49 protein-coding genes and 3 tRNA genes (1 of these 52 cut by a window edge) are annotated in these 57,118 nt (G+C 63.9%); 33 read left to right on the forward strand and 19 right to left on the reverse strand.

Features of this window, described 5'->3' with window-relative positions; genetic code table 11:
* The first annotated feature begins 34 nt into the window (after nt 1–34).
* Nucleotides 35–499 carry a hypothetical protein gene (locus tag BMX85_RS18275; RefSeq protein ID WP_090322190.1) on the forward strand — a complete coding sequence of 155 codons (465 nt, stop codon included), beginning with the start codon at nt 35–37 and terminating at the stop codon, nt 497–499.
* Nucleotides 500–552: 53 nt separating this feature from the next.
* Nucleotides 553–1,854, forward strand: a complete 1,302-nt coding sequence (locus tag BMX85_RS18280) for an NAD(P)/FAD-dependent oxidoreductase (protein WP_090321317.1) — start codon at nt 553–555, stop codon at nt 1,852–1,854.
* A gap of 147 nt (nt 1,855–2,001) precedes the next feature.
* Here the strand turns inward: BMX85_RS18280 and BMX85_RS18285 are convergent, their stop codons facing one another.
* Both BMX85_RS18285 and BMX85_RS18290 read right to left on the reverse strand, forming a co-directional pair.
* Nucleotides 2,002–2,715, reverse strand: coding sequence for a sensor histidine kinase (locus BMX85_RS18285; RefSeq protein WP_090321320.1), 714 nt, complete (start codon nt 2,713–2,715; stop codon nt 2,002–2,004).
* Between the two features lie 144 nt (nt 2,716–2,859).
* Nucleotides 2,860–4,497 carry a response regulator gene (locus BMX85_RS18290; protein ID WP_090321325.1) on the reverse strand — a complete coding sequence of 546 codons (1,638 nt, stop codon included), beginning with the start codon at nt 4,495–4,497 and terminating at the stop codon, nt 2,860–2,862.
* A gap of 217 nt (nt 4,498–4,714) precedes the next feature.
* Here BMX85_RS18290 and BMX85_RS18295 point away from each other — a divergent pair, with 217 nt between their 5' ends.
* Nucleotides 4,715–5,134 (forward strand): hypothetical protein, encoded by a 420-nt coding sequence (locus tag BMX85_RS18295; RefSeq protein WP_090321328.1) that lies wholly within the window; start codon nt 4,715–4,717, stop codon nt 5,132–5,134.
* Nucleotides 5,135–5,216: 82 nt separating this feature from the next.
* On the opposite strand, the gene BMX85_RS18300 is transcribed toward BMX85_RS18295, so the two are convergent.
* From BMX85_RS18300 to BMX85_RS18310, 3 genes are all read right to left on the reverse strand, one after another.
* Nucleotides 5,217–6,194, reverse strand: coding sequence for a diguanylate cyclase domain-containing protein (locus BMX85_RS18300; RefSeq protein ID WP_090321331.1), 978 nt, complete (start codon nt 6,192–6,194; stop codon nt 5,217–5,219).
* Between the two features lie 290 nt (nt 6,195–6,484).
* Nucleotides 6,485–8,671 (reverse strand): PAS domain-containing hybrid sensor histidine kinase/response regulator, encoded by a 2,187-nt coding sequence (locus BMX85_RS18305; protein ID WP_090321334.1) that lies wholly within the window; start codon nt 8,669–8,671, stop codon nt 6,485–6,487.
* A gap of 162 nt (nt 8,672–8,833) precedes the next feature.
* On the reverse strand, nt 8,834–9,670 hold the full coding sequence (locus BMX85_RS18310; protein ID WP_090321337.1) for a response regulator: 837 nt from the start codon (nt 9,668–9,670) through the stop codon (nt 8,834–8,836).
* Between the two features lie 321 nt (nt 9,671–9,991).
* On the opposite strand from BMX85_RS18310, the gene BMX85_RS18315 reads away from it, so the two are divergent.
* Together BMX85_RS18315 and BMX85_RS18320 are read left to right on the forward strand one after the other, a co-directional pair.
* Complete coding sequence (locus tag BMX85_RS18315) at nt 9,992–10,222, forward strand: hypothetical protein (RefSeq protein WP_090321340.1); 231 nt, start codon at nt 9,992–9,994, stop codon at nt 10,220–10,222.
* Between the two features lie 187 nt (nt 10,223–10,409).
* Nucleotides 10,410–10,486, forward strand: a tRNA-Arg gene (locus BMX85_RS18320).
* Nucleotides 10,487–10,557: 71 nt separating this feature from the next.
* Here BMX85_RS18320 and BMX85_RS18325 read toward each other — a convergent pair.
* A complete protein-coding gene (locus BMX85_RS18325; protein ID WP_229210553.1) occupies nt 10,558–11,019 on the reverse strand; it encodes a cache domain-containing protein in 462 nt (153 codons plus the stop codon).
* A 145-nt stretch (nt 11,020–11,164) separates the two neighbouring features.
* On the opposite strand from BMX85_RS18325, the gene BMX85_RS18330 reads away from it, so the two are divergent.
* Nucleotides 11,165–11,241, forward strand: a tRNA-Arg gene (locus BMX85_RS18330).
* Nucleotides 11,242–11,412: 171 nt separating this feature from the next.
* A tRNA-Arg gene (locus BMX85_RS18335) sits at nt 11,413–11,489 on the forward strand.
* Between the two features lie 60 nt (nt 11,490–11,549).
* On the opposite strand, the gene BMX85_RS30185 is transcribed toward BMX85_RS18335, so the two are convergent.
* A complete protein-coding gene (locus BMX85_RS30185) occupies nt 11,550–11,897 on the reverse strand; it encodes a hypothetical protein (protein ID WP_143068026.1) in 348 nt (115 codons plus the stop codon).
* On the opposite strand from BMX85_RS30185, the gene BMX85_RS18345 reads away from it, so the two are divergent.
* Both BMX85_RS18345 and BMX85_RS18350 read left to right on the forward strand, forming a co-directional pair.
* The gene (locus tag BMX85_RS18345) at nt 11,887–13,032 is read left to right on the forward strand and encodes an alpha-hydroxy acid oxidase (protein ID WP_090321346.1); all 1,146 of its coding nucleotides are present in this window, start codon (nt 11,887–11,889) and stop codon (nt 13,030–13,032) included. The two genes, BMX85_RS30185 and BMX85_RS18345, sit on opposite strands and share 11 nt — an antisense overlap.
* 10 nt (nt 13,033–13,042) lie before the next feature.
* Nucleotides 13,043–13,636 carry a YdeI/OmpD-associated family protein gene (locus BMX85_RS18350; protein WP_177196808.1) on the forward strand — a complete coding sequence of 198 codons (594 nt, stop codon included), beginning with the start codon at nt 13,043–13,045 and terminating at the stop codon, nt 13,634–13,636.
* Nucleotides 13,637–13,888: 252 nt separating this feature from the next.
* Here the strand turns inward: BMX85_RS18350 and BMX85_RS18355 are convergent, their stop codons facing one another.
* Nucleotides 13,889–14,320 carry a DoxX family protein gene (locus tag BMX85_RS18355; protein WP_090321349.1) on the reverse strand — a complete coding sequence of 144 codons (432 nt, stop codon included), beginning with the start codon at nt 14,318–14,320 and terminating at the stop codon, nt 13,889–13,891.
* A 107-nt stretch (nt 14,321–14,427) separates the two neighbouring features.
* Between BMX85_RS18355 and BMX85_RS18360 the strand changes: the two genes are divergently transcribed.
* Nucleotides 14,428–15,309, forward strand: a complete 882-nt coding sequence (locus BMX85_RS18360; protein WP_090321352.1) for a LysR family transcriptional regulator — start codon at nt 14,428–14,430, stop codon at nt 15,307–15,309.
* A gap of 821 nt (nt 15,310–16,130) precedes the next feature.
* On the opposite strand, the gene BMX85_RS30190 is transcribed toward BMX85_RS18360, so the two are convergent.
* The 4 genes from BMX85_RS30190 to BMX85_RS18375 all read right to left on the reverse strand — a co-directional run bounded on the left by BMX85_RS30190 (nt 16,131) and on the right by BMX85_RS18375 (nt 19,009).
* Nucleotides 16,131–16,442, reverse strand: coding sequence for a hypothetical protein (locus BMX85_RS30190; protein WP_143068027.1), 312 nt, complete (start codon nt 16,440–16,442; stop codon nt 16,131–16,133).
* A 78-nt stretch (nt 16,443–16,520) separates the two neighbouring features.
* Nucleotides 16,521–17,039, reverse strand: a complete 519-nt coding sequence (locus BMX85_RS18365) for a GNAT family N-acetyltransferase (protein ID WP_177196809.1) — start codon at nt 17,037–17,039, stop codon at nt 16,521–16,523.
* Between the two features lie 39 nt (nt 17,040–17,078).
* Nucleotides 17,079–18,053, reverse strand: coding sequence for a D-2-hydroxyacid dehydrogenase (locus BMX85_RS18370; protein ID WP_090321360.1), 975 nt, complete (start codon nt 18,051–18,053; stop codon nt 17,079–17,081).
* Nucleotides 18,050–19,009, reverse strand: a complete 960-nt coding sequence (locus BMX85_RS18375; RefSeq protein ID WP_218147374.1) for a LysR family transcriptional regulator — start codon at nt 19,007–19,009, stop codon at nt 18,050–18,052. The genes BMX85_RS18370 and BMX85_RS18375 overlap by 4 nt, the downstream gene beginning before the upstream one ends.
* A gap of 158 nt (nt 19,010–19,167) precedes the next feature.
* Here BMX85_RS18375 and BMX85_RS18380 point away from each other — a divergent pair, with 158 nt between their 5' ends.
* From BMX85_RS18380 to BMX85_RS18400, 5 genes are all read left to right on the forward strand, one after another.
* Nucleotides 19,168–19,380 (forward strand): hypothetical protein, encoded by a 213-nt coding sequence (locus tag BMX85_RS18380; protein ID WP_090321363.1) that lies wholly within the window; start codon nt 19,168–19,170, stop codon nt 19,378–19,380.
* Nucleotides 19,377–20,249 (forward strand): alpha/beta hydrolase, encoded by an 873-nt coding sequence (locus tag BMX85_RS18385; RefSeq protein WP_229210554.1) that lies wholly within the window; start codon nt 19,377–19,379, stop codon nt 20,247–20,249. Before BMX85_RS18380 ends, BMX85_RS18385 begins: the two co-directional genes overlap by 4 nt.
* 155 nt (nt 20,250–20,404) lie before the next feature.
* Nucleotides 20,405–21,661: an efflux RND transporter periplasmic adaptor subunit gene (locus BMX85_RS18390; RefSeq protein WP_090321365.1), complete on the forward strand. Its 1,257-nt coding sequence runs from the start codon at nt 20,405–20,407 to the stop codon at nt 21,659–21,661.
* 4 nt (nt 21,662–21,665) lie between these two features.
* The gene (locus BMX85_RS18395; RefSeq protein ID WP_090321368.1) at nt 21,666–24,851 is read left to right on the forward strand and encodes an efflux RND transporter permease subunit; all 3,186 of its coding nucleotides are present in this window, start codon (nt 21,666–21,668) and stop codon (nt 24,849–24,851) included.
* Nucleotide 24,852: 1 nt separating this feature from the next.
* Nucleotides 24,853–26,382, forward strand: coding sequence for an efflux transporter outer membrane subunit (locus BMX85_RS18400; protein ID WP_090321371.1), 1,530 nt, complete (start codon nt 24,853–24,855; stop codon nt 26,380–26,382).
* A 72-nt stretch (nt 26,383–26,454) separates the two neighbouring features.
* On the opposite strand, the gene BMX85_RS18405 is transcribed toward BMX85_RS18400, so the two are convergent.
* The gene (locus BMX85_RS18405) at nt 26,455–26,805 is read right to left on the reverse strand and encodes a hypothetical protein (protein WP_090321374.1); all 351 of its coding nucleotides are present in this window, start codon (nt 26,803–26,805) and stop codon (nt 26,455–26,457) included.
* A 158-nt stretch (nt 26,806–26,963) separates the two neighbouring features.
* Between BMX85_RS18405 and ligD the strand changes: the two genes are divergently transcribed.
* Nucleotides 26,964–29,510, forward strand: coding sequence for a DNA ligase D (gene ligD, locus BMX85_RS18410; protein WP_090321377.1), 2,547 nt, complete (start codon nt 26,964–26,966; stop codon nt 29,508–29,510).
* Between the two features lie 47 nt (nt 29,511–29,557).
* Here the strand turns inward: ligD and BMX85_RS18415 are convergent, their stop codons facing one another.
* Together BMX85_RS18415 and BMX85_RS18420 are read right to left on the reverse strand one after the other, a co-directional pair.
* Nucleotides 29,558–30,535: a non-homologous end joining protein Ku gene (locus tag BMX85_RS18415; protein WP_090321380.1), complete on the reverse strand. Its 978-nt coding sequence runs from the start codon at nt 30,533–30,535 to the stop codon at nt 29,558–29,560.
* Between the two features lie 3 nt (nt 30,536–30,538).
* Entirely contained in the window at nt 30,539–31,531 is a 993-nt protein-coding gene (locus BMX85_RS18420; RefSeq protein ID WP_090322207.1) for an SDR family oxidoreductase, read from the reverse strand.
* Nucleotides 31,532–31,698: 167 nt separating this feature from the next.
* Here BMX85_RS18420 and BMX85_RS18425 point away from each other — a divergent pair, with 167 nt between their 5' ends.
* The 9 genes from BMX85_RS18425 (at nt 31,699) to BMX85_RS18465 (ending at nt 46,002) form a co-directional block, all read left to right on the forward strand.
* Nucleotides 31,699–33,186 (forward strand): GGDEF domain-containing response regulator, encoded by a 1,488-nt coding sequence (locus BMX85_RS18425; protein ID WP_090321384.1) that lies wholly within the window; start codon nt 31,699–31,701, stop codon nt 33,184–33,186.
* Nucleotides 33,187–33,298: 112 nt separating this feature from the next.
* Complete coding sequence (locus BMX85_RS18430; protein ID WP_143068028.1) at nt 33,299–34,000, forward strand: hypothetical protein; 702 nt, start codon at nt 33,299–33,301, stop codon at nt 33,998–34,000.
* Between the two features lie 93 nt (nt 34,001–34,093).
* Entirely contained in the window at nt 34,094–36,250 is a 2,157-nt protein-coding gene (locus tag BMX85_RS18435; RefSeq protein WP_090321393.1) for an ATP-binding protein, read from the forward strand.
* A 124-nt stretch (nt 36,251–36,374) separates the two neighbouring features.
* The gene (locus tag BMX85_RS18440) at nt 36,375–36,953 is read left to right on the forward strand and encodes a TetR/AcrR family transcriptional regulator (protein WP_090322212.1); all 579 of its coding nucleotides are present in this window, start codon (nt 36,375–36,377) and stop codon (nt 36,951–36,953) included.
* A 16-nt stretch (nt 36,954–36,969) separates the two neighbouring features.
* Nucleotides 36,970–37,656: a phytanoyl-CoA dioxygenase family protein gene (locus tag BMX85_RS18445; RefSeq protein ID WP_177196810.1), complete on the forward strand. Its 687-nt coding sequence runs from the start codon at nt 36,970–36,972 to the stop codon at nt 37,654–37,656.
* 138 nt (nt 37,657–37,794) lie between these two features.
* Nucleotides 37,795–39,441, forward strand: coding sequence for a SulP family inorganic anion transporter (locus BMX85_RS18450; protein WP_090321400.1), 1,647 nt, complete (start codon nt 37,795–37,797; stop codon nt 39,439–39,441).
* A 205-nt stretch (nt 39,442–39,646) separates the two neighbouring features.
* Entirely contained in the window at nt 39,647–41,806 is a 2,160-nt protein-coding gene (locus tag BMX85_RS18455; protein ID WP_229210555.1) for a sensor histidine kinase, read from the forward strand.
* Nucleotides 41,807–42,011: 205 nt separating this feature from the next.
* The gene (locus tag BMX85_RS18460; RefSeq protein WP_090321410.1) at nt 42,012–44,195 is read left to right on the forward strand and encodes an EAL domain-containing response regulator; all 2,184 of its coding nucleotides are present in this window, start codon (nt 42,012–42,014) and stop codon (nt 44,193–44,195) included.
* A 64-nt stretch (nt 44,196–44,259) separates the two neighbouring features.
* Nucleotides 44,260–46,002 carry a DUF885 domain-containing protein gene (locus tag BMX85_RS18465; protein WP_229210556.1) on the forward strand — a complete coding sequence of 581 codons (1,743 nt, stop codon included), beginning with the start codon at nt 44,260–44,262 and terminating at the stop codon, nt 46,000–46,002.
* A 98-nt stretch (nt 46,003–46,100) separates the two neighbouring features.
* Here the strand turns inward: BMX85_RS18465 and BMX85_RS18470 are convergent, their stop codons facing one another.
* The gene (locus tag BMX85_RS18470; protein WP_090321417.1) at nt 46,101–47,024 is read right to left on the reverse strand and encodes an NAD-dependent epimerase/dehydratase family protein; all 924 of its coding nucleotides are present in this window, start codon (nt 47,022–47,024) and stop codon (nt 46,101–46,103) included.
* 305 nt (nt 47,025–47,329) lie between these two features.
* On the opposite strand from BMX85_RS18470, the gene BMX85_RS18475 reads away from it, so the two are divergent.
* The 8 genes from BMX85_RS18475 to BMX85_RS18510 all read left to right on the forward strand — a co-directional run bounded on the left by BMX85_RS18475 (nt 47,330) and on the right by BMX85_RS18510 (nt 53,107).
* Nucleotides 47,330–48,205: an urease accessory protein UreD gene (locus tag BMX85_RS18475; RefSeq protein ID WP_090321420.1), complete on the forward strand. Its 876-nt coding sequence runs from the start codon at nt 47,330–47,332 to the stop codon at nt 48,203–48,205.
* 16 nt (nt 48,206–48,221) lie between these two features.
* Nucleotides 48,222–48,524, forward strand: coding sequence for an urease subunit gamma (locus tag BMX85_RS18480; RefSeq protein WP_090321423.1), 303 nt, complete (start codon nt 48,222–48,224; stop codon nt 48,522–48,524).
* Nucleotides 48,525–48,594: 70 nt separating this feature from the next.
* Nucleotides 48,595–48,921 carry an urease subunit beta gene (locus BMX85_RS18485; RefSeq protein WP_090321427.1) on the forward strand — a complete coding sequence of 109 codons (327 nt, stop codon included), beginning with the start codon at nt 48,595–48,597 and terminating at the stop codon, nt 48,919–48,921.
* A gap of 15 nt (nt 48,922–48,936) precedes the next feature.
* Nucleotides 48,937–50,643, forward strand: coding sequence for an urease subunit alpha (ureC, locus tag BMX85_RS18490; protein WP_090321430.1), 1,707 nt, complete (start codon nt 48,937–48,939; stop codon nt 50,641–50,643).
* A gap of 6 nt (nt 50,644–50,649) precedes the next feature.
* Nucleotides 50,650–51,171 (forward strand): urease accessory protein UreE, encoded by a 522-nt coding sequence (gene ureE, locus BMX85_RS18495; protein WP_090321433.1) that lies wholly within the window; start codon nt 50,650–50,652, stop codon nt 51,169–51,171.
* A gap of 21 nt (nt 51,172–51,192) precedes the next feature.
* The gene (locus BMX85_RS18500; protein WP_090321436.1) at nt 51,193–51,873 is read left to right on the forward strand and encodes an urease accessory protein UreF; all 681 of its coding nucleotides are present in this window, start codon (nt 51,193–51,195) and stop codon (nt 51,871–51,873) included.
* A 20-nt stretch (nt 51,874–51,893) separates the two neighbouring features.
* Nucleotides 51,894–52,523, forward strand: coding sequence for an urease accessory protein UreG (gene ureG, locus BMX85_RS18505; protein WP_090321439.1), 630 nt, complete (start codon nt 51,894–51,896; stop codon nt 52,521–52,523).
* A gap of 32 nt (nt 52,524–52,555) precedes the next feature.
* Nucleotides 52,556–53,107: a HupE/UreJ family protein gene (locus BMX85_RS18510; RefSeq protein ID WP_373923844.1), complete on the forward strand. Its 552-nt coding sequence runs from the start codon at nt 52,556–52,558 to the stop codon at nt 53,105–53,107.
* 13 nt (nt 53,108–53,120) lie between these two features.
* Here the strand turns inward: BMX85_RS18510 and BMX85_RS18515 are convergent, their stop codons facing one another.
* The 3 genes from BMX85_RS18515 to BMX85_RS18525 form a co-directional block, all read right to left on the reverse strand.
* Nucleotides 53,121–53,741, reverse strand: coding sequence for a 1-acyl-sn-glycerol-3-phosphate acyltransferase (locus BMX85_RS18515; protein WP_090321446.1), 621 nt, complete (start codon nt 53,739–53,741; stop codon nt 53,121–53,123).
* A gap of 119 nt (nt 53,742–53,860) precedes the next feature.
* On the reverse strand, nt 53,861–56,275 hold the full coding sequence (locus BMX85_RS18520) for a TonB-dependent siderophore receptor (RefSeq protein ID WP_090321449.1): 2,415 nt from the start codon (nt 56,273–56,275) through the stop codon (nt 53,861–53,863).
* A gap of 77 nt (nt 56,276–56,352) precedes the next feature.
* Nucleotides 56,353–57,118 carry the 3' portion of a sigma-70 family RNA polymerase sigma factor gene (locus BMX85_RS18525; RefSeq protein ID WP_090321452.1) on the reverse strand. 527 nt of this gene lie beyond the right edge of the window, so the window shows 766 of its 1,293 coding nt (coding positions 528–1,293); the start codon falls outside the window, past its right edge — the gene reads right to left on this strand; the stop codon is at nt 56,353–56,355.

A 57,118-nucleotide genomic window follows, 5' to 3' on the forward strand; every position in this document is an offset into this window, starting at 1 on the left:
GCTCAACGATATATATAACAATATGGGGCACATCATGAAAGCCAAACTCATTGCGGCCAGCTTGCTGGCTTTGTCCGCGAGCGCCTTCGCCGGCACCACCAACGTTTCGGTCAGCGTCGGCCAGCCGGGGTTTTACGGCCGCATCGACATCGGTGATTATCCGCAGCCGCAAGTGATCTATCGCGAACCGCTGATCGTCCAGCGCCCGACCCACTACGTCGAGCGCGCGCCGATCTACCTGCGGGTGCCGCCCGGTCACGCCAAAAAATGGTCGAAGCACTGCGGCGCGTACAACGCCTGCGGCCAGCCGGTGTATTTTGTTCAAGATAGCTGGTATAACAACCAGTACGCGCCGGCTTATCGCAGCCGCCACGGCGGCGGCGACCGCCACGACCGTCATGATGACCGACGCGACGACGACCGCGGCCATGGCAACGGCAAGGGTCACGGCAACGGCCATGGCAATGGCCACGGCAACGGCAACGGTCGCGACCGTTAAGCGCGACGGTTCACATCACAACGCGGTGCAGGCCGCCGCCACGGGAGAAACATTTGCATAGCAAAATAGTCATTGTAGGCGGCGGCGCGGGCGGGCTCGAGCTCGCCTGCAAACTGGGCCGCAAGCTGGGTCCGGAAGCGGTGATGCTGGTCGACAGCCGGCTCTACCATATCTGGAAACCGTCGCTGCACGAGGTGGCGGCCGGCACCTTGGACGTGCACCAGGAAGGCTTGTCCTACCAGATGCTGGCGCATGACAATGGCTTCACGTTTGCCTATGGCCCGATGGTGGCGCTCGACGCCGCGCAGCGGCTGTTGACGGTCGGCGAGATACGCGGCGCCGAGCCGGCGAACGAGCTGATCCTGCCCGCGCGGCAGGTCCGCTTCGATTCGCTGGTGCTGGCGGTCGGCAGCACCTCCAATTATTTCGGCGTGCCCGGCGCGGCCGAACATACGATTTCGCTCAACGCGACGGAAGACGCCGAGCGCTTCCGCCTCACCTTGCTCAAGCTGTTGACCCTGGCCTCCTTGAAAAAAAGCGCGCAGCCCGATGCCGGCATCGATGTCGTCATCATCGGCGGCGGCGCCACCGGCGTCGAGCTGGCGGCGGAATTGCGCGAGGCCAGCGGCGTGTATGCGGCCTACGGCTTCCGCCAGCTGCAGGCCGAGCGCGACGTGCGCATCACCCTGATCGAGGGCGCGCCGCGCATCCTGGCGCCGTTGCCGGAGAAGGTGTCCAAGGCGGCGCTGGAACTGCTGCATCAGCGCGCGGTCAGCGTGGTCACCGATACGCGGGTGACGGCGATTTCGGCGACGCAGGTGAGCGCGGGGGAGGTTTCGTACCCGGCGCAGATCGTCGTCTGGGCGGCCGGCATCAAGGCGCCCGATTTCCTCAAGGAGCTGGGTTTGCCGACGGTGAAATCGGGGCAGATCGATGTCGGGCCGGATCTGGCCGTCAAGGGTTACGACTATATCTACGCGCTGGGCGATTGCGCCGCGTGTGCCGGGCCCGATGGCAAGCTGGTGCCGCCGCGCGCGCAGGCAGCGCACCAGCAGGCGGACTATCTGGTGACCACGTTCGTGCGCCAGCAAAAGGGCAAGGCGCCGCAGCGCAAGCCGTATGTGTACCGCGATTACGGCTCGCTGGTGTCGTTCGGGCAGACCAACTCGGTGGGAAGCCTGATGGGATCGCTGAAGGGTTTAAGCTGGTTCGTCGACGGCTTTGTCGCGCGCCTGATGTACACCAGCTTGCATTTGATGCACCACCAGGCAGTGCTGGGGACGATACGCACCGGGGTGCTGGCGCTGGCGCGCTTCCTGATCAAGCGCAGCACGCCGCTGGTCAAGTTGCATTGAGCCGGGTTGGCTGTTCGCGCGGCCGCGGAGACACGCAGGGCCGATCAGGCGGAACGCCGTCAGCGGCCATGGACGCGCCGTCAACGGCGCACGCATGGCCGATCACGCTGCGCTGATGCGCGCCACATGGAACGGACACGATGCGCGTTACAGCGCGTTCACGGGCTTCGGCAAAATCATCGTCAACACCACGCCGCCTTCGGCGCCGGCCGCCAGGGTCAGCGTGCCGCCCAGATAGGCGGCGCGCTCGCGCGCCATGCGCAGGCCGTACTTGCCGCCCGCCTGGCCCAGCGTCGCCGCCGTCGGTGCGCCGAGGCCGACGCCGTTGTCCTTGACCGTCAGCATCACCTCGTCCTCGTTGTCGTCGACGATCACGTCCACCTCGGTCGCCTTGGCGTGGGCGGTGATGTTGCGCAGCGCTTCCTCCAGCGTGTGCAGCAGCACGATGCCGTGGCTGCGCGGACAATCGAGTTCGTCATCCGGCAGGCTGCAGCGGGCGACGATCTTGTGCTGCTCGCCGAACTGCTCGACCAGCTCGCCCAGCGCCACGCGCACGCCAAGGAACTCGAGCTTGTCGTTCCACAATTTGAGCTGCATCTGGCGGTTGGTCTCGACGATTTGCATCAGCAGCTGCTTCATGTGCGCGGCGCGGTCCTGCAGCGCCGGCTCCTGCGGCATCTTTTGCATCAGCAACCCCAGATGCATGGTCAGCGCCGTCAGCGACGAGCCCAGGCTGTCGTGCAACTGGCGCGACAGAGAGCGCCTTTCGTTATCCCAACACGTGTGTACGTGGCCGAGCAGTTCGCTCAAATCCGCGCTGCGCAGCGCGTCCTGATGTTCTTGTGGAGCCGGTAAGGACATGGTTTTCTCTGAAGTGATGTTAGCGGACCGGAGTTGCGGTGGGTAACCGCTTTTTTTCCGGCAGACTTATCGTGTTCGGATGATACCCGAGCTTCGCAAAGCATGGCGCACTGTGGCGCGGGGCCACGGCGCTATTTTCACCATTTACTTGACGGCTTGTTTGACCGGCAGCTCGGTGCAACTGCCGATCACCTCCATCAGGTGGTCGATGTCGACCGGTTTGACCAGGTGGCGGTCGAAGCCGGCGTCGAGCACCCGCCGCAAGTCCTCGGCCAGGCCGTAGCCTGTCAGCGCGATCAGTTTGATGTCGCGCGTGGCCGGGTCGGCGCGCAGGCGGCGCGCCACCTCGTAGCCGTCGATGCCGGGCAGGCCGATGTCGACCAGCGCCAGGTCCGGCCGGAAGCGCGCCGCCACTTCCAGGCCGCGCAGGCCGTCCTCGGCGTGCTGCACCTCGTAGCCGTAGCAGCTGAGCATCATGGCCATCATTTCGCGGCCGTCCTCGTTGTCCTCGATCAGCAGCACGCTCGGCTTGCCGTCCCCGCGCTCCTGCGCGGCCGGCGCCGCCACCGGCGCCGGCGCGACCTGGTGCTCGATGCGCGGCATCCGCAGCGTGAAGGTGCTGCCGCCGCCCGGTCCCTTGCTTTCGGCTTCGATGCTGCCGCCGTGCAGTTCGGTCAGGCGGCGCACCAGCGACAGGCCGATGCCCAGGCCGCCCTGGGCCCGGTCCAGGGTGCTCGAGCCCTGGACGAACACGTCGAACACGTGCGGCAGCAGGTCGGCCGAGATGCCGACGCCGGTGTCGCGCACGCTGAGCACGACGTCGTCGTTCTCGGTCCAGGTGCGTACTTCGATGCGGCCGCCGGGCGGCGTGTATTTGAGGGCGTTGTCGATCAGGTTGCTGGCGATTTGTTCGAGGCGGGTCGCGTCGCCGTCGATCCAGCCCGGATCGAGGTCCTGGATCAGCTGGTAGTCGCCGCTGCGGCCGGTGGCGCGGAAGGTTTCCAGCGTGTGCGCGACCAGCGCCGACAGGTCCAGCGGCGCGCGGTTGAGCAAAATCTTGCCGGACATGGCGCGCGACAGGTCGAGCAGGTCGTCGACGATGCGGCCCAGGTGCTGGCTCTGGCGCTGGATGATTTTCTTGGCGCGCTGCACGCCGTCGGTGGACACGCCCGGCAGCCCGATCAGCGAGGCGGCGCTGCTGATGGCGCTGAGCGGATTGCGCAGCTCGTGGCCCAGCATCGCCAGGAACTCGTCCTTGGCGTGGTTTTGCCGCTCGGCCACCTGGCGGTCTTCGATCTCGCGCGTCAGCCGTTTATTGGTGGCGGTCAGTTCGGTGGTGCGCTGGCTCAGCTGGCGCGCCTGCTTCTTCAATTCCTCGTTCTTGACGGCCAGCGCGACGAACACGGCGATCTTGGCGTACAGGATCTGCGGGATCACCGGCGTGAACAGGAAGTCGACGGCGCCGCGCTGGTAGGCCTTCAACCGGTCCAGCTCGTCCGCTAGGAAGGCGGTGATGAAGATGATCGGGATGTCGGCCGAGCGCGCGCGCTGGTGGATCGCCTCGGCCGTCTCGAAGCCGTCCATGCCGGGCATGTTGACGTCGAGCAGAATGACGGCGAAGTCGTGCATCAACACCTGGCGCAGCGCCTCTTGTCCGGAACGCGCCGCCAGCACTTCGTAGCATTCCTGCTCGGCCCACTGGGCAAGCAAACTGGTCAACGCGAACAGGCTGTTCGCGTCGTCGTTGACGACCAGGATCTTTGGTTTTTCTATTTTAGGCACGGGGTCTCTGCTCATGCTGATACTGCGAAATCTTCGCGGCGTAAACGCAGCCAGAGAAGCACCAGGCGATCATAGCAATTGCCTATATGAATGTCAAAAGCTCAACCGGCAATCGAAGCGGCGGCGTCGGGCGACGGCGCCAATGTTTGATTGCGCACAGACCCGCCGCGGCGCGGCTGGCACAGTGGTGCTGTAACCCCCACTAAAGGAAAACATCATGAATATCGATACCATCGTCGACAAGGAATACGTAGGGCTGACTTTCCGGGCCTTGGCCGAAGCGCCGGTGAGCGCGCTGCGCGGCATCAGCCCCAAGGACGCCAAGGCGCTGGCCCAGGCCTTCGACGTGCACAGCGTGCGCGACCTGTCCAAGCTGGACTTCGTCAAGTGGGCGCAAGCGATCGCCACGCTGGCCGACCATGAACAGGAAACGCCGGAAGAACAAGCCAAGGAAACGCTGCTCGATGGCGGCATCGAAATGACGTTCCCGGCCAGCGATCCGGTCTCGGTCGATTCGGGCATCACCCGCATCGAAGTCCCGCCGGACATGGTCAACGCCAAGGCCGACCATCAGCATGCCGGCAAGGTCGACGAGGGCGGCAAGGCCGGCGCCAAGCAAAAAGCGGCCGCGCACTAAGCGCGCCGCAGCGCACGGGTTCGTCCCGTGCAATAGAAGAAGGGCGGGTATATTACCCGCCCTTTTTTTTACCGCGCGGCTTTCAGGCCGGCGCCGGCGATCTGACGTGTTGGCGCGTGGGCTGGTTGCGCAAGGTCTGCGCGGTGCAGCTGCGGTTCTTGCCGGAGCGCTTGGCCTCGTACAGCGCGGCGTCGGCCATGGCGATCACCGAGGCGACCGCGTCGGCGTCGTCGGGGAAGATGCCGATGCCGATGCTGGTCGACAGCTGCAACGTCAGGCCGTTGATCAGGTAGGGCTCGGAGACCGCCTCGATCAGCTTGCTGGCCGGCTCCTGGGTGTCGCCCAGGTGCGCGATGTTGCCCATGACGATGACAAACTCGTCGCCGCCGACGCGGGCCACGGTGTCTTCCTTGCGGGCGCAGCCGACCAGGCGCTGCGCCACCATTTTGAGGATGTCGTCGCCGGTGGCGTGGCCGTGGGTATCGTTGATGGCTTTAAAACCGTCCAGGTCCAGGTACATGACGGCGGCCTTGTTCTGCTGGCGCGTGGCGTGTTGCAGCACGGTGGCGATGCGGTCCTCGAGCAGGCGGCGGTTGGGCAGTCCGGTCAGCGGATCGTGCAGCGCCAGCTCTTGCTGCTGGCGGCTGTACTGCGCCAGTTCCTTGTACAGCAGGCGCACTTCGAGCATGTTATGGATGCGTTTGTGCACCTCGAGCAGGTCGAACGGCTTGCTGATGAAGTCGCGCGCGCCCGCTTCCAGCGCGGCGATCTTGAAACTCGGTTGGGCGGTCAAGGCCAGCACCGGCAGGTAGCCGCCTTGTTCGATTTCCTTCAGACCCTTCATGACCTGGAAACCATTGAGCCCCGGCATTTGCAGATCGAGCAAAATCAGGTCGTAGCACTGCTGTCGGTGCATCGGGCACACCTGTTCTGGCAGCATCGTCGACGCGACATTGGTATAACCGGCTTCGCGCAGGATCTCCAGCATCAGGTCGACGTTGTCGGCACTGTCATCCACCACCAGGATCTTGGCGTGCAGAATTTCGTCTCGGCTCGGCATATTTGTCTCTGTCTGTCTCTTCAAACGGCCGGAATGGCCGGGATAGTGCCCATAATAAATCGATAATATAGCAAACCGCTGTGCTGCGGCGCACACATCTGTAACTTATTGCCGTGCGGAAATAATTGTACCTTATCCCGCGAATTTTTGTAGTGTAACAAGCCTTCGGTGGATTGCTTGTAGGACAGTGCCGCGTCTCAAAGTAGGAGAAATTGTGTACTTTGTGGAAATAATGCTTACTTTGGTGTATTGGATGGCATCGTCGTCGTTCCTGTATTGACCAGAGGATATCATGCGTGGCGGTGCGCCGCGCCCATGGCCGCCACTTTCGAGATGAGCTCGGCGGGTTCGACCGGCTTGGAGATATGCGCCATGAAGCCGCTCGACAGCGCGCGCACCCGGTCCTCGGAGCGCGCGAACGCGGTCAGCGCGATGGCCGGCAGGTTGCCGCCCTGCGCCGGTCCCAGCGCGCGGATGCGGTCGAGCAGGCCGTAGCCGTCGACCTCCGGCATGCCGAGGTCGCTGACCATCAGGTCGGGCCGCGCGTGCTCCAGCAACGTCAGCGCTTCGGAGGCGGTGGCGGCGGTCAGCACGTCGGCGTTGCAGTCATTAAGTATGCGTTTGATCAACTCCCGTGCGTCGTCCTCGTCGTCTACAACCAACACTTGCAAGCCGGATAAATCATGCGTCGCAGCAGAACGCGCGCCGTCCGAGGCCGAGGCCTCGTCCTTGCCGGTGCGCCGCGGCAGGCGCACGGTGAAACAGGCGCCCAAGCCTTCGCCGGCGCTTTCGGCGCTGACGGTGCCGCCGTGTTGCTCGACCAGATGCTTGACGATCGACAAGCCCAGTCCCAGTCCGCCATGCTGGCGGGTGGTGGTGGCGTCGGCCTGGCGGAAGCGCTCGAACACGTGGGCGATGAAGCCGGGCGCGATGCCGATGCCGGTGTCGCGCACGAAAATGGCGATCTGGTCGCCTTCGCGGCGCACGCCGACCGTCACCGTGCCGCCGTGCGGGGTGAACTTGATGGCGTTGGTCAGCAGGTTCCAGGTGATCTGCTGCAAGCGGTTGGCGTCGCCGGCCACCATGCCGGCCAGCGCCTCGAACTCCGTGGTCAGGTGGATGTGCTTGGCCTGCGCGGCCGGGCGCACCGTCTCGATGGCGGCGGCGGCGATGGCCGACGGCGACAGCGACAGCATTTCTAGCTGCACCTTGCCGGAGGCGATGCTGCTCATATCGAGCAAGTCCTCGATCAGCTGGGCCTGGGCGCGGGCGTTGCGTTCGATGGTCTGCAGGCCGCGGTGCAGGTCGGCCTGGTCGCGGCTGCCCCGGCGCAGCACCTGGGCCCAGCCCAGGATCGCCGTCAGCGGCGTGCGCAGCTCGTGCGACAGCGTGGCCAGGAATTCATCCTTCATCTGGCTGGTGCGCTCGGCCTCGGCGCGCGCCTGGCGCTCGCTGTCGAGCAGCACCTTGCGCTCCTCGGCCGCCTGCTGGGTGGCCTGGTAGAGGCGGGCGTTGTCGATCGCGATGGCGGCCTGGGCGGCGACGCCGCCGATGATGCGTTCGGTGCGCTCGGTAAACATGTGCGGTTCCGGATGGCCGAAGCACAGGCAGCCGATCACCGCGCCCGAGCTCAGCGCCACCGGCACGGCCAGGTAGCTGCGCACCGCCGGCTGGCCGGGCTTTGCCTCGGCTTGCACGTCGTCGCTGCGCACCGGGCCCTTGCCACCCGTGGCGGCGAGCAGCGCGGCCGCGCGCGGTTCGGCGAAGCCGGCGAAGCCGTCCGGCGCGCCGCTCGACAGCGTGTGCAGCAGCGCCGCCGCGCCGTCGCCGTCGATGCCTTGATGGAAGAAGGCGCCGAAGCGCGCGCCGCTGATGCTGGTGGCGGCGTCGGTCAATTCGTGCAGCAAGGGATGCAGGTCGCGGGTGGAGGCGAGCGCGGTGCCGGTGCGGTTGACCAGCTCGAGCACGGCGGTTTCATCGCGCAGCGCTTCCTGGGCGCGCTTGACCTGGTCGACGTCGGTGCAGGTGCCGAACCAGCGCAGGATCTGGCCGTTGCCGCCGCGCACCGGGTTGGCACGCGTGAGGAACCAGCGGAACTCGCCGTCGGCGCTGCGGATCGGCACCTCCAGCTCGAACGGCGCGCCGGTGGTGCGGCATTGCTCCCACAGATCGACCATCGCGCCCAGGCAGTCGGGGGCGTAGACGTCGCGCCAGCCGCCGACGGCCATGTGCTCGGGCGAGGTGCCGGTGTAGTCGTACCAGCGCTGGTTGTACCAGATCATGGTGCCGTCCTGCTCGGCGATCCACGCCAGCTGCGGCATGGAATTGGCCAGCGCGCGCAATTCGAGCTGGCTTTGGCGCAGCGCTTCGCGGGCGCTCAGCAATTCCTCATGGGCGCGTTGCGCGGTGGTGAGCATGGCGTCGTCCGCCGGGGGGGCGGGCGCTATGACGTCGTTGGGCTCGTTGGGAAGAATCATGTGTCACTTCAGGCTGCCGCGGGACCTGTGCCGCCAGGTGGCGGCCGCAGGGTCGCCAGGCTAACGCTTGACGGTTTACGGTGTCTTCATTGTAACGCTTTGCTAACGCCGGCACCGCACGGTTGATGCCGCCGCCCCGGACGCGCTGTTGTCAGCGCGCCGTCACGGGGCCGTTCCGCGCAGGCGCCGGGCGATTTGGTCGAGTGCGCTCTGCAGTTGTTCGATGTCGTATGGTTTCTGCAACGATCTTGCCGGAAACTCCAGATGGCGCGTCAATTCGTCGCCGTAGCCGGAGGCGAACATCAGTTCCAGTCCCGGCGCCTGCTGCAGCGCCCGGCGCGCGAGGTCGACGCCGGACATGCCCGGCAGGCTGACGTCGGTGAACAGGATGTCGAACGATTGGCGCGACAATTCCGGCAGCGCCTCCTCGCCGGAGGCGGCCGGGTGCACCTCGTGGCCGAGCGCGCGCAGCGTCTCGCACACCAGGTAGCGGGCGTCGGCGTTGTCCTCGACCACCAGCAGGCGCAGCGGGCGGGTGTCGGTGGCGGCCGCCGCCTGCGGTGCCGGCGGCGATGGCGACAGCGCGCACAGGATGCCGGCCACGGCGTCGCTGTCGTCGCGGATCGGGGTGTAATACAGGTCCAGCGCGAGCTGGGCCACGGCGCCGTGGCGCCACACCGGCAGCATGTTGCCGAGGTAGCTGGCGCTGTGGCCTTCCCAGGCCTGGCGGATGGCGGCGCTGTTCCAGCTCCACGCGGCCGGCTGCATCGACGGCACGTTGGCGCCGGGCGCGCGCAGGCTGGCCAGGCCGATCAGCGACGCGTAGGCGTCGTTGTAGACCATCACTTGCTCGCGTCCCCACATCAGCACCATCGGCAGCGGAGAATTGAGCAGGATATCGACCGTCAGGCGCAGGCACGGCGGCCAGCCGTCGCGGGCGCCCAGGGCGGTGCGGGCCCAGTCGATGGAGGGGGAGGGCGCGGAGTCGGTTCGATTCATGCTATGTGGACGGCCTGTTTATGATCTGTTATCTGTTCTTATGAAAAGGCAAAGCTGATCGAATCGTACACGGTAAAAAAAAAGCCCGCTACAGGAGCGGGCTAAATCTATTTCCTTGGAGGAGAATAGAGGAGACAGGTCAATGATGCTGCAACGCGCAATCGAATGCAAATTTTTATTGATGATGATCGAGATCACAGCGGTGAATAAGGGGGAATAAGTGGATTTTTTATCTATGTTGCAGCGCATCCGGGCGGCTGCCTGGGATACACTGCGGCACCGTCTACATAGCGGCCGAGGCCGCAAACAGGGAGGTTTGCCATGGTTACCGTCGTGCGTCACCGCAAAGTAAATATTGTTGTACTGGAGCAAAACGAGCATCTTGCCAGTCACTGCAAGCCTGGCGACATCGGCATCATTTCCGACGAGGCGGGCTGGTGGGTCAAGTTTGTCGGGGAGGGCGGTCAGGTCGATTGCTACGGAATACCGTATCCTTCCTACAACGAAGCGCTGTGGTCGGCGAAGGCGGCGGCGGAATTCGGCGTGGGCTAGACAAGCCGGGAAAGTGTCCCTATAATGCTGCTTCTTTCGAACGGCATGCCGCTAGAAAGAGGTGCAACGAAGCTTGAAATAGCGGTGCGCGAAGAAGTTGATTTGGTGATATCCATCCCAAGCCAACTAAACGATAGAAAAAATCGGACTTTGCAAAACGAAATTAATGCTTTATAATGTTGCCAACGCGGCTGTAGCTCAGCTGGATAGAGTACTTGGCTACGAACCAAGGGGTCGTGGGTTCGATTCCTGCCAGCCGCACCAAAAATTCGTAAGTGGAAGGGCCTGGAGAGAAATCTTCAGGCCCTTTTGCTATGCGCGCAGCAATGGCGCGCTCAGTCTTTATAGATGCCGCAGGCGACGGTCATATCTTCGTGCCGTTCGACGTACATCGATTTTTTCTGCACCGCCTTGGTGACGGGATCGGGCCATTTATAGTCCTGCCATCCCGACCCCTTGGTTTTGGCGATCTCGATGCGCTCGCGCGTGATCAGTTTGCCGTCCAGGTCTTTCAGGTCGATGATATTCTTGCCGGCCATCTTGGCGTTGTTGCCGTTGGCCAGGCTCATGCCCTCCAACGTGCCCACCGACACGTACAGATCGCGGTCGCGGTATTGCGGGCTTTGCGCCTGTATATCCTGAATCACCTTATCCTTGCCCAACTTCTTCATATCGGCGATCACCTTTTTCACCATCGCCACGGCGTCCTTGGCGCTGGCGCGTTCGGCGTCGGCGGCTCCGGCGCTGCCCACGGCGAAGGCCGCCATCATCACTACAGTCTGCAAAAAGCGTTTCATTGTCGTCTCCAATTGAAAAATCGTACTTCATCATAGTAGCGGGGCGGGTCGAGGGAAAGATAAATAGTTGATATGAGGCAAAACTGGAATTTCCTAAAAGGAATGCTTCTCCAATCGGAAAAACGCTGCTATAATCTTGTCTTTCGCGGCTGTAGCTCAGCTGGATAGAGTACTTGGCTACGAACCAAGGGGTCGTGGGTTCGATTCCTGCCAGCCGCACCAAAAATTCGTAAGACGAAGGGCCTGAAGAGCAATCTTCAGGCCTTTTTTCTTTTCAACTCCGGGGTCAAGTCTGTCATTGCGACACGGGCCCGGCGCTATGAAATAATGTGTGAACATTTCTCTTGCCAGAGCTTTTAGATTTGAGATCGCCCTGCTATAATGTTGTCTTTCGCGGCTGTAGCTCAGCTGGATAGAGTACTTGGCTACGAACCAAGGGGTCGTGGGTTCGATTCCTGCCAGCCGCACCAAATTCGTAAGTAGAAGGGCCTGAAGAGAAATCTTCAGGCCTTTTTGCTTTGCGGCGCGCGTTAATCGGTTTTGGCGCCCGCGGCGGCGGGCTGTTTGGCGCACTGGCCGGATAGGATCGCCCGTTCGATCGGATCGCCGACTTGGCGGATCGCCTCGGGCGTGCAGTTGCCCTTGGTCGCCGGCGGCGGCGCCGGAACCCTGGTCATGTTCTTGTAGGCGAGGGTGCACAGCAAAGCCGCCGCTATCACCACGATCACCATATTCCCCTTGCTGCCTGGTCGCGCCAAAATCAACTCCTTGATTATCCTGCCCGGACGGGTATTGTAGCGCCACATTGCTATTGGCATTTTCACCAAAATGCCCGATGATTTGTCGACTATCGCCCGAGGAGTGTGCATGACCATCATCACCAGTATCGAAGACCTGCGCGTTCTGGCCAAGAAGCGCGTTCCGCGCATGTTCTACGATTACGCCGATGCCGGCTCCTGGACCGAATCGACCTACCGCGCCAACAACGAAGACTTCGCCAAGATAAAATTTCGCCAGCGGGTCGCCGTCAATCTGGAAAACCGCACCCTGGCCAGCACCATGGTCGGCCAGAACGTGACGATGCCGGTGGCGCTGGCGCCGACCGGGCTGACCGGCATGCAGCACGCCGACGGCGAAATCCTCGCCGCCAAGGCCGCCGAAAAATTCGGCGTGCCGTTCACGCTATCGACGATGAGCATCTGCTCGATCGAGGACATCGCGGCCAACACCAGCAAGCCTTTCTGGTTCCAGCTGTACGTGATGAAGGACCGGGAATTCATCAACCGCCTGATCGACCGCGCCAAGGCCGCGCGCTGCTCGGCGCTGGTGTTGACACTCGATCTGCAGGTGCTGGGCCAGCGTCACAAGGATCTGCGCAACGGCCTGTCGGCGCCGCCCAAACTAACGGTCGCCAACATGATCAACCTGGCCACCAAGCCGCGCTGGTGCTTCGGCATGCTCGGCACCAAGCGCCGCAGCTTCGGCAATATCGTCGGCCACGCGACGTCGGTGTCGGACATGTCGTCGCTGTCGTCGTGGACCAGCCAGCAGTTCGATCTGAGCCTGTCGTGGAAGGATGTCGAGTGGATCAAGCAGCGCTGGGGCGGCAAGTTGATCATCAAGGGCATCATGGACGCGGAGGACGCGCGCCTGGCCGTCGAAAGCGGCGCCGATGCGCTGATCGTTTCCAACCACGGCGGCCGCCAGCTCGACGGCGCGCAGTCGTCGATCGGCGCGCTGCCGGCGATCGTCGAAGCGGTGGGCAATGAAATCGAGGTGCACATGGACGGCGGCATCCGCTCCGGCCAGGACGTCATCAAGGCGGTGGCGCTGGGCGCGAAAGGCGTCTATATTGGACGTCCGTTCCTGTATGGCCTGGGCGCGATGGGCGAGCAGGGCGTGAGCAAATGTTTGGAGATCATCCGCAACGAGGCCGATTTGACGATGGCCTTCTGCGGACTGCGCGATCTGCAGCATGTCGACCGCAACATCCTTCTTCCCGGGACCTATTGAGAGGCGAGCCATGACAAAGCACACCCTGAATCCTAAAGTCGATGCCTATGTTGAACGGCTGAAGAACTGGGTGGACGAGGTGCGCGAGTTGCGGGCGGTTTGTCTCGACAGAGGTCTTGTCGAGGATCTGAAGTGGGGCGTGCCGTGCTATACGCTCGACGGTCGCAATGTGGCGTTGATCCACTCGTTCAAGGAGTACTGCGCGCTGCTGTTTTTTAAGGGCGCGCTGATGAAGGACGCCAAGGGTATCCTGATCAAACAGACCGACAACGTGCAGGCGGCGCGGCAGGTGCGCTTCAAGAACGTCGGGGAAATCCGCAAGCTGAAAGCGGTGTTGAAGGCATATCTTGCCGAGGCGGTGAAAGTGGAGGCGTCCGGCCTGAAGGTCGAGTTCAAGAAGACCGAGGAGTTTTCGGTGCCGGAGGAATTTCAGGCCAAGCTCGATGAAATGCTGGATCTCAAAACCGCTTTCGAGGCGTTGACGCCGGGGCGCAGGCGGGCATATCTCCTGCATTTCTCGTCGGCCAAGCAGTCGAAGACGCGCACCGCGAGGGTGATCAAGGCCATTCCCGATATTTTAAGCGGGAAGGGGTTGGATGATTAGCCACTGACGGAGCGGATGACGCTTGGCTAATCTCGCTCAGACGGGACCTGACACAGCGCGCCCGATGAGCGAGAGCTTCCGACCCATAGCGGACGCCTAGCAGCGTCAAGTTTGCGTTCGGTGTACCCCCCAACCAAGTCGCTGCATGATCTAATAGTGCTGCAACGCGAACCCTTCCTAGAATTTCCGCACTCGAGCTAAGTCGCGTTTGCTAACCCCTCGTTACTGAACTATTCCTTACTGTCAGTAGCCTTACTCGCGCGACGCCGTGCGCTCCTTGATCGGCATGCTTTTGCCACGCCCCCATAACACCAGCACGCACAGCGGTAGCAGCACGAAATTGAGTGGCAACACAGAAAACTCGCCCCTGCTCGCATGAAAGCCGATCGCCAGTATTTGCAGTAGAACGCAGCAACCCGCTGCCAGCACGGTCAGCCACGGACGGATGCGGGTCAGCGACGGCAGCAACACGCCGGCAGCGCCTAGCAAATCCACCATGCCAATGGCTCGCACAAACGGCAGGGGATAATCGCCTGGCCAAGTCATCATGGCGGTCAGTTCGGCAATCGGCATAAACAGTTTGGTCAAACCCGAAGCTGCGAACACCAGTGCCACGGCAATCTGTGCTAGCCACAAGCCTGCAGATAAATAGCGGTTATCGGCCGGAAGTAAAAATGAAGTCATGCGAGATTGAATTGAAAGTTATTGGAGAACTGATGCTATGCTTTCTCATTCCAGAAATCGATGTGCGCATTGGCAAATCATCATTTCCCAACTAGGAAACTTTGGCGATGATAGACCTACCCGGCTTGCGTGTTTTTTGCGAGATTGTTGAAAGCGGAAGTTTTACGGGCGCAGGCAGCCGCCTTGGGATGGCGCCTCCAATGGTCAGTAAGCACTTGGCGCGCCTTGAACGAAGCCTGGCCGCACGCCTGCTGAATCGCACTAGTCGGAACATGAGCCTAACTGAAGCGGGCAGGCTGTTCTACGAGCAGGCCAAGCAAGCACTCGATATGCTAGACGCCGGTGTAGCCGCCCTAAGTCATGTCACCGGACCGCCCCGTGGTGAACTGAAAATCAGTGCGCCTGTATGGATCGCAACACCGCGCTTCGCTGCGCTGATCGCCGACTACCGGCAACGCTGTCCGGAAGTTCGCCTCAATTTTTACTTGGAAAACCGCATGGTCGACCTGGTGGCCGAAGGCTTCGATCTTGCGCTGCGTATGAAAAACGATGGATCGCAAAGTCTAATTTCAAGGAGGCTATGTAACGTGTCGTTTTACTGCGTTGCCACGCCGACATTCTTGGCGCAAGCGGCTACGCAGAACCGGTGCGGCGAATCCTATCTGCCCGCAATGATAATGCCGAACCACATGCAATTGGGCCGCCCTAAGATGCCAGTTGCAGGAATGCTTCTGGCCCCTGGGCAGCCGGTAGCAATGCACTCGAGCGATACTACGTTAAGCTATCACGCCGTTATGGCCGGAATTGGTGCCGCTTTTTTGCCTGGCTGGTTAGTGGCTGACGACCTCGCCAGCGGACGTCTGGTGCACACCTGCGACGCAGAAAAAGCCTACCAAGGGCAGCTATTCGCCGTCTATCCAAGCCGACATTATCAGGCGCTCAAGCTGCGAAGTTTCATAGACTTTTTGGTTGAAAATTTGGACGGATGATAGCCGGCTTATACTTCTCGCGACTGGCTGTTTTCGAGCCAAGGCAGCCGTTTCACACCTTGTAGGTCCTTAATGAATTTCAGACCGACGGGCTTGCGCTCCTATATATCGCTCGGTCCCGAACGCATGCTGCCTATGCTAGTGACGTAACTCAACCTTACTAGCCTCTTCTGAATTTCCGGTGCGAACTGCATCCACGAGGCGTCATACTTTCCAGCATCAAGAGTAAGGGCAAAAGTTCGAGCTGAGCCAACCGCTTTTTCATCCTCTGCGCTCGGAGCTTTTATTCGCAACCGCCGACCCTCAGCGGTAATTCTTATCTCATCGAGAACGAAGTCTTCGGAAGACCTGCCACGAAAGCATAGCGCCGCCCAAGACTGCACTGGTTGCAAGGGTACATAAGTACGTGAGTGGCTGCAATCCTGTTAGCTCGACTCCCACCCCCACCGTTAGCGCAAGAAGCCCTACACACAGAGTCGCAGACAAACCGGCCCCGATAACGAAGCCAAAAGCACAAGGGATGGCAAGCCTTGAAGATACGAACAATCTAAAAGCAACCGCAACAATACAAAAAATCGTGCCTGCTGCAATCGCCATCACGGCGATGGAAAAGAGTGGCCCCATGTGTCCTTGTCCTCATCCAATATCGGCCGCAAAACTATGCCCATCTCACCAACGCCCAAGTCGCGACCGTCCGCTGCTGGCCGAAACCGAGCGGTCAGCGGCCTTTTGGCCAAATCGTCTTTGAGATGGGACTACCGCTTTAAAGTTAGCATTTTGCGTCACACATCCAGACCATGGTCCATCAGCCGACGGAGTTTTCACTGAATATTGCAGCTCATTGTATTCGCCCTTAAAGGACCAGATGTAGCTTTGGGCGTCAATGCCGGTAGCGGGCGGCTGACCAAACTGAGATTGATAGAACTGCACAGTTTTGCCTTTCTCTCATTCAAACCGAACGCCTGCCAATCGATATGCACAGGTTTGCCGGAAGCTTCACCGACTACATGCTCATCGCACATTAGCACCGCACCGGCGGGCAGCTCCTTATTGCCGACTCTGTCCGAGCTTTTAACGGCCGACGCACATCCCATATAGGCAACAATTGACAGGAGTAACAGCTTTGTATTCATTCTAAAGACCTAGAAGGTTTGCCGAACGGCTGCTTGTGGCCGGAAGCGGAAATCGGCATGTCGCTGATCGCGGCAGCTTCAATTACGCTCACACATGTAACTATTGATTACCTTGCCGTGCAGTTCAGTTTCCATTTCATATGCCATTCCAAGGCGTTCGGCAACGCGGCGCGACGATTCATTGCTAGAAGCGATCAGCGCCCGGACCTTTGGCTCCCGTCGCACCTCGAACGCATATTGCATGACCGCCCCTGCGGCCTCGTTCGCAATGCCTTTTCCCCAGAATGCCCGATAGGTATTCCACCCCATCTCAATCACGGATGACCCGTCGCGGAAGAAAGCGCCCACGCTGCCAACCAGCTGCCCCGTCTGCCGATCCTCTATCGACCACCAACCAGCCCCGCCGAGCAGCCATAGTCCGGCATGTGAGCTGAAGATGCGCCAAGCGGTCGCGCGGTCCGCCGAGCCTAAATGGGCTGAGCTTTCAGCATTCGCCAAATGGTCCGCAAATAACGCGAAGTCCTCAACCCGATATTCTCTAAGCGTAAGCCGCTCCGTGCGAAGGTGCGGTACCGAAAATGTAAAAGTCTGATTCATCGGAAGTGCCATCCTTGGATAGTTTGGTGGCCGGTGGTTTTAGCCCATGACGTTATTCGGCGCGCCGGCCTGCCACGCTTCGACATTGTCGATCAGTTGATCCGCCAGCACCTGCATCGCCTGCGAACTGGCCCACGCCGAATGCGGCGTGAGGATGAAGTTCGGCAGCCGCAGGTTGAGCAGCACGTTGTCTTCCGGCGGCGGCTCCTTTGTCAGCACATCGAAGCCGGCGCCGGCGATCACGCCGGTGCGCAGCGCGTCGGCCAGCGCGACTTCGTCCACCAGGCCGCCGCGCGCGGTGTTGATCAGCAGCGCCGAGCTTTTCATGCGTATCAATTCTTTCGCGCAGATGATGTTGCGGGTCTTGTCGTTGAGCGGCAGGTGCAGGCTGAGGACATCCGACGTCTCCAGCAATTCGTCCCACGAGACCTGCTTGATGCCTTCGTCCGTCACCGGCGAGCGGTTGAACACCACCACCTCCATGCCGAAGGCGCGGGCGATCAGCGCCACCGATTGGCCCAGCGCGCCATAGCCGGCAAGGCCAAGGCGGCTGCCGGCCAGGTCGGAGATCGGATGGCCGAACAGGCAGAATCGCTCCGACTTTTGCCACAGGCCCGCTTCGATATCCTCGCGGTAGGCGACCAGTTGGCGGCGCAGGGCAAGGATCAGCGCGAAGGTGTGCTCGGGCAGCGTGTGCACCGCGTAGTTGCGGATATTGGAGACGACGATGCCGCGCTCGCGGCAGGCTTGCAGATCGACGATGTCGGTGCCGGTGGCGGCCACCGCGATCATCTTCAGGTCCGGCAGTTGCGCCAGGTCGTCGGCGCGCAACGGCACCTTGTTGGTGATGGCGATGGTGGCGCGCGCGTCGCGCAGGCGCCGCACCACGTCGGCCGCCTTGGTGGCCGGGTATTCCCTCCACTCGTGCGCGAAGGAGGGCTTGCGGACATTGGCGATGACGCTGTCGCGGTCGAGGAAAACGATGCGGTGGGTGTCGGTGATGGGGGCGGTCATAAGGCTACCTCGTAGGATGTGGCGCGCGCCGCCGGCGGCGGATTTTTCGTCAAGCGCATGCCTGGATGATTGGAGAACAGTTCGGCGACCCATTCGACGAACACCCGCACCTTGGCCGACAGGTGGCGGTTTTGCGGGTAGACCACGTGCACCGGTACCGAATCGGAACTCCATTCCGACAGCACCGTCTCGAAACTGCCGTCGGCGAGCAACGGTTCCAGCAAAAAATTCGGCATCTGCACGATGCCCAGGCCCGCCAGCCCCGCCGCCGTGTAGGCGGTGGTGTCGTTCAGGGCGAGGTTGCCGGGCAGGGCGACCTGCACCCGCTCGGTGCCGCGCGAGAAGTCCCAGTCGAAGATTTTACCGGTCTTCGATGAAAAATAGTTAACGCACAGGTGGCGCAGCAATTCGTCCGGGTGGGTGGGACGGCCGTAGCGATTGAGGTAGGACGGCGCCGCGCAGGTGATGAAGTGCAGGATGCCGACGCGGCGCGCGATCAGGCTCGAATCGACCAACTGGCCGGCGCGCACCGCGCAGTCGACGCCTTCCTCGATCAGGTCGACGGCGCGGTCGCTGCAGCCCATCTCCATCTGGATATCCGGATAGCGGGTGAAGAAGTCGGGCAGCGCCGGCACCAGCACGCTGCCGGCCAGCCCGGTGGGGACGTCGATCCGCAACCGCCCGCTGGGACTGAGGCGGGTGCGCGATAGCGATTCCTCGGCGTCGCGCACGTCCGATAAAATACGCAGGCAACGTTCGTAATAAGCGGCGCCGTCGGCCGTGACGCTGACGTGGCGCGTGGTCCGGTGCAGCAGCTTGACCGCCAGCGACGCCTCCAGCGACTGGATCAAGGTCGAAACCGTGGCCTTGGGCAGCTGCATGATCTCGGCCGCGCGCGTGAACCCGCCGGAGTCGACCACGTTCACGAATACTTCCATCGCTTGCAGTTTATTCACTTATTACCTCCATTGTTCGGGATCCTGAACAATCAATTCGACTTTAGCCTATTTATCGGATTGTAGAACAAGTTTAAGATTGCTGTACTGCACCAAGGAAAGCATGGGCTGTTCCGGGGCAGAGGCAAGTTGTTACACCACGCGGCGAGGGGATCATCATGAAATATCGGGACGGAATTTTTGCAACGGTTGCGATCGCGCTGACATCGTTCGCGCTGGCGGGCGTCGTCTATACCGATGCCTACTCGCAGACGGCCAAGGCCGAAGTGAGCGGCGTTCGTGCCCTGACCGAAGTGGCCACCGGCGACGCGCTGGCTTGCGCCGACACGTCGCTGATGTCGGCCGACGCTACCCGCACGGTGCAGCAGTGACCATCAAGCCACAGGACGAAGCGCTGCCGGAGCTGTCGGATCGCCTGAAGATCCGCAGCCTGGAGGTGCGCGGCGCCGAAGGCCCGCTGCCGGCACGCCTGTACACCAGCGGTGACGCCGGCGCCAAGCGCGATACGCTGACGGTGTTCTTCCATGCCGGCGGCTTCGTCGGCGGCGACCTCGAAGACGCGGACAACTTCCTGCGCCACCTTGCCGACGACCATCCGGGCATGGCGGTGCTGGCCTCCGGCTATACGCTGGCGAGCGTGCGCCCGTTCCCGGCGGCGGTCGAAGACGCCCACGCGGTGCTGACCTGGGCCAAGAAGAACAAGGGCAAAATCGGCTGGACCGGCAAGCAGCTGATGGTGGCCGGCATCGAGGCCGGCGCCAATCTGGCGGCGGTGTGCGCGCTGATGTCGCGCGACCGTGGCGGCCCGGCGCTGACCGGCCAGATCCTGATCATGCCGATGCTGGACCCGGGCCTGACCACCTGCTCGATGCGCGAAATGCATCAGGCGCCGGAGTTGCTGGACGTGGCCGACGCGTGCGCGGCGGCCTACCGCGGCTACCTGCCCAACGCCGCCGACCGCACGCACCCATATGCGTCGCCGCTGCAATCGAGCCGTTTGAAAAACCTGCCGCCCGCGCTGATCCTGTCGTCCGAGGACGATCCGCTGCGCGACGAGGCGGAGCAGTATGGCGCCAAGCTGATTTCGTGCGGCGTCAAAACCACCGTGATCCGAATGGCGCCGCAACCCCTGCAGGATCCGGGCGCCCGCAACGACTGCGCGTGCAAATGCGCCGCGCTGGGCGAAATCGCCAGCTTTGTCACCAACCTGGAACGGTCCGAGACACCGCCAGCTTCATAGATCGCTAGGGACAGCACCCTAACCATTTGCAGTATCTGTAGTCACGTCCCCACTGGCTTGCCGGCGGGGCGCTAGTACCGTGTTTTCTCGATTTCCGTTGAGGCAGCCGGTGCCGCCATTTCTATTAATTATTTTCATGCACAAAGGGATAAAAAATGAAAAACATTAAACAATTCACCGCTGTAGCCCGGCCGCTGGCCGCCGCTATGGCGCTGGCGGGACTGGCCGCTTTCGGCCTCACGGGTTGCGACGACGCCAAAGGCAAGACCGAAGCGCCGGCGGCCGGCGGCGGCGGGCCACCGATTTCGGCGGCCACCGTGGTCGAGAAAACCATCACCGAGACCCAGGAGTTCTCGGGCCGCCTGGAAGCCGTCGAGCAGGTGCAGATTCGTCCGCGCGTCGGCGGCTTCATCACGGCGATCAACTTCAAGCCGGGCAGCCAGGTCAAGAAAGGCGACGTGTTGTTCGTCATCGACGCGCGCCCGTACCAGGCCGAAGCCAATCGCGCCGAAGCGGCCGCCGGTTCGGCGCGCGCCAAGGCCGAACTGGCCAAGCTGGAATTGAACCGCGCCGAAAAACTGCTGGCCGATAAAGCCATCGCCCAGCGCGAATACGACGAACGCGCGTCGAACCAGAAGCAGCTCGACGCCGACGCCCGCGCCGCGCAGGCGCAGTACGAAGCGGCCAAGCTCAATCTGGCCTACACCCGCGTCGAATCGCCGATCAACGGCCGCGTGTCGAAAGCGGAAATCACGCTCGGTAACCTGGTCGACGCGTCGGCCGTGTTGACCTCCGTGGTCTCGCTGGAAAACATCTACGCCTCCTTCGATGGCGACGAGGATACCTATCTGCGCGTCGGCGCCGCCGCCCACAAGGGCGAACCGGCCATCGTCAAGATCGGCCTGGCCAACGAAACCGGCTTCCCGCACGAAGGCAAGCTCGAATTCGTCGACAACCAGCTCGATCCGCGCAGCGGTTCGGTGCGCATGCGCGCGACGCTGGCCAACAAGGACGGTTCGCTGGTTCCCGGCCTGTTCGCCCGCGTGCAGCTGGCCGGCACCACCGGCGCCAAGTCGACGCTGCTGATCAACGAGCGTGCCGTCAGCACCGATCAAAGCCGCAAGTTCGTGTTCGTGGTCGGCGCCGGCAACAAGGCCGAGTACCGCGCCGTCACACTGGGGCCACAGGTCGATGGCCTGCGCGTCGTGCGTGAAGGCCTGAAGCCGGGCGAGAAGATCGTCATCAACGGCCTGCAGCGCGTGCGTCCAGGCGCGCCGATCACGCCGACCGTGGTGCCGATGGATTCCGATCCGCTGGCGGCCAACGTGGCCAAGCCGGAGTCGAAGCCCGACGCCAAAAAAGATGAAAAAGTAGCCGTCGCCAATACCAAGGCCGGCACCTCCAAGGAATAAGAATATGAATATCTCCCGATTTTTTGTCGACAAGCCGATTTTCGCGGCCGTACTGTCGATCATTATCTTCGTCGCCGGCTTGATATCGATTTTCAAGCTGCCGATCTCGGAGTACCCGGACGTGGTGCCGCCATCGGTGGTGGTGCGCGCGCAGTATCCGGGCGCGAATCCGAAGATCATCGCCGAAACCGTGGCCGCGCCGCTTGAGGAACAGATCAACGGCGTCGAGAACATGCTCTACATGTCCTCGCAAAACACCTCGGACGGCGCGCTGGCGCTGACCGTCACCTTCAAGATCGGCACCAACGTCGAGCAGGCCGAAACGCAGGTGCAGAACCGCGTCCAGCGCGCGCTTCCGCGTCTGCCGGAAGAGGTGCGCCAGATCGGCGTGACGACCGTCAAGTCGTCGCCCAACCTGACCATGGTGGTCCACCTGTCCTCGCCGAACGGCCGTTACGACGACCTGTATCTGCGTAACTACGCGGTGTTGAACGTCAAGGACCAACTGGCGCGCCTGCCCGGCATGGGCGAGGTGCAGCTGTTCGGCGCCGGCGACTATTCGATGCGCGTTTGGCTCGATCCGCAAAAGGTCGCCCAGCGCAACCTGACCGCCGGCGACATCGTCGATTCGATCCGCGAGCAGAACGTGCAAGTGGCGGCAGGTGTCATCGGCCAGGGCCCGAGCAAGGGCGCGGACTTCCAGCTGACCGTCAATACGCACGGCCGCCTGCAAAGCGAGGAAGAGTTTGGCGACATCGTCGTCAAGACCAACACCGACGGCGCGGTGACGCGTCTGCGCGACGTGGCGCGCCTGGAAATGGGCTCGAACTCGTACGCTTTGCGCTCGCTGCTGAACAACAAATCGGCCGCCGCGATTCCAATCTTCGAAGCACCCAACGCCAACGCCTTGCAGCTGTCGGCCGACGTGCGCTCGACGATGGAACGCCTGTCGAAAGATTTCCCGGAAGGCGTCGCGTACGACATCGTATACGACCCGACCCAATTCGTGCGGGAGTCGATCCGCTCCGTGATCCACACTTTGGTCGAAGCGATCATCCTGGTGGCGCTGGTGGTGATCATCTTCCTGCAAACCTGGCGCGCATCGGTCATTCCGCTGCTGGCCGTTCCCGTCTCGGTGGTCGGCACCTTCGCCGTGATGCTGGCCTTCGGCTTCTCGATCAACACGTTGTCGCTGTTCGGCCTCGTGCTGGCCATCGGTATCGTGGTCGATGACGCGATCGTGGTGGTGGAAAACGTCGAACGTAACATCCACGACGGCCTGGCGCCGCGCGAAGCGACCATCCAGGCGATGAAAGAGGTGAGCGGTCCGATTATCGCCATCGCCCTGGTGCTGTGCGCCGTGTTCGTGCCGATCGCTTTCGTCTCCGGCCTGTCCGGCCAGTTCTACAAGCAGTTCGCGCTGACCATCGCCATTTCGACCGTGATCTCGGCATTCAGCTCGCTGACCCTGGCCCCGGCCCTGGCCGCCGCGCTGCTCAAACCGCACGACGCGCCGAAAGACGCACTGACCCGTGGCATGGACAAGGTGTTCGGCCGCTTCTTCGGCTGGTTCAACCGCTTCTTCAACCGTGCCTCGGACCGTTATGAGAACGGCGTGACCGGCGTATTGAAGCGCAAGGGCGGCTCGCTGGTCGTCTACGCGGTGCTGGCCGTCGCCGCCGGCTTCATGTTCAAGCTGGTGCCGCCGGGCTTCGTGCCGGCGCAGGACAAGCAGTACCTGATCGGCTTCGCCCAGTTGCCGGACGCCGCCTCGCTGGACCGTACCGACGCCGTGATCCGCAAGATGTCGGACATCGCCAAGGACATCCCCGGCATCGACAACTCGATCGCTTTCCCGGGCCTGTCGATCAACGGCTTCACCAACGCGCCGAACGCCGGTATCGTGTTCGTCGGCCTGAGCGCCTTCGACAAGCGTCACGGTAAAGAGCAGTCGGCCGAGGGCATCGCCGCCGAAATGAACAAGCGTATGGGTTCGATCGAAGGCGCGTTCGTGATGGTGCTGCCACCGCCGCCGGTCAACGGCCTCGGTACCACCGGCGGCTTCAAGCTGATGCTGCAGGACCGTGAGAACCAGGGTTACGACGCGCTGTACAAAGCCGTTCAGGCGGTGCAGGCGAAAGCCGCCACCAATCCGAAACTGGCCGGCGTCTTCTCGGGCTACCAGATCAACGTGCCGCAGCTGTTCGCCGACGTCGATCGCGTCAAGGCCAAGCAATTGGGCATCCCGCTGCAGACGATCTACCAGACCTTGCAGATCAATCTGGGCTCGCTGTATGTGAACGACTTCAATCAGTTCGGCCGTACCTACCAGGTGCGCGTCCAGGCCGACCAGCAGTTCCGTTCGCACCCCGAGGATATCGCCCAGCTGAAGGTCCGCAACGACAAGGGCGAGATGATTCCGCTGTCGTCGCTGATGCGCGTCAAGGACACCTATGGCCCGGACCGCGTACAACGCTATAACGCCTTCGTCGCCGCCGAGATCAACGGCGCACCGGCTCCCGGCGTGTCGTCCGGCGAAGCGCAGGCCGAAATGACCAGGATCGTCGAAGAGGTTCTGCCGAAGGGTATCGGCTACGAATGGACGGAACTGGTGTACCAGGACATCCTCTCCGGTAACACGATGATTTATGTGTTCCCGCTGTGCGTACTGCTGGTGTTCCTGGTGCTGGCCGCCCAATACGAAAGCTGGACCCTACCGCTGGCCGTGATCCTGATCGTGCCGATGTCGATCCTGTGCGCGCTGATCGGCGTCAAGCTGACCGCTGGCGACAACAACGTCTTCACGCAGATCGCGCTGTTCGTGCTGGTCGGACTGGCGTCCAAGAACGCGATTCTGATCGTCGAATTCGCCCGTGAACTGGAACACCAGGGTCGTAGCGTGGTCGAAGCGGCGCTGGAAGCTTGCCGCCTGCGTCTGCGTCCGATTCTGATGACGTCGATCGCATTCATCATGGGCGTACTGCCACTGGTGTTCTCGAGCGGCGCGGGTTCCGAAATGCGTCATGCGATGGGCGTGGCGGTGTTCGCCGGCATGCTGGGCGTGACCTTCTTCGGCCTGTTCCTGACGCCGGTGTTCTACGTCCTGCTGCGTAACCTCGCCATCCGCATGGAGCGAAAACCTGCCGCCGCCGGCGACGGCGCGGTGGTAAAACTGGAAGGGACCCATTAATATGAATAAGCTGCAAATGATCGCCAAAGGTGTGGCGCCGGTACTGGCAGCGCTGCTGATGACGGCGTGCGCCGCGCCGGAATTCAAACAGCCGGCCGTGGAAGTGCCGACCGCCTTCAAGGAATCGCAAACGCCGACCGCCGCCGACGTCTCGGTGGCGGTGAGGACCGCCGCCGACGGCAGCACCTGGAAACAGGCGCAGGCCGCCGAGGCGCAGCCGCGCGGCGAATGGTGGCTGGCCTTCAACGATCCGGCCCTCAATGAGCTGATCGCCGAAGCCACCCGCGCCAACGCCAACCTGTCGGTGGCGGCGGCGCGCGTCAAGCAGGCCCGCGCCATCGCCGGCGTGGCCGAAGCCGACCGCATTCCGCAGGTCGGCGTCAACGCCGGCGCCCAGCGTCAGCGCCAGTCGGCGACCTCGCTCGGCCTGCCGCAAGGCGCCGATGTCCAACCGGGCAAGCTGTTTAGCGCGAATCTGACGGCCAGCTACGAGGTCGACCTGTTCGGCCGCGTCTCGTCGAACGTCAGCGCCGCCCGCAGCGACGCCGCCTCGATCGAGGCGACCTACCGCTCGGTGCTGCTGTCGGTGCAAGCGGATGTGGCGCAGACCTACTTCCGTCTGCGCGCCACCGACGCCGAACTGGAAACGCTGAACCGCACGGTGCAAACGCGTGAAGAGGACGTCAAGGTCAACCAGCGTCGTTTCGACCTGGGCGACATCGGCGAATTCGACCTGGCGCGCGCCAAGACCGAACTGGCGACGACGCGCTCCGAATTCATCGGCCTGCAGCGTCAGCGCGTAACGACCGAGCATGCGCTGGCGGTCCTGCTGGGCAAACCGGCGGCCAGCTACACGGCCGGCGTTTCGCCGCTGCTGGACACGGCACTGCTGCCGGTGATCCCGGCCGGCATGCCGTCGTCGCTGCTGGAGCGCCGTCCCGACATCGCCGCCGCGCAGCGCACGATGGAGGCGTCCAACGCCCGCATCGGCGTGGCCCGTTCGGCCATGTTCCCGGCGCTGACGTTGAGCGCGAGCGGTGGCGGCTCGTCGGCCGACACCGTGGCCGAAGTGTTCAAGTGGAGCAGCCGTTCGTGGGTGCTTGGCGCGCTGATGTCGATGCCGATCATCGACGGTGGCCGCAACAAGAACAACATCCTGCGCAGCGAAGCGGCGCTGGAGGAGTCGGTCGGTACGTATCGTCAGAGCGTGCTGGTGGCCTTCGCCGAGGTGGAAGACAACCTGGCCGGCCTGCGCATCCTGGCCGGCCAGACCGCGCAGATGGAAGCGGCGCTGGTGTCGGCGCGCCGTTCGGCCGACCTGGCGCAGAAGCTGTACACGGCCGGCCGTTCGAGCTACATCGATCTGCTGGACGCGCAGCGCAACCTGGCGGCGGTGGAACGCACCGCCGTGCAGCTGCGCGGCACGCGCGCGGTGACCACCGTGGCGCTGATCCGCGCACTGGGCGGCGGCTGGGACAGCGCTGGCGCCGTCACCGCCGCGCCGGCCGCACCGTCGGTAGCCCAGCAGTAAGCTAAGCGCGCACGAAAAAAGCGGACCCGAATCAAACCGGGTCCGCTTTTTTTACGTCTTACAGAATAACGATTACTTCACGACGGCTGGAGCGGCTACGCCATCGGTGGCTTCGGTCTTGGCGGCCTTGGCGTGCGCTTTGGCTTTGGTCTTGTGGGCTTTGGCGTGGGCGTCGGCCTTGTCGGCTTTGGCTTCGGCGTTGGCGACAGCGACGTCTTTTTTGGCGTCGGCTTCTACCTTGGCGGCTTTGGCATCGGCCTTGATTTCAGCCTTGGTTTCCTTGGCGTCGGCTTTGACGACGGCTTTGGTTTCTTTAGCTTCTGCCTTGGCAGCTGCTGGAGTAGCTGGGGTGGTGGCAGGAGTTTGTGCAAAAGCTGCGGTTGCAAACAGGCCGGCGATCAGGGTAGCGATAAGTTTGTTCATGATGAAATCCTCATTCAGGTTTTGATTTAGGGCCGGGACAATTCCCGTGTCACTGAGCAGAAAACGCGGCCCGGATCGGTGTCGTTGACGGCCTTTACAATCGCTTACATGTTCGTCATCGCACAGAGCGGGCGCCCGGGCGGGACTACGCTGGCGTCATGAGCGAATCCCTGAAAACCTATAAAGCCAAGCGTAACTTCGCGATCACCCCAGAACCTGCCGAAGGCGGCCAGGAAGGCGGCGAGTCGCTGACGTTCGTCATTCAGAAACACTGGGCCAGCCGCCTGCATTACGACTTCCGGCTGGAACTCGACGGCGTCATGATGAGTTGGGCCGTGCCCAAGGGGCCGAGTTACGACACCCACGACAAGCGCATGGCCGTTCACGTGGAAGACCATCCGATCTCGTACAACGATTTCGAGGGCACGATACCGCCCAAGCAGTACGGAGCGGGGAAGGTGATCATCTGGGACAAGGGCTATTGGAAGCCGCTGGACGATCCGCGCAAGGCGCTGGCCGCCGGTAATCTGAAATTCCAACTGACCGGGCATAAGATGCGCGGCAAGTGGGTACTGGTGCGGATGAAGGGCAAAGGCGAGAAGCAGGAGCCGTGGCTGCTGATTAAAGAGAAGGACGAACATGCGCGGCCCGCCGAGGAGTTCAGCGTGGTCGACGAGATGCCGGACAGCGTGAAGGCCTTGCCGTTGCCGGGTTCCGCCGCGGCAGTGCCGGCGAAGGTGGCGAAGGGCGCCGCGAAAGTTGCATCCAAGGCTGCGCCGAAGGCGGCTCCCAAGGCCGCCGCTCCGAAAGCCGAGCTGCCCGAGAGCTTGACCCCTCAACTGGCGACCCTGGTTGACGCGCCGCCGTCGTCGCCGGAGGACTGGCTGTTCGAGATCAAATTCGATGGCTACCGGATTCTGACGCGCGTGGAAGGCACGGACATCCGCCTGATCACCCGCAACGGCAACGACTGGACGCACAAAATGCGGCCGCTGCGCGACGCCATCGCTAAAATGAAGCTGCCCTCCGGCTGGTACGACGGCGAGATCGTTGTCCACGATGACGACGGCCGTCCCGATTTCGGCCTGTTGCAAAACGCCTTCGACGAGGATCATCCCGGTGAGATGGTGTACTTCATCTTCGACATCCCATTCCACGACGGCCGCGATCTGCGCGAGACGCCGTTGGATGAGCGCCGTGCAATTCTTGAAAAAGTGATGGCGAAGAAGGCCACGGACACCGTGCGCTATAGCGCCTCGCTGAACGCCACGCCGCAGGACATGATCGCCGCCGCCTGCAGCATGGGGCTGGAGGGCATCATCGGCAAGCGCCGAGATTCGGCATACACGTCGCGTCGCGGCGGCAGCTGGATCAAGCTCAAATGCGGCCAGCGGCAGGAATTCGTCATCGGCGGCTACACCGATCCGCAAGGCTCGCGCAGCGGCTTCGGCTCGCTGCTGCTGGGGACTTACGACAAGGACGGCAAGCTGCAATACGCCGGCAATGTCGGCAGCGGCTTCAACGGCGCCTCGCTAAAGGAGCTCAAGTCCAAGATGGATGCGCTGACGGCCGAAAAGAGCCCGTTCGTGCCGAACAAAGATATCGACAAGCGGGCGCACTGGCTCAAACCGACACTGGTGGCCGAAGTGGCTTTCGGCGAATGGACGCGCTCAGGCTCGATCCGTCATTCCGTGTTCAAAGGGCTGCGCAAGGATAAGAAGGCCAGCGCCATCACGCGCGAGCTGCCATCCCACGTGAAGGAGAAGGAGAACACCGATATGGAAACCTCGACCGCCGTGCAGGGCAAACTGCCGGCTTCACTGAAAGTGACCAATCCCGATCGCGTGATCGATAAGCACAGCGGCGCCACCAAGATCACGCTGGTGCGCTACTACGCTCTGGTGGGCGCCTTGATGCTGCCGCATTTGAAGGGCCGGCCGGTATCGCTGGTGCGGGCGCCGGCCGGCGTCGGCGGCGAGCTGTTTTTCCAGAAGCACGCGGAGACCAACAAGCTGCCCGGCGTGAAGAGTCTCAATCAGGCGCTGGACCCGGACCATCCGCCGATGCTGGAGGTGTCGACGGAGCAGGGTTTGCTGTCGGCCGCGCAGTGGAACGTGGTGGAGCTGCACACGCAGAACGCCAGCGCCACCAGCTACGAAAAGCCGAACCGGATGGTGTTCGATCTCGACCCCGGCAAGGACGTCACGTGGAAGCAGGTGCAGGAAGCGGCGCAGCTGATGCGGGCTTTCCTCGATCATCTCGGCTTGCCGGCGTTTTTGAAGACCAGCGGCGGCAAGGGTTTGCACGTGGTGGTGCCGATCAAGCCGGGGTATGGCTGGGATGACGTGAAGGCGTTCTCGCAGGCGGTCGTGGCGCATATGTCGCAGAATATTCCGGAGCGCTTTGTGCTCAAGAGCGGGCCGAGTAATCGGGTGGGGAAGATCTTTATCGATTATTTGCGCAACGGACGCGGCGCGACGACCGCTTGCGCCTGGTCGGCGAGGGCGCGGCCGGGGTTGGGCATTTCGGTGCCTGTCACCTGGGAGGAGCTTGATAAGCTGACCGGCGGGGATCACTGGACCGTGGGTACGGTGCATACGCGGCTGGATGTCGGGAACTCGCCTTGGGACGGGTACGCGAAGGCCGCCAAAGGACTGGCCCCGGCGATGAAGATGCTGGGTTTTAAGCCAGGTTCGGGAACGTGATGTTTTCACGGCGCGCCTCCGTGGATGGTGGACGCGCCGTGGCTGCGTTATGCGGCCTTGCGTGACGGTGCCGCCTTCGCGGTGCTCTTGGCGGCGGGCGCCTTTTTTGCCGCCGTGGTTTTGCGGCGCGGAGCAGGCGCTTCTTCCTCTTCGTCGTCGCTGCCGGCTTTGGCGGCGGTCTTGCGGGCCGCCGGCTTGGCCGCAGCTTTCGTCCCGCCTTTGCCGGGGCGCTTGCCCAGGCTGTCCTGCAGCAGCGCCACCAGGTCGACCACGTTGGACGCCTTGGCCGGCTTCTCTTCCGCCTCGGCGGCGGTGATCGTCTTGGTCTGACCGGCCTTGACCTTTTTCTTGACCAGGGCCAGCACGTCGTCCTTGTATGTGTCGCGGTACTGCTCCGGCTTCCATTCCTCGCTCATGCCCTCGACCAGCGACAACGCCATCTGCAGTTCCTTGTCGCTGATGCCGGCCCCCTTGGCCGTCGCCGGTGGCAGCTTGAGCTCCTCGGCGCTGCGGATCTCCGCTTCATAGCGCAAGGTATTCAACACGATTTTGTCGTCGATGCATACCAGCGCGCACAGATGCTGCTTGGTGCGGATCACCACCGTCGCGATGCCGATCTTGCCGGCCTTGCGCAGCGTTTCGCGCAGCAGCGCGTAGACCTTGGCACCGCCCTTGGACGGCGCGAGGTAATAGGGTTGCTCGTAATATGTCAGCGGCACGTCGGCCGCATCGACGAAGGCCTGGATGTCGATCGTCCCCGTGGCTTCGACGTTGGCCCGCTTCAGGTCTTCGTCCGACAGGACGACGTATTCGTCCTCCTCGTACTCGTAACCTTTGACGATGTCGTCCCAGGTGACGTCCTTGCCGGTTTTTTTGTTATAGCGCTTATAGCCCACGGGCGAAAAGTCGCGGCGGTCGAGCATCGTCAAATCCAGCTCGTGCGTCTGCACCGCTGAATACAACTCGACCGGAATGTGCACCAGCCCGAAGCTGATGGCGCCTTTCCACAACGCGCGGGCGGCCATGGCTCAGGACCCCACGGAGCCGGTCACCGGCAACACGATGCCGCTGATGTAGCTGGAGCACGACGGCGCGGCCAGGAACACGTAGGCCGGCGACAGTTCCTGCGGCTGCGCGGCGCGGCGCATGTCGGTGGCCTGTCCGAACTTGGCGATGTCCTCCGGCGACTGGTCGGCCGGGTTGAGCGGGGTCCACACCGGTCCCGGCGCGACCGCGTTCACGCGGATGCCCTGGTCCAGCAGGTTGGAGGCGAGCGACATCGTGAACGCGTGGATCGCGCCCTTGGTGGTCGAGTAGTCCAGCAGGTGTTTGGAGCCTTGCAGTCCGACCACCGATCCCGTGTTGATGATGGAGGCGCCGCGCTTCAGGAACGGCAGCACCGCCTTGGCCATGTGGAAGTAGCCGTAGACGTTGGTCTTCATCGTCATGTCGAAGCGCTCTTCGGTCAGGTCGGTGAGCTTTTCGGCGTGTTCCTGGAAGGCCGCGTTGTTGACCAGGATGTCGAGGCGGCCGAAGCGCTCGTGCGTCTGCTCGGCGGCGTCGCGGCAGAAGGCGGCGTCGCGCACGTCGCCGCGCAGCAGCAGGCAGCTTTGGCCCTCCGCCTCGACATAACGTTTGGTGTCGATCGCGTCCTGGTCCTCTTCCAGATAGACGATGGCGACGTCGGCGCCTTCGCGCGCGTACAGCACCGCGACCGCGCGGCCGATGCCGGAGTCGCCGCCGGTGATCAAGGCCACCATGCCGGCCAGCTTGCCGCTGCCGGCGTAGTCGGGCGCCAGGAACTCCGGCTTGAGCGCCATTTGCGCCTCCAGCCCCGGCTTGTCCAGGTGCTGCGAGGGCATCGTGCCCGGATATTCGTGTTCGGTGGTTTGCACTGGACCCTGGCGTTCGCCGGACTGGCTGCCGGATTTTTTCTGCTGGTCGGCCTGGTCCTGCCGTTGCTGGATGTCGCGCTGTTGACTCGCGGTGCCGGCATCGGCCCGGTTTTCGTTGTTTGCCATGATTCTCTCCTTGTGCATCGAAGGAACAGTATTAGCGCCCGGCGCCAGAATGACAGTGCGTTTTTTCACACATGAACGCAGATGGTTGACCGTGCAAGTGCCCGGTTTTGTGGCACACTGGCAGCGAGCGGTTCTGCACAAAAATAGAAATACCTAGGGGCAACAAAATGACCGAGAATCCAGGCCGGTCCGGCAGCGTCGGCGCGTATTTCAGTTCCAGCCGCGACCGGCGCGCGCATTTCCAGACGACGTGCGGCGAGATGTTCTCCCGGCTCGCGATCGTCGACAGCATCGACGATTTGGGAGTGGAGTTGGCGCGCCAGTCCGCCGATCTGCTCGTGCTGGACCTGAACGGCTACGCCCGTCCCGGCGGGCTGGCGGCGATCGGCCACCTGATCATCGACCGCGCCGGCGCGCCGCTGTTGGTGTTGTGCGGGTATGAACAGGGCGGGTGGTTGCCGGAGCTGATGGCCTTCGGCGCCTTCAACTATCTGATTTGCCCGGTGCTCGACGACGATCTGCGGCACGCCATCCGGCGCACCTTGTCGGTGTCCGACAATCCGGCCGCCGCCACGCAGCAGCGCTTGTTCGACAGGGAGCGCGAGTTGCGAGATCTGGTCGGCTTGCAGCGCGGCGTGCAGCACGCCATCGGCGCCATCGACGATATCGACAGGATGGCGGCCAAGGTGTGCCATGCGCTGTGCGGTTTTCCAGGCGTATACCACGCGTCGCTGCTGCATATGAAGGAGCATGGCGATCTGCGGCTGGTCGCGCAGGCGTCGCCCGACGATCTCAATCTGGCCACGCTGTTGGGGCGCACCGACCATCTGATGCTATCGCCGCTGCGGGACGTGTTTCCGCCGCTGATGGCGGTATCTTCCGGGCGCATGGTGCTGCTGGACGCGCCCGAAAAGACGGGCGACCCGGAGTTGGCCATGCGTCTGCATGACCGATACGTGCGCATGGTGCTGGCGCTGCCGCTGCGCTCCGACGCGGGCAATCCGGAGACGGAGTCGGTCATGGGCGCGATTTGCCTCATGTTCGACCGTCACATCCCGTTCTCGCGCGAGCAGTTCGCCACGTTCGCCAGCCTGTCGCAGTTTGTCAGCCTCGGTCTTGGCATGAGCGATTTAAAGCATCGGAACGACGAGCTCTCGGGCCAGCTCTCGCAACTGAGCAGGGTCGATCAATTGACGGGCGCCGCCAACCGCCGCGCCGGCGAGACGATGCTGGACAACGAACTGCGGCGCGCGCGCCGCTACGGCCTGCCGTTGGCGGCGATCTCGTTCGAAGTGAGCAGCTTCCGCTCGTCGAGCGACCCGTATGGCCATCCGCTCGGCGACGCAGCCTTGCGCATGGCTGCGGAGACGGTGATGCGCCGGCTGCGCACCTCCGACATGCTGGCGCGCATGCGCGGGCAGGAGTTTTTGATCGTCGCCACGCACACGGCAGACCACGACGTGATGCTGCTGGCGGAAAAACTGCGCCAGGCGATCGCCGAGGCGGACTTGCCGGGATGCGGCAGCGTCAACGTCGGTCTGGCTATCGCCCAGGCTGGGCCGGAGGACGGCGTCGACACGATTCTCGACCGGCTCGACGCGGCATTGCAGCGCGCCAAACGTGCGGGGCGCAACCATATCGAGTTGGCGGGCTAGGGGCGGGGCTGAACGCAGCCATGGCATCGCGCCGGCCATTGCGGAAAATGAATTTGGCGGTAGACACGCCCTTGGGCTGGAACCCACGGCGTGACCTTTCAGGGAGCGCGGTATGTCGATCATCGGAATATTTTTGACATCGGCCATGGTGAAGCACGCACTATGCGCCTTGGCCGCACTGTTATTACTCGCCGTCAGCACTTCCGCGTCGGCCCAAGCCACATCGCGGCGCTGTGAAGACGCAAGTATTAACGAAGAGCAACCCGGTCCCGCGTGCCTGCTGGCCCATGAAAGCCTCGGACGCTTGAACGTCGATGCCGTCTATTGGAGTCTCGACAAGTATCCCAGCGTGGAGGCCGCGCGGCGCGATAGCGTCAAGGGCGGCTCGATCGTCAAGGCGTTCGGCAGCGTCTGGTTGTTGACGGTGGGTCACTCGGCGTCGCGCCCGGTCAATGGCGAGCACGTCGCCGAAGTCGGGCCCATTTCGCTGGACAAAGATACTTCGTACGATGCGGAATTTCTTAAGTCAACCTTCGCCCCCGGCATGACGGCGCCAATCCACGTCCATTCCGGGCCGGAGGCCTTTTACGCCGTCAGCGGGGATTCCTGCCTGGAGACGCCGGACGGCGTGCAGATTGGCCGCGGCGCCGGCAACACGATGATCGTCCGTGGCGGTCCGCCGATGCTGCTGATGGCGCTGGGCCCCGAACCGCGAAAAGGTTTCGCACTGATCCTGCATGATCCAGCGCTGGCGCCGACGACATTGGTTCATCACTGGACGCCCAAGGGCTTGTGCAAGGCGGCGATGCGCTAGGCGGCCGGGATCCGACGTTAGCCAATGGGGCGGTTCATCGGCGCTTCGCATGATAAAATGCCGCTAACTCCACCCAAGTTCACTCGTCTTCCGATGCAGGTTGCTACCCCCGTAACACTCACCAATTGTGCGGATGAACCCATCCACATTCCTGGAAGCATACAGCCGCATGGCGCGCTGCTGGCGTTCGACCTCGCCGGCGCATTGATCGCCTGGAGCGGCAATGCGCCGGACCTGCTGGCCGTGGCGCCGGCGCTGGACATGCCGCTGGCATCGCTCGCGCTCCCGGCCGGCGTGCACGAAGCGGTGGCCGAATGCCTGGAGAGTGTCGAAAGTGGCGAGGCGCCCGCGACGGCGCTCGAGGTGGTGATCGGCTCCTTGCAGTTCGATTGCATCGTGCACGTTCACTGCGAGCGGCTCATCATTGAATTCGAATTGCGCCACACTGCCAGCGATGCGGTGGCCGCTTTCGCATTGAAAGCCCACACCGCGATCGACCGCCTGAAGCGGCAGAAATCCATCGACGCGCTGTTGCAGATGGCTACCGAGCAGGTGAGGACCATCACCGGCTTCGACCGCGTGATGGCGTATCGCTTCCATCACGACGACAGCGGCGATGTGACCGCCGAGGCGCACCGCGACGGCCTCGAGCCCTACCTGGGCCGCCGCTATCCGGCCGGCGATATTCCGGCGCAGGCGCGCCGTCTCTACATCATCAACACGCTGCGGCTGATTGCCGATGTCGCTTATTCGCCGTCGCCGCTGGTCGGGCGCGCCGGCGACGCGCCGCTGGACTTGAGCCACAGCGTGCTGCGCAGCGTGTCGCCGATCCACGTCGAGTATCTGCAGAACATGGGCGTTGGCGCGTCGATGAGCGTATCGATCGTAGTTGCCGGCCGTCTGTGGGGGCTGCTGGCCTGCCACCATATGTCGCCGTTGCAAGTGCCTTATTCGGTGCGCATGGCGGCCGACGTGATGGCGCAGGTGATCGCCTCGCTGGTGCAGTCGATCGAGGCGCGCGAGCGCGCCCGGATGGTCGAGCAAGCGGCCGAAGTGCGCACGCGCGTGATGGAAACGCTGCTGCACAACGACGAGGCGGTGCGGGCGCTGCTGGAGCACGCGCCGGCGCTGTGTCAATCGCTGCGGGTGGAGGCGCTGGTGGTGACCCAGTATGGCAAGGTGATGGTATATGGCGACGTCGATGCCGGACTGGCCGCGGCCATGGTGGCGTCGCTGCCCGAAAGCGGCACCGACCTGGTCGAACGCACCTGCGTGGCGGATTGGCCCGAGGTGATGCAGGCGGTGCTGGGGCAATGGGCCGGCCTGCTGGCGCTGCGCTTCGACCCGGCGACGTCGGGGTGGCTGTTGGGCCTGCGGCGCGAACAGATCCACACGATACGCTGGGCCGGACGCCCGGAGAAGGAGGTCCGTGTCGGGCCGCTGGGTTCCCGCTTGACGCCACGCGGTTCCTTCGACGAATGGCGCGAGATGGTGCGCGGCCGTGCCGTGCCGTGGGACGCCGTCGAGCGGCTGGCCGCCACCCAGCTGCTGGGCGAGATGAACCGTGCCAGCGTCGCCAAGCACGTGGAAATGGACCGCGCGCGCGCGCAGTTGCTCGCCATGCTCGGTCACGACCTGCGCGGCCCGCTGCATGCGATCAATATGGCGGCGACCGTGATGCAGCACGGCGGCGCCACCACCATGGGCAGCCGCATCCAGGCGTCGAGCACGCGCATGGAGCGGCTGATCAGCCAGGTGCTCGACATGAGCCGCATCAATGGCGGACTCGGTTTGGGCGTGGCCTTGATCGAGGTTGACCTGGTGCCTTTGCTGCGCGATCTGCTGGATGAAGTCCAGACCGCGCACGCCGGTCTGCGCATCGACGCGAATTTGCCGCCGACGTTGCTGGTGCGGGCGGACGGCGACCGGATGATGCAGGTGATGAGCAATCTGGTCAGCAACGCGCGCCACCATGGCGATGCTGGCGAACCGATCGAAGTGGCCTTGATCGACCTCGGGGGCCAGGTGGTGCTGGAGGTGCGCAACAAAGCGCCGGCCATCCCGGACGAGCTGCTGCCCACTTTGTACAGTCCGCTCAAGCATACGTCGGTCGGCAACGTGCGCAATCGCGGCGGCCTTGGCCTGGGTTTGCATATTGCGCAGGAAATCGTCCAGCAGCATGGCGGCAGCATCGAATACCGCTATGACGCGCCCCACGTTGTGTTTGCCGTCGCATTGCCGCGCGGCTGAGCGCCGCTCCCCTTGTCCCGCCGCGAGCCGCTGCAAATACTGCGATGATTCGATGTGCGCCCGATTCTTACATTACGCTCATCATGTATGATGGCGGGGATTGTTTAAAGATCCGGAGTCGCACATGAAAGTCAGCAGGGAGCAGGTGGCGCTCAACCGCGAGCGCATCGTCGAGACGGCGGCGCGGTTGTTCCGTCAGAAGGGCTACGACGGCATCGGCGTGGTCGATCTGATGAAAAGCGCTGGTTTGACGCATGGCGGGTTTTACGGCCACTTCGCCTCCAAAGAGGATTTGCTGGCCGAGGCCACCGCGCATGCGTTCAACAAGTCGGTCGGGCGCTGGCGCGAGCGGGCGGCGGCGGCCCCCGATGCGCCGAAGACGGCGATGGCGAGCATCGGCGACAGTTATTTGTCGGTAAAGCATCGCGACGGGCCGGAATTGGGGTGTTCCATCACCTCCCTGGGGCCGGATATCGCGCGCCTCGGTCCCAAGGTGCGCCAGGCGCTGACCGAGGGCGCGAAGGGGCAGGTCGCGGTGCTGGAGCAGTTGGTGCCGGGTGAGGATGATGCGGCCAAGCGCAGGCAGGCCCTGGCCACCTACGCGGCGATGGTCGGGGCGATCGTGCTGGCCAGGGCGGTCGATGACGAGCAGATGTCGCTGGAGATCCTGGACGCGGTTCGGGCGTCGTTGCCGGGGACTTGACGGGGACGGTGCGAATATGACACCACAACAGCTGTCGTCGTTTAACGAGCAAGGGTATCTGCTCCTCAGGGGAGCGATACCGAAGAAACAGCTAAATAACGCGCGCGACGACGTTTTGGCCGAGTTAAAGCGATTGAACCTGTGGTCGTCCGGCAAATGCCTGTCGGCGATGAACAAGGCCCTTACGCCATTCCAGGAAACGGTAAAGATATCCTCGGCGATCAGGGACCAGCATCTGCACAACCGGCTATTGCCAGAGCAAGTCGTCTCCATGCTGCCTAAGCTGGCAGGACGGGAGCTAGCGTTTGCCCATCAACAGATGCTGGTTTCCCTGCCGAACCAGGGCGCCTGGTCGCTGACCGGCTTGAACTGGCATACCGATGTCGCCTCGTCGTCTTCCGAACTGGTCCCGGGAATCCAGGCTTTTATTCTGATCGATCAGGTAAAGAGCCACGGTGGTGGCACGCTGGCGTTGGCAGGTTCACATCTCTTCAATCGCCGCAATATTCTTCGCGGCCAAGCTTGCGACATTTTGCGCGCGGGCGGCGACGTGACGCAACTGGCGCCTGGTGTTTCTATCGTCGAAATGTCGGGCGAAGCAGGTGACGTCTACTTAATGGATATGCGTGTATTGCACACACCATCGATCAATGCGACGCATAACGTCAGGATCATGGCCACTGTCCGTTTTCTCCGGAAGTAACCGCGCCCGTCCTGGTTCGGGCATTGAGCGGCGCTGCTTATGCGTTTTTCGCATTACGTAATGTAAAAAAGGAGTTTGGCGCTGGACCGGCTGTGTCCGATCGCGTACGCTGGCGGTTTTCAGGTTCTCGGAACGACGATGCTGCATTGGTTGAAGCACTACCGGCGCGCGCTGCTGCCTGGCGATATCAGCGCCGGCCTGGTGGTCGCCATGATGATGATCCCGCAGGGGATGGCCTACGCGCTGGTCGCCGGCGTGCCGCCGGTGGTCGGCATCTACGCCAGCATCCTGCCGCCGGTGGTCTACGCGCTGTTCGGCAGCAGCATGACGCAATCGGTCGGGCCGATGGCCATCGTGTCGCTGATGACGGCGGCCGCCATCGGGCCGCTGGCGCCGGCCGGTTCGGCGCTGGCCACGGTGCTGGCGGCCCAGCTGGCGATGGTGGCCGGCGCGGTGCTGCTGTTGTGCGGCCTGCTGCGCATGGGCTTCCTGGCCAATTTCTTTTCCCGCCCCGTGATGAGCGGCTTCACCGTGGGCTCGGCGATCGTCATCGCCTTCGATCAAATCCATACCTTGCTTGGCGCGCCGCTGCCCCATATCCACATTCCGAGCGCGGCGCTGGGCGTCGGCTCGCTGCTGCTGCTGGTGCTGTCGAAGTTTTATCTGGCCGGCCTGCTGCGCCGCTGCGGCCTGCCGCCGGCCGTTGCCGATATCGGCTCCAAGCTGGCGCCGATGCTGGTGGTCCTGGGCGGCATCGCGCTGATGGCCGGCACCGGCCTGGGCGAGATGGGCGTGCGCACCACCGGCGCCGTGCCGCCGGGACTTCCGCGCCTGAACCTGGCCACCTCCAGCGCCCACTGGCCGCAGTTGCTGCAACCGGGCCTGCTGGTCGGCTTCATCGTGTTCCTGATGTCGATGTCGGCGGCGCAGTCGCTGGCGCTCAAGCGCAACGAGAAGCTGGTCAGCAACCATGAACTGGTCGGGCTGGGCGCGGCCAACGTCGCCAGCGCGCTGTCGGGCGGCTTTCCGGTCACGGGCAGCCTGTCGCGCTCCGCCGTCAATTTCGCCGCCGGCGCCAACACGCCGCTGGCGAGCCTGATCACGGCGGCGCTGCTGGCCTGCGCGCTGCTGGCGCCGACCGGCTGGCTGGCGCTGCTGCCCCTGCCGACCCTGGCGGCGACCATCATCGTCGCCGTGCTGGGCATGCTGGAACTGGGCATCCTGCGCACCGCCTGGCAGTACGACCGCAGCGATGCGCTGGCCTGGGGCGCGACCTGCCTGGGCGTGCTGGCGCTGGGCGTGGAGGCCGGCGTGATCGTCGGCGTGGCGCTGTCGATGGGAACCCTGATCTGGCGCGCCAGCCGGCCGCACATCGCGGTGCTGGGACGGATCGCCGGCAGCGAGCATTTCCGCAATATCGAACGCTATCCGGCCGAGACGCGGCCGGAACTGCTGGTGCTGCGCATCGACGCCAATCTGTTCTTCGGCAACGTGGAGGCGGTGTCCGAGCGCATCGAGTGCGAGCTGGCGACCCATCCGAGCGCGCGCCACCTGGTGCTGGTGATGACGGCGGTCAGTTCGATCGACACCACCGCGCTGTTCGCGCTGTCGGAGCTCAATCAAAGCCTCAAGCGGCGCGGCATCGGCATGCACCTGGCCGAGGTCAAGGGGCCGGTGATGGACCGGCTGCGCCAAAGCGACTTGCTGCGCGACCTGAACGGCAAACTGTTCCTCAGCACCGCGATGGCTTCGGACCACCTGCTGGCGGCCGGCAAGGAGGCTTGAATTGCGTTATGCAAATAACCATTATGAATATTATTTATACATTTAATGCCTGTGGGTAATAATACGCATGGACTTCCGGCCGTTTTGAAACTATGATTTAACTCCCGGGTTCCCGGCCCCGCCACTGGGGCCCCGCAGACTAACTATCGACTGGTTGCCGATGCTGTACCGACTTGCCCGCCGCGCAGGCAGAATCTCCATCGCCATGTTTGTCAGCGTCACGCTGACCGCCGTGGTGACCTTGGTATTGACCACCTTCGCGCTGTATTTCTACCAGGTAGAGCGGGCTCATCGTTGGGAGCAGCTGCGGCAGACGCTGTCCAATAGCGCCGACGAGCTGGCGTCGGCCGTGGCGCTGCCGGCCTGGAATTTCGACGAGACGCAGATCACCACCATCATGCGCAGCGGCTTGAGCAACCGCGATCTGTACGCCAGCGCGGTGGTGCCGGCCGCCGGCAGCCGTCCGTTCATCCTCGCCCGCGACAGCGCCGGCCACCTGGTCGAGGTGGCGCGCGAACCGAACGACCCCGAGCTGCTGTCGGAGCGGCGGTCCATCGTTGCCGCCGGCCGCAACATCGGCGCCATCACCGTGTACGCCTCGCCGGTGGTGCTGCTCGAGCAGCTGCGCCAGCGGCTCTACACCATCATCGGCATGATCTTCGTGCTCGACGTGACCCTCGTCTTCAGCCTTTATCTGCTGCTGTCGCAGCTGATTTTCAAACCCATCACCACCATCGAGCGCTACGCCGCCAACGTCAAGGCGGGCCAGAACCCGGGCGCCTTGCCGCCGCGCGACTGGTTTTTCGGCGAACTCAAGACCCTCAATTCCTCGATCCGCGACATGGTGCGCCTGATGGACAGCCGCTACGTGGCCATGCACGCCAGCGAGGAGCGGCTGCAGATCGCCAGCAGCGCGGCGGCCATCGGCATCTGGGACTGGAACATCGTCAGCGAAGAATTGGTGTGGGACGAGCAGATGCACCGCCTGTACGGCATGGACGACGCCGCCCCGGCCGGCGCGGCCGGCTCCATGGACGACTGGATCGCGCGCATGCACCCGGACGACGCCATCCCGGTGCGCGCGCTGCTGGACCGCGCGCTGAGCGGGCGCGGCGACTTCGACGTCGAGTTCCGCGTGGTCTGGCCGGACGGCTCGCTGCACTACCTGAAGGGCGAGGCGATGATCTTCCGCGACGCCGACGGCCATCCGGCGCGCGTGGTGGGCGTCAACTACGACATCACCGGGCACAAGGTGGCCGAGCAGGAGCTGCGCCGCCACCGCATCCACCTGGAGGAGCTGGTGGCCGAGCGCACCAACGCGCTGTCGGTGGCGGTGCGCCAGGCGCAGGCGGCCAACCAGGCCAAGAGCATCTTCCTGGCCAATATGAGCCACGAGCTGCGCACGCCGCTCAATTCCGTGATCGGCTTTTCGCGCCTGATGGCCGATTCGAAGAACATGCTGCCGGAGGAAAAGCGCAACCTGGAGATCATCCACCGCTCCGGCGAACATCTGCTCACGTTGATCAACGATATCCTCGAGCTGTCCAAGATCGAGGCCGGGCGCGCGGTGCTGCAGACGGAGATCATGAGCATCGACGAAATCCTGCAGGAAGTGATGGACATGGTCAGCATGCGCGCCGGCCAGACCGGCGTCGAGCTGGAACTCGACAGCGCCTGCGTGCCGGCCGGGGCGCGGGTGGACGGCACCAAGCTGCGCCAGGTGTTGCTCAACCTGATGTCGAACGCGGTCAAGTTCACCGGCCAGGGCAAGGTCACCTTGCGGGTGCGCGGCGCCATGCGCAAGGTCGACGGCGCCTGCGAGTGCGAGCTGGCGTTCGCCGTCATCGACGACGGCCCGGGCATCTCGCCGATGGACCAGACCCGCATCTTCGAGCCCTTCGTCCAGGCCGACGGCCCGGGCGCGAAGGAGGGCACCGGCCTGGGACTGGCCATTTCGCGCGAGTTCGTCCAGCTGATGGGCGGCGTGCTGTCGGTGCAGTCGGTGCGCGGCGACGGCGCCACCTTCCAGTTCACGATCAAGGTGCCGGTGGCCGAGGCGCGGGCCGACGCGGATGCGCCGGCGGAGGCGCCGCAGCGCGGGCGCCGCGTGGTGGTCGCCGACGACGGCGCCGATGCCAACGCGCCGCTGTCGGGTGCCGACCTGGCGCGGCTCGAGCCGGCCTTGCGGCGCCAGCTCAAGGTGGCGCTGCAGGAACTGAACCTGGCGCGCGTGGCGCTGTTGCTGCGGCCCTTGCCGGGGCAACTGGCCGGCGTGGTTCGGCGCGTCGAGCACATGGTGCGGCTGCACCAGTACCCGCAGCTGTGCGCCTTGCTGGACCAGGCGGATAGCGAACTCGAGGCTTAGGCCCGACAGGTATATGATAGTAGTGAGTGGATATATTGGTAATATTAATAGTACATGTATCCAGTCCCGGTATTAAGCCCGGTATTAAGCCCCGGTATTAAACGCGGCGATTAAAGGCAAGCATTCGGGGCGATACGTGACATGACGATATCGCCGGTATCCTGTAGGCGGACAGCGGCGGCGGAACAAGGCGAGAGAGTTTTACATGCACCGGGATTTATCGGAACAACACACCAAGGGCGAAGTGCTGATCGTGGAGGACACGCCGGCTTCGCTCAAGCTGCTTAGCGACCTGCTGACGGAGGCCGGCTATTACGTGCGTCAAGCCCCCAACGGCGAGCTGGCGCTGTGGACCGCCCAGTCGCGCCCGCCGGAGCTGATCCTGCTCGACATCCGCATGCCCGGCATCGACGGCTTCGAGGTGTGCCGCCGCCTGAAGGAGTCGCCGCAGCTGTGCAACGTGCCGGTGATCTTCCTGTCGGCGCAGCACGACACCGACGACAAGGTGCGTGGCTTCGCGCTCGGCGCGGTCGATTTCATCGCCAAGCCGTTCCAGGCCGAGGAGATTTTGGCCCGCACCGACGCCCATGTGCGCCTGAGCCGCGCCCAGCACGCGCTGGCGGTGGAACGCTCGCTGCTCGAGCAGCGGGTGGCCGAGCGCACCGAGGAACTGGCCAAGGAAGTCGAGCAGCGCCGCGCCAACGAGGAGTTCCTGCGCCTGGCCAGCCAGGTGTTCGAGGCCACCCAGGACGCCATCGTCGTCACCGACCGCGAGGCGCGCATCGTCGCCACCAATCCCGCCTTCACGCAAATCTCCGGCTACGAGGCGCAGGAGGTGATCGGCAAGAACGTCGTCATGCTGCACGCCGGCGAACAGGATGCGGCGGCCTTCGACCAGATGCTGCAGTCGGTGGTCAACACCGGCCTGTGGTCGGGCGAGATCATGGCGCGCCGCAAGAACGGCGACGTCTACCCCGGGCTGCTGAGCGCCTCGGTGGTGCGCGACGACACCGGCCAGGTGGTCAACCACGTGGCCGTGTTCATGGATATCAGCGAGCGCAAGGCCGAGCAGCACCTGATCGACTTCCTGTCCAACCACGACGCGCTCACCGGGCTGCCCAACCGGCTGCTGGCGCGCCAGCGCTTCGAACAGACCCTGGGCACGGCGCGCCGCGAGGGCGGCTGCGTGGCCGTCATGTGCCTCGACATGGACCGCTTCAAGAGCATCAACGACTCGTACGGCCACGAAGTCGGCGACAAGGCGCTGCAGGTGATCTCGCGCTTCCTGACCGATTGCGTGCGCGAGGGCGACACCGTCACCCGCCAGGGCGGCGACGAGTTCCAGATCATCGTCGCCGACGACGCCCAATTGAGCGCGACGATGCCGATGGCGCAAAAGATTTTGGCCGGGCTGCGCAAGGAGCTGGTGATCGACGGCCAGCAGATCACCGTCACCTCCAGCATCGGCATCGCCGTCAGCCTGACCGACGGCGACAGCTTCGAAGAGCTGCTGCGCAACGCCGACACGGCGCTGTTCCGGGCCAAGGAGATCGGCCGCGACAACTACGCCTTCTTCACCGAGCGCATGGACGCGGAGATCCGCGACAAGCTGGCGATCCAGAGCCAGCTGCGCGGCGCCATCGCCCGCGACGAGTTCGAGGTCCACTACCAGCCGCAAATGTGCCTGAAAAGCGGCGTGATGGCCGGCGCCGAGGCGCTGCTGCGCTGGAACAACGCGGTGCTGGGCCGGGTGCCGCCGAACCGCTTCATCCCGCTGGCCGAGGAGTATGGCCTGGTCAATACGATCGGCGAATGGGTGCTCGAAAGCGTATGCGCGCAGATCAAGGTGTGGCAGGACCAGGGGCTGGGCGACATCAAGGTGGCGGTCAACCTGGCCGCCGGGCAGTTCGCCAACGACGCCACCGTGCCGTATGTGGAAAGCACCTTGCGCAAATACGGCATCGCGCCGGCCTGCCTGGGCCTGGAGATCACCGAGGGCACCGTGATGGGCGATCCGAACAAGGCGGTGGCGGCGCTGCGCAAACTCAAGGACATCGGCGTCAGCATCTCGCTCGACGACTTCGGCACCGGCTATTCGAGCCTCAGTTACCTGAAACGCTTCCCGATCGATGTGCTCAAGATCGACAAATCGTTCGTCGACGACGTCACCACCAGCGCCAACGACGCGGCGATCGCGCTGTCGGTGATCTCGCTGGCGCACAACCTGAACATGCGGGTGATCGCCGAGGGGGTGGAGACGCGCGAGCAGGTGCGCTTCCTGACCGAGCGCGGATGCGACGAGATGCAGGGATATTATTTCAGCCCTCCGCTCAATGGCGAGGCCTTCACCGCGCTGCTGCGCGAACGACGTAATCTGTTGGACATGTAATCAACCCTTCCACCACTGGAGCTCTATGGAAAAGAAGTTCGGCGCCGTCATCGCTGGCGCATGCATGGTCTTATCTCTCAACGCCGCCGCGGCCAGCACCGCCCCGGCTGGCGTCGCCAAAGCCGGTCCCGCCGACGCCCAGTTCAAAACCATCTACACGCAAGAGTGGGCGTGGCGCCTTGGCCAGAAGATGGAGGAGGGCGAGGACGACGAAAAGGGCGGCACGACGACGCTGCCGCGCATCGACCCGGCCACCCAGCAAAAGCGCCTGGGCTACTGGCAGGACGTGATGAAAAAACTCGACGGCGTCAAGCAGGACAAGCTGTCGGCCGAGGAGTTGATCAACTACCAGGTCTACAAAGCGCAGATCGCGGCCCTGATCGACGCGCAAAAATTCCGCGAGTATGAAAAGCCGCTCAACGCCGATACCGCCTTCTGGTCCAACATGGCCGGCGCCGCGCGCAACACGCTGACCAAGGAAAAGGAATACCAGGACTACATCAAGCAGATGTCGGACGTGCCGCGCTACTTCAACGACCAGATCGTCAACATGCGGGCCGGGATGGCGCGCGGCTTCACGCCGCCGAAGGTCACCCTGATCGGCCGCGACGGCTCCATCACGTCGGTGACCGAGGCCAAGACGCCGCAGGACACGGTGTTCTACCTGCCGTTCAAGGCCATGCCGGCCACCATTCCGACGGCCCGGCAGGAAGAACTGCGGGCGGAGGGCGTCAAGGCGATCGAGACCTACGTGCTGCCGTCGTACCGCAATCTACTCAAATTCATGCGCGACGAGTATGTGCCGAAGTCGCGCGATGACCTGGCGGCCGAGAATCTGCCGGACGGTAAGGCCTACTACCAGTCGAAGATCGTCGAATTCACCACCACCACGATGAGCGCCGACGAGATCCACCAGATCGGCGTCAGCGAGATGGCCAAGATCCGCGCCGAGATGCTGGACGTGATCAAGCAGACCGGTTTCGAGGGCGACCTGCCGGCCTTCCTGCAGTTCCTGCGCACCGATTCGCGTTTCTACGCCAAGACGCCGGAGGAACTGTTGATGCGTTCCGCCTGGGTGGCCAAGAAGTTCGACGCCAAGGTCGGCCAGTACTTCGGTTACCTGCCGCGCCGCCGTTTCGCCGTGATTCCGGTGCCGGACGACCAGGCGCCGTTCTATACGTCGGGCCGTGGCGGTCCGGGCGTCTACCTGGTCAACACCTACAATCTGCCGTCGCGCGCGTTGTACAGCATGCCGGCGCTGACCTTGCACGAATCGGCGCCGGGCCACGCCTTCCAGATGCCGGTGGCGATGGAGCAGAAGGGCCGTCCGGCGTTCCGCAACGCGTACATCTCGGCCTATGGCGAGGGCTGGGCGCTGTATAGCGAGCGGCTGGGCGTCGAGATGGGAATGTACGAGACGCCGTACGAGGTGTTCGGCATGCTCAGTTACCAGGCCTGGAGGGCTTCGCGCCTGGTCGTCGATACCGGCATCCACAGCAAGGGCTGGACGCGCAAGCAGGCGCAGGATTATTTGAAGGCCAATACGGCGCTGTCGGAGCACGAGATCGAGACGGAAGTGGACCGCTACATTTCGTGGCCGGGCCAGGCGCTGTCGTACTACCTGGGCGAGATGAGCATCATCAACGCGCGCAAGAAGGCCGAGGCGGCGCTGGGATCGAAGTTCGATATCCGCGCCTTCCACGACACGGTGCTGCAACTGGGTTCGGTGCCGCTGCCGGTGCTGGAGGCGCGCATCGATCTGTTCATCAAGGAGGGTGGCAAGAGCCCTTATCCGAATCTGGATTAAGGCCCATCGTTTTTAGGTGGAACGCGTAATTGGCCATGCATGAGTCGCCGACGGCTCTTGCATGGCCGATTACGCTACGCTGATCCGCCCCACGTGTTTTAGATGTCGGCGTGACGCGTGGCCGTCGCGTGATTCAACATATCCCCGGCGATCCATTCGAGCACCGATGGCCGCCGCGGCGTCCACCCCAACTGCCCGCGCGCACGCTGGCCCCGCACGCGGCTATTGGACCCCAGCCCGTACGACGCCATCTCATACCCCCATTCCTCCCTGGCCTGCTCCAGCGGCCAATCTTGCGCCTCGCCCATGCCGAGCGCGCGTGCCATCGCCGCCGTCATATCGCGGAACGACGCCTCGCCGTTTTCGACAAAATAGAACGCGCCGGCCTCGGTCTTTTCCAACGCCAGCAGATACAGGTCGACCACATCGTCGATGTGCACATTGGACCAGATGTTCAACCCCGGCCCGACATGGCGCACGATGCCGCTCTTGCGCGCCTGCTTGAGCAGGCGAGGCAACTGCACGCTATCGCGTGGCAGCGCGCCATGGCCGTAGATCAGCGTATTGCACAGCACCGCCGAACGTATACGCTCGCCGGCCGCCGCCAGCACCAGTTTGTCGATGGCGACGCGGGCCGCCTTGTCCGGTGTCGGTTCCGGCAACTGGTCCTCGTGGTAAATCCGGTCGGTGCCCAAACCACCCGAGGCGTCGCCGACGATGCTCGAGCCGCTGGTGTGCAGGAAGACCTTGCCCGAGCCGGACAGACCTTCGATGATCGCTTCCACCGCCGCGCGGTTGTCGCTGCTGGCCGCGTTGATGACGGCGTCCGCCGACCGCGCCTGCGCAATCAGCAAATCCCGGTCGTCGAGCGTGCCGACCACGCCGTCGACGCCGATCTTTTTGAGTTCCTCGATTTGCTCCGGTTGGCGAACCAACCCGACGACCTGGTGACCGGCCTTGACCAGCCCCGCAGCGATCGAACCGCCGATGTATCCCGCCGCGCCTGTGATGAATACCTTCATGTCGTCCTCCCGTCAAATTTGGATGCGTTCAGTATGGCGGGGGACGGAGAGCGCACAAAGACCTGGCGGGGCAAAGCATACTTGCGGCTGGATCAATGGTTACTTCGCCTAGGTATCGGCGGGGCATGAACGACCGATTACAGCGTTTCGCCTAGACCCCGTACGTGATTTCGTTGTTCCTTGCACTAAAACGGTGCGCGCGCTCCAAGTTGGTGCGCTAAGTGTGCGTTGCGTAGCCCGGGCCTTGCCTTCTGCTGGCACACCGCTTGCATAGGACAGTACATTATTTATGGAACCGCCAAGTTATGCCTGATTGCACCGCTCCGTCCGACCTTGCCGCCAGCGCCGCGCACGCCGCCTGGCAGGCCAGTCTCACGCTCGGATTCGCGGACGACGGCGGCACCACCCGGCTGTTCAACAATATTCACTACGGCCCCTTGCGGGTGCAGAAGGCCCTCTACCCCGAAGACGCCAAGGTGTGCCACGCCATCGTGGTCCATCCGCCCGGCGGCGTGGTCGGCGGCGACCAGCTGGCGATCGACATCGGCGTCGGCGACCGCGCGCACGCCTTCATCACCACTCCGGGCGCGGCAAAATGGTACAAGGCCAATGGCAAAGTCTCGCGCCAGGCCGTCCACCTGCACCTGAACGAAGGCGCGACGCTCGAATGGCTGCCACAGGAAACCATCTTCTTTGATACCGCTAACGTGGTGCTCGACCAGCACGTGGAACTGGCCGCCGGCGCCACCTTCATCGGCTGCGAGATCCTGTGCATGGGCCGCCGCGGCTCCGGCGAGGTATTCAACACCGGCACCGTCACGCAGCGCAGCAGCATCCGCCGCGACGGCAAATTGATCTGGTGGGAGCAGGGCGCGATGGTCGGCGGTCGCCTCGGCAGCCCGCTGGCGCTGAACGGCCACACCGTCTGCGCCACGCTGATCGCCGCCGGCAAAACGCTGCCGGCCGCCGTGCTGGCCGAGCTGCTGTCCCACATCCGCGCCGACATCGCCGCCGACGGCGACCACGCCTTCGGCATCACCCACACCAAGGGCGTGCTGGTGGCGCGCCATCTGGGCGACGACAGCGAAACCGCGCGCCGCCTCATGCTTACCGTGTGGCGCCGCGTGCGCCCGCATCTGCTGGAGCGCGAGGCCGTCACGCCGCGCATCTGGCAAACCTGATACTGGAACCCCGAACATGGATCTGACCCCAAGAGAAAAAGACAAGCTGCTGATCTTCACCGCCGGCATCGTGGCCGAGCGCCGCCTCGCGCGCGGGCTGAAACTGAATTATCCCGAAGCGATCGCGTTGATCACCTGCGCCATCATGGAGGGCGCGCGCGACGGCAAGTCGGTGGCCCAGCTGATGGCCGACGGCACCCGAATCCTGACGCGCGACCAGGTCATGGAAGGGATTCCGGAGATGATCCCGGACATCCAGGTGGAAGCCACCTTCCCCGACGGCAGCAAGCTGGTCACCGTGCACAACCCGATACCCTGAACCGCATCATGAATACGCATTTACGTTTGAACCCGAAACACCCCACGACACCTTTTTCAAGGAGTTCATTATGATACCCGGCGAATATCTGCTCACCGAGGGTGAGATCGGCCTCAATGAAGGCCGCGAAACCGAGAGCGTGGTGGTGACCAACCAGGGCGACCGGCCGGTGCAGGTCGGCTCGCACTTCCACTTCTTCGAGGTGAACACGGAGCTCAAGTTCGAGCGCTGGAAGGCCTACGGACGGCGCCTGAACATCGCCGCCGGCACCGCCGTGCGCTTCGAGCCGGGACAGCAGCGCACCGTCGAACTGGTGAAGCTGGGCGGGGACCAGAAGGTCTACGGTTTCACTGGAAAAGTGATGGGTAAGCTGGATACCAATCCACCGAAAAGCTAATAATAAAAGGCTAACATGGCTACAATCTCGCGCCGCGCCTACTCGGAAATGTTCGGTCCCACCAAAGGGGACCGCGTCCGTCTGGCAGACACCGAACTGTTTATCGAAATCGAGCACGATTACGCCATCTACGGCGAAGAAGTCAAATTTGGCGGCGGCAAAGTGATCCGCGACGGCATGGGCCAGTCGCAGCGCGTGCGCGCCGATCCGCTGGTGATGGACACCGTCATCACCAACGCGATCATCATCGACCACTGGGGCATCGTCAAGGCGGACATCGGCATCAGGGACGGCATGATCGCCGCCATCGGCAAGGCCGGCAACCCGGACATCCAGCCCGGCGTGACGATGATCATCGCCGGCGCCACCGAGATCATCGCCGGTGAAGGCAAAATCGTCACCGCCGGCGGCGTCGACACCCACATCCACTTCATCTGCCCGCAGCAGATCGAGGAAGCGCTGATGAGCGGCGTGACGACCATGATCGGCGGCGGCACCGGGCCGTCGGCCGGCACCTCGGCCACCACCTGCACGCCCGGACCGTGGCACCTGCATTCGATGCTGGGCGCGGCCGACGCCTTCCCGATGAACCTGGGCTTCCTCGGCAAGGGCAACGTCAGCCTGCCGGAGCCGCTGGAGGAGCAGGTGCGGGCCGGCGCCATCGGCCTCAAACTGCACGAGGACTGGGGCAGCACGCCGGCCGCCATCGACAATTGTCTGAGCGTGGCCGACAGGATGGACATCCAGGTGGCGATCCACAGCGATACGCTCAACGAAGGCGGTTATCTGGCGGATACGATCGCCGCGTTCAAGGACCGCACCATCCACACCTTTCACACCGAAGGGGCGGGCGGCGGCCACGCGCCGGACATCATCGCCGCCGTCGGCGAGGGCAACGTGCTGCCGTCGTCGACCAATCCAACCCGCCCGTTCACCGTCAACACGCTCGACGAGCACCTCGACATGCTGATGGTCTGCCACCACCTGGACGCGGCGATCGCCGAGGACGTGGCCTTCGCCGAGTCGCGCATCCGCCGCGAGACCATCGCCGCCGAGGACATCCTGCACGACATCGGCGCCATCTCGATGATGTCGTCCGACTCGCAGGCCATGGGCCGCGTCGGTGAAGTCGTCATGCGCACCTGGCAGACGGCGCACAAGATGAAGGTGCAGCGCGGGCCGCTGGCGCCGGACTCCTCGCGCAACGATAACTTCCGCGTCAAACGCTACATCGCCAAGTACACCATCAACCCCGCCATCACGCACGGCATCGCGCACGCGGTGGGCTCGGTCGAAGTGGGCAAGATCGCCGACCTGGTGCTGTGGAAGCCGGCCTTCTTCGGCGTCAAGCCGTCGACGATACTCAAGGGCGGCATGATCGCCGCCGCGCAGATGGGCGACCCCAACGCGTCGATCCCGACGCCGCAGCCGGTGCATTACCGGATGATGTTCGGCGCCTTCGGCGGCGGCCTGAAAAAATCGTTCACCTTCGTCTCGCAGGCGGCGTTCGACGATGGCATCGGCGACAAGCTCAAACTGGATAAAACCCTCATCGTCGCCAAGGACATGCGCGCGCTGCGCAAACACCACATGATCCACAACGGCGCCACGCCGAAGATGGAAGTCGATCCCGAAACCTACGAAGTGCGCGCCGACGGCGAGCTGCTGGTGTGCGAAGCTGCCTCCGTGCTGCCGATGGCGCAGCGTTACTTCCTGTTCTGACCACTTATGCTGACACTACATACCAAAATTTCACCCGCCGATCACGCGGCGGCAAACATCGCCGCGCAGCTGGTGCTGCCTTACGAACTGCGCGAGAAATGCCGCCTGCGCGCCACCCTGGACACCGGCGAGGACGTCGCCGTCTTCACCGTGCGCGGCACCGTGCTGCGCGACGGCGACCTGCTCACCGGCGAGGACAAGCGCGTGGTCAAGGTGGTCGCCGCGCCGGAACCGACCTACAAGGTCACCTGCGCCGACGCCCACAGCTTGCTGCGCTGCGCCTTCCATCTGGGTAACCGCCACACGCAGGCGCAGGTCGGCGATGGCTTCCTGCGTATTCGCGCCGACGCGGTGCTCAAGGAAATGCTGGCCGGCCTGGGCGCCAAGGTCGAGGAGGAGCAGGCCGCCTTCGAGCCGGAATCGGGCGCCTACGGCGGCGGTCACGCGCATCACGACGACGGCGGCCATCATCCGCTGGCGCCGATTCCGCTGCGCCAGAAGATCCACCGGCCCGGCGATCCGAAGTGAGCCAACGGTGAGTCACTTCTGATGCAGGCATCCGCGTTACTCAATCTGCTGCAATTCGCCAGTCCGGCCCTGCCGATCGGCGCGTACAGCTATTCGCAGGGGCTGGAGGCGGCGCTGGAAAACGGCATGGTCGCCAACGCCGAGCAGGCGCGCGCGTGGATACTGCGCCACCTGCACGAGGTGGTGGCGCAGTGGGAAGCGCCGGTTGCCTGGCGGCTCATGCAAGCCTGGTCGCGCCGCGACTGGGTGGCGGTGGCCGAGTGGAGCGAGCGTTTCGTCGCCTCGCGCGACAGCGCCGAATTCCGCGCCGAGACCATCCAGATGGGCTACTCGCTGACCAAGCTGGTGGCGGAACTGGGTATCGTCGACGCCGGGATGCTGGCGCACCTGCAAGGCGAGCCCGAAGTGGCGCTGCCGACCGCCTTCGCCTGCGCCGTGGCGGCGCTGGAGATCCCGCACGACGCCGCGCTGTTGGCGATGCTGTTCGCGTGGGCGGAGAACCAGGTGCTGGTGTGCGTCAAATCGGTGCCGCTGGGGCAGGTGGCCGGCCAGCGCATGCTGCTGTCGCTGCGCGGGGACATCGAGGCGGCGGCGCGTTACGCGCAAACCGTTACCGACGACGATATGTGCAACTGGGCGCCGGGATTGTCGCTGCTGTCGATGCGGCACGAGGTCCAGTACAGCCGTCTTTACAGATCATAACCATAAACTATATAAACCATATGAATACTTCCAATCCTTTACGCGTCGGCATCGGTGGTCCGGTGGGCTCGGGCAAAACCGCGCTGTGCGAAATGCTCTGCAAAGGCATGCGCGACCAGTACGACATGGCCGTCATCACCAACGACATCTACACCAAGGAAGACATGGAGATCCTGCTGCGCGCGGACGCGCTGCCGGCCGAGCGCCTGATGGGCGTGGAGACCGGCGGGTGCCCGCACACGGCGATCCGCGAGGATGCCTCGATCAATCTGGAGGCGATCGCCCGCATGCAGGCCGATTTTCCGAATCTGGATCTGATACTGGTGGAATCCGGCGGCGACAACCTGGCCGCGACGTTTAGTCCGGAGCTGTCGGATTTGACGATCTACGTGATCGACGTCGCCGGTGGCGAGAAGATTCCGCGCAAGGGTGGTCCCGGCATCACGCGCTCCGATCTGCTGATCATCAACAAGACCGACCTGGCGCCGCACGTGGGCGCGGACCTGGATGTGATGGCGCGCGACGCCAAGCAGCAGCGCGGCGCGCGCCCGTTCATCTTCACCAATCTGCGCAGCGGCGACGGCGTGGCAGCCGTCATCGATTTCATCCGCGAACAAGGATTGTTGGGACAAACCCCGCACGCCGCCTGATCACAATGCATACCCCTAATGGAAATCAAATGGTGAACAAATCCGCAATCGCAATCGTGCTGGCGCTGGCCAGCAGCGCCGCCACCGCCCACCCGCAAGCGGGCGGCGCCCATGCCCATGACTTCATCAGCGGCTTCGCCCACCCCTTCACCGGCCTCGATCACTTGCTGGCGATGCTCGCCGTCGGCATCTGGAGCGTGCGCCAGTCGAACGCCAAATGGCTGCCGGCCACCTTCATCGGCATGGTGTTGGTCGGCGTGCTGACCGGCGTGGCCGGGCTGACGATCCCCGGCCTGGAAACCGGCATCGCGGTGACGGTGGCGACGATGGGCGTGTTGATCGCGGTGGCGGCGCGCCTGCCGGCGGCGGCTGGCTTGGCGATGGTGGGCGTGTTCGCCGTCCTGCACGGCAACGCGCACGGCCACGAACTGCCGGCGGCGGCCAGCGCCTTCGGCCTGTTGCTGGCGAGCGCGGTGCTGGTGTACGGCGGCCGGACGCTGGGCCGCGTCAGCCCCGCTTTGGCGGTGAAGGTCTCCGGCGCGGCGATCGCCGCCACCGGCGTGATGCTGGCGGCGACGGTCTGAACCACGGTCCCGGTTACTCGCGCGGCTCGGCGCGGCGCTCGGCCAGCACGATCGGCGCCGCGTTTTGCGGGTACAGACCCTTGTGGCCGTCGAAGCCCTTGCGGATGGCGGCCATGTCGGTTTCCTGGTCGCCGGTCAGGACAACATGGTCGACCATGCCCAGCGTCTTGCTCGCGTAATCGAAATACACCAGCACCAGCGGCACCTTGGCCTCCAGCGCCAGATGGTAAAAACCGCTTTTCCAGTTGGGGCGATAGGCGCGCGTGCCCTCGGGCGTGATGCCCATCCAGTAAAAGTCGGCCGCGTTCATGCGCACCGCCTGCGTCTTGATGGTGCCGCTCGGCGTGCCGCGTTCGACCGGTTCGCCGCCTATCGCGCGCAGCCATTTGCCCAGCACCGGCGTCTTGAACAGCGTATCCTTGGCCAGGAAGCGCAGCGGCAGGTCCAGCGCCCATTTGCACAGTAGCCCGATCGGAAAGTCCCAGTTCGACGTGTGCGGATAGATCACCATGATGCCGCGCGGCCCGGGCAGGGGCCGGAACAGCACGCGCCAGCCGACCAGCTGCAGGACGCGCAACGACAGGCGCTGCGCCATGGTCGGCAACGCGGCCGGTTTCAGTTCAAACTCGCTCATGCTTCCCACCCTGTCCTTGTTTTATATTTTTGTCACTCTTGACAGGTTGGTATGGACCTGGTCAAAAACCGCGCACGCATTCTATATTGGCGATCCCGACGGGGCAAGCGCTTCCGACCTTACAGCTTGTAGTTCAAGGTCACGGTGGCGGCGCGCGGCGTGCCGTAGGAATTGCCGCCGGCGGTCCAGCCGATCTGGTGGTACGTCTTGTCGAAGGCATTGCTGACATTCAGGCGCAGGCTCAGATGGTCGTCGAACTGATAGGCGGCATGCAGTCCGACGACCGTGTAGCCGCCCTGGCGGATGTTCGGACTGTCGGACGAGTAGACCGCGTTTTGCGCCGCCAGCGAGCCGCCCACGCGCCAGCGGTTCAAATCCCCCGGCAGGCGGTAGCTGGTCGATGCCTTGAACTGGTGGCGCGGCAAATCCGCATCGAACAGTTTGCCGATGTTGGCGGCGTCGGAGTCGCTGACGAATTTGGCGGCCACATAGGTGTAGCCCGCCGTGGCTTGCCAGCCCGGCGACAGTTGGCCGCTGACCTCCAGTTCGATGCCCTTGCTTTCCACCTCGCCGGCCGCGCGCGAGCACCAGGTCGAGGCGGTGCCGGGGCAGGGCGAAGGGCCGTTCAGATCCGTCATGGCGCGGTTTTCCTGGCTGACCTGGAACACCGCCAGGCTGGCGTTGAGCAGGCCGTCGAAGTATTCGCCCTTGACGCCGGCCTCGTAGTTGGTGCCGCTGACGGGCTTGAGCAGGTCGCCGTTGACGTCGACCGCGCTTTGCGGCTGGAAGATCCCGGTCCAGCTGGCGTACAGCGCGTGGCGCGCGTCCAGGTCGTAGACCAGGCCCGCGTACGGCGTGACCTCGCGCGCGACCTTGTAGCCGGTGCGGTTGCCTTCATTGGTGAATTCGTACCAGCTCGAACGCGCGCCGACGATGACCGCCAGCGGATCGGTGATGCTGAAACGCGCCGAGCCATACACGCCGCTTTCGCGCACCGTGCTTTGCGTGCGCCAGCGCTGGTAGTTGGCGGCGGGACGCGTGGCGGCGTGCGGATTCCAGTTGAACGGGTCCACCGCCAAAGGCGTGGCGCGCGCGCCCCAGTCGCCGAAATTGTCGTTCTGGGCCTTGCGCTGGCTCACGCCGACGGAGACTTCGTGCGTGCGTCCCAGCAGCGAGAAAGGACCGCCGACCGTCGCGTCGACACTGCGCTGCTGGTTGTCGAGCTTATAGGCCTGGGTGTTTTGCGTGGTCCGGCCTTCGCCGCCGCCAAAGCCGGAGAACATGGTGTCGACATCCTGCCATTTGCGGATCACCGAGACGCGCGCCTTCCAGCCCTTGCCGAAGCGGTGATCGACGTCGGCGAAGACGGTTTTGTCGGTCTGGTCCCAGAAATCGTAGGCGTTGGCGAGATTCGCCGAGCGTGGCAGGTCCAGCGAGCTGCCGTCGTCGCGGGTCGGGAAATCCTGGTAGCCGCCGGTGTGCTCCAGCTTGCGGTGGTGGGCGCCGACGGTCAGCGTGGTATCGCGGGCGAGGTCGGCTTCCAGGATGCCGTACAGCTGTTCGGTGCGGTCGTGCGCCACGTCGTAGAACATATCCTTGTCCTGAACGCTGACCACGGCGCGTCCGCGCAGGGTCTTGGCCTCGTTGAGGGCGTTGGCGGCGTCGAGTTGCAGCTGGTAGTCGTTCCAGCGGCCGGCGCTGGCCGTCAGCGACACCTGGCGTTCGGCGGTCGGGCGCTTGCGCACCAGATTGATGGCGGCCGACGGATTGCCGCTGCCGCTGGTCAAGCCGTTGGCGCCGCGTACCACCTCCACCCGGTCGTAGATCACCAGGTCGGCGTTGTCCGCGTTGAAGGTGCCGTTGGCGCCCATGCTGGTCGGCACGCCGTCCAGCATCATGTTGGTGATCGGGAAGCCGCGCGCGCTGAAGCTGCCGGAGTTGCCCGCGTAGTAGCCCTTCTGCATAACCAGTCCGGTGATGCTCTGGACCGCGTCGTCCAGCGTGACCAGGCCCTGGTCTTCGATTTGCTGGCGGGTCAGGACGCTGACGGATTGCGGTGTCTCGCGAGGCGACAATTCCAGCCGGGTCGCGGTGTTGGTCGCCGCCGCGGTGTAGGAGCCGGTGCCCTCGGTGGTCAATGGACGGCTTGAGCTGACGGTCACCGTCGGCAGCGCGGTTTCCCTGGCGGCCTGTGGCCCGACGGCTTGCAGTACGTAGCCGCCGTTGTCCATGCGTACCGCTTCCAGGCCGGTGTCCTTTAACAACTCGGCAAAGCCGTCCTGTGGAATGAAGGTCCCGCGCAGGCCGGTGGTGTGCTTGTCCCCGGTCTGGTCGGCGGTGAAGGTCAGCGGGATGCCCGCCGTCATGGCGAACTGGCGCAGCGCGGGACCGAGCGGGCCGGCCGCGATGGCGAACTGCTGCGCGCGGGTGTGCGCCGGCGTGCTTTGCGCCTGCGCCGGGGGCAAGGCGCCTCCCAGGCACATCAGCAGGGAAATGGCGCAGGCGATCGGCCGCCGCTTGAATTGGTTTTGCATGGTCGTTCCTCAAGTAAGTGAAAGTGGAGTGCTTACCTGATAGGTGCCGCGAGAAATCAAATCGGGCAGAAAAAGTTTTATTTTCTTTCGACGGTGACCCAATACGCGGTGCGCGAGCGGATGCGGACGGGCAGGGAGTTCGGCAGCATCGACAGGATCGCGCCGGTGTCGGAGAGCGGGAACACGCCGGAGAAGCGCAGATCGGCCACCGCCGGGTCGCAGCGCAGCACGCCGTGGCGGTAGCGTCCCAGTTCGGCCAGGAAATCGGCCAGGCGCATATTGTCGGCGACGATGGCGCCCAGGGTCCAGGCGGGGTCGTCCTCGATGGCCGGCGTCGGCGCTTCGATGCGGGTGGACGAGAACATGGTTTGCTCGCCGGCGCGCAACATGCGAGCGCCGCCCGGCGCATCGGCGGGCGTGGCTTGCACCGCGCCTTTTTGTACGCTCACCCCGGTCCGCCCGGCATGCTGGCGCACGGTGAAAACCGTGCCCAGCGCTTGCACGCGGCCGTCGGCCGTTTGCACGAGGAAGGGGCGTTCGACGCCGGCCTCGGCGTGGCCGGTCACGATCATGATTTCACCGGCGACCAGCTTGAGCAGCCGCCGCCGGGCGTCGAACTCGACGTTGACCGCGCTGCCGGTGTTGAGCATCAGGCGCGTGCCGTCGGACAAGGTCCAGACGCGGCGCTCGCCGACGCCGGTGTGCAGGTCGGCGGCCAGGCGCTGGGAGGGCTCGGAACGGAACGCCAGCGTGCCGGCCGCGCCAGCCACGCCGATGCCCAGCAGCAGCGCCATCGCCTTGCGCCGATCGGTCGCCATCGGCGAGAGGGCGCGGTAGGCGGCG

The organism is Duganella sp. CF517 (assembly GCF_900110275.1).
In the GTDB taxonomy this organism is placed as follows: domain Bacteria; phylum Pseudomonadota; class Gammaproteobacteria; order Burkholderiales; family Burkholderiaceae_D; genus Rugamonas.

Excerpts from the sequence above, each read along its gene's own strand:
- ureC (WP_090321430.1), top strand. The coding sequence starts at position 48,937 with ATGGCTACAATCTCGCGCCGCGCCTACTCGGAAATGTTCGGTCCCACC.
- BMX85_RS18435 (WP_090321393.1), top strand. The coding sequence starts at position 34,094 with ATGCAGGTTGCTACCCCCGTAACACTCACCAATTGTGCGGATGAACCC.
- BMX85_RS18285 (WP_090321320.1), bottom strand. The coding sequence starts at position 2,715 with ATGTCCTTACCGGCTCCACAAGAACATCAGGACGCGCTGCGCAGCGCG.
- BMX85_RS30190 (WP_143068027.1), bottom strand. The coding sequence starts at position 16,442 with ATGAATACAAAGCTGTTACTCCTGTCAATTGTTGCCTATATGGGATGT.
- ureG (WP_090321439.1), top strand. The coding sequence starts at position 51,894 with ATGAATACTTCCAATCCTTTACGCGTCGGCATCGGTGGTCCGGTGGGC.
- BMX85_RS18455 (WP_229210555.1), top strand. The coding sequence starts at position 39,647 with ATGTTTGTCAGCGTCACGCTGACCGCCGTGGTGACCTTGGTATTGACC.
- BMX85_RS18325 (WP_229210553.1), bottom strand. The coding sequence starts at position 11,019 with ATGAAACGCTTTTTGCAGACTGTAGTGATGATGGCGGCCTTCGCCGTG.
- BMX85_RS18430 (WP_143068028.1), top strand. The coding sequence starts at position 33,299 with ATGTCGATCATCGGAATATTTTTGACATCGGCCATGGTGAAGCACGCA.
- BMX85_RS18355 (WP_090321349.1), bottom strand. The coding sequence starts at position 14,320 with ATGACTTCATTTTTACTTCCGGCCGATAACCGCTATTTATCTGCAGGC.
- BMX85_RS18365 (WP_177196809.1), bottom strand. The coding sequence starts at position 17,039 with ATGAATCAGACTTTTACATTTTCGGTACCGCACCTTCGCACGGAGCGG.
- BMX85_RS18460 (WP_090321410.1), top strand. The coding sequence starts at position 42,012 with ATGCACCGGGATTTATCGGAACAACACACCAAGGGCGAAGTGCTGATC.
- BMX85_RS18300 (WP_090321331.1), bottom strand. The coding sequence starts at position 6,194 with ATGCCGAGCCGAGACGAAATTCTGCACGCCAAGATCCTGGTGGTGGAT.
- BMX85_RS18370 (WP_090321360.1), bottom strand. The coding sequence starts at position 18,053 with ATGACCGCCCCCATCACCGACACCCACCGCATCGTTTTCCTCGACCGC.
- BMX85_RS18425 (WP_090321384.1), top strand. The coding sequence starts at position 31,699 with ATGACCGAGAATCCAGGCCGGTCCGGCAGCGTCGGCGCGTATTTCAGT.
- BMX85_RS18515 (WP_090321446.1), bottom strand. The coding sequence starts at position 53,741 with ATGAGCGAGTTTGAACTGAAACCGGCCGCGTTGCCGACCATGGCGCAG.
- BMX85_RS18310 (WP_090321337.1), bottom strand. The coding sequence starts at position 9,670 with ATGAATCGAACCGACTCCGCGCCCTCCCCCTCCATCGACTGGGCCCGC.
- BMX85_RS18345 (WP_090321346.1), top strand. The coding sequence starts at position 11,887 with ATGACCATCATCACCAGTATCGAAGACCTGCGCGTTCTGGCCAAGAAG.
- BMX85_RS18500 (WP_090321436.1), top strand. The coding sequence starts at position 51,193 with ATGCAGGCATCCGCGTTACTCAATCTGCTGCAATTCGCCAGTCCGGCC.
- ureE (WP_090321433.1), top strand. The coding sequence starts at position 50,650 with ATGCTGACACTACATACCAAAATTTCACCCGCCGATCACGCGGCGGCA.
- BMX85_RS18405 (WP_090321374.1), bottom strand. The coding sequence starts at position 26,805 with ATGAACAAACTTATCGCTACCCTGATCGCCGGCCTGTTTGCAACCGCA.
- BMX85_RS18415 (WP_090321380.1), bottom strand. The coding sequence starts at position 30,535 with ATGGCCGCCCGCGCGTTGTGGAAAGGCGCCATCAGCTTCGGGCTGGTG.
- BMX85_RS18400 (WP_090321371.1), top strand. The coding sequence starts at position 24,853 with ATGAATAAGCTGCAAATGATCGCCAAAGGTGTGGCGCCGGTACTGGCA.
- BMX85_RS18395 (WP_090321368.1), top strand. The coding sequence starts at position 21,666 with ATGAATATCTCCCGATTTTTTGTCGACAAGCCGATTTTCGCGGCCGTA.
- BMX85_RS18390 (WP_090321365.1), top strand. The coding sequence starts at position 20,405 with ATGAAAAACATTAAACAATTCACCGCTGTAGCCCGGCCGCTGGCCGCC.
- BMX85_RS18315 (WP_090321340.1), top strand. The coding sequence starts at position 9,992 with ATGGTTACCGTCGTGCGTCACCGCAAAGTAAATATTGTTGTACTGGAG.
- BMX85_RS18305 (WP_090321334.1), bottom strand. The coding sequence starts at position 8,671 with ATGATTCTTCCCAACGAGCCCAACGACGTCATAGCGCCCGCCCCCCCG.
- BMX85_RS18360 (WP_090321352.1), top strand. The coding sequence starts at position 14,428 with ATGATAGACCTACCCGGCTTGCGTGTTTTTTGCGAGATTGTTGAAAGC.
- BMX85_RS18520 (WP_090321449.1), bottom strand. The coding sequence starts at position 56,275 with ATGCAAAACCAATTCAAGCGGCGGCCGATCGCCTGCGCCATTTCCCTG.
- BMX85_RS18450 (WP_090321400.1), top strand. The coding sequence starts at position 37,795 with ATGCTGCATTGGTTGAAGCACTACCGGCGCGCGCTGCTGCCTGGCGAT.
- BMX85_RS18295 (WP_090321328.1), top strand. The coding sequence starts at position 4,715 with ATGAATATCGATACCATCGTCGACAAGGAATACGTAGGGCTGACTTTC.
- BMX85_RS18475 (WP_090321420.1), top strand. The coding sequence starts at position 47,330 with ATGCCTGATTGCACCGCTCCGTCCGACCTTGCCGCCAGCGCCGCGCAC.
- BMX85_RS18470 (WP_090321417.1), bottom strand. The coding sequence starts at position 47,024 with ATGAAGGTATTCATCACAGGCGCGGCGGGATACATCGGCGGTTCGATC.
- BMX85_RS18480 (WP_090321423.1), top strand. The coding sequence starts at position 48,222 with ATGGATCTGACCCCAAGAGAAAAAGACAAGCTGCTGATCTTCACCGCC.
- ligD (WP_090321377.1), top strand. The coding sequence starts at position 26,964 with ATGAGCGAATCCCTGAAAACCTATAAAGCCAAGCGTAACTTCGCGATC.
- BMX85_RS30185 (WP_143068026.1), bottom strand. The coding sequence starts at position 11,897 with ATGATGGTCATGCACACTCCTCGGGCGATAGTCGACAAATCATCGGGC.
- BMX85_RS18485 (WP_090321427.1), top strand. The coding sequence starts at position 48,595 with ATGATACCCGGCGAATATCTGCTCACCGAGGGTGAGATCGGCCTCAAT.
- BMX85_RS18465 (WP_229210556.1), top strand. The coding sequence starts at position 44,260 with ATGGTCTTATCTCTCAACGCCGCCGCGGCCAGCACCGCCCCGGCTGGC.
- BMX85_RS18420 (WP_090322207.1), bottom strand. The coding sequence starts at position 31,531 with ATGGCAAACAACGAAAACCGGGCCGATGCCGGCACCGCGAGTCAACAG.
- BMX85_RS18275 (WP_090322190.1), top strand. The coding sequence starts at position 35 with ATGAAAGCCAAACTCATTGCGGCCAGCTTGCTGGCTTTGTCCGCGAGC.
- BMX85_RS18440 (WP_090322212.1), top strand. The coding sequence starts at position 36,375 with ATGAAAGTCAGCAGGGAGCAGGTGGCGCTCAACCGCGAGCGCATCGTC.
- BMX85_RS18445 (WP_177196810.1), top strand. The coding sequence starts at position 36,970 with ATGACACCACAACAGCTGTCGTCGTTTAACGAGCAAGGGTATCTGCTC.
- BMX85_RS18350 (WP_177196808.1), top strand. The coding sequence starts at position 13,043 with ATGACAAAGCACACCCTGAATCCTAAAGTCGATGCCTATGTTGAACGG.
- BMX85_RS18380 (WP_090321363.1), top strand. The coding sequence starts at position 19,168 with ATGAAATATCGGGACGGAATTTTTGCAACGGTTGCGATCGCGCTGACA.